This is a genomic window from Azospirillum sp. (genome assembly GCF_035627195.1).
Lineage (GTDB): Bacteria > Pseudomonadota > Alphaproteobacteria > Azospirillales > Azospirillaceae > Azospirillum.
On record NZ_DASPMG010000121.1, the window covers coordinates 1 to 55977 of the forward strand.

A 55977-nucleotide genomic window follows, 5' to 3' on the forward strand; every position below is an offset into this window, starting at 1 on the left:
AGCAGGACGACCAGCCCCTCGCTCGCCAGCACCTTCAGCGCCTCGCGCAAGGGGGTGCGGGAGATGCCGAACAGCTCGCACAGCTCGCGCTCGTTCAGGCGGTCGCCGGGGGGCAGCTCGCCCTCCACGATCATCTCACGCAGGCGGCCGACGACCTCCTCGTGCAGGCTGGCGCGGACGATGCGGGTCACGGTGCGCCCTCCCCCACCTTCTCACCAAGGGCTCTCGCCAGCAGCACGGCGACGTGCACGGCGTCCCTGCCGGCACCGTCCTTGATCTGGTGGCGGCAGCTGGTGCCGTCGGCGACCAGGACCTCGTCCGGCCCGGCGGCGCGCGCGGCCGGCAGCACCCCCATCTCCCCCATCGCCATCGACACCTCGTAATGCTCCGCCTGATAGCCGAAGGCGCCGGCCATGCCGCAGCAGCCGGACGGGATGGTGGAGACCTCCAGCCCGGGAATGAGCTTCAACACCCGCTCCACCGGCGCCATCACGCCGAACGCCTTCTGGTGGCAGTGACCATGCAGCAAGGCGCGGCGGACCGGAAGGGGCTTCAGCGGCAGGTTCAGCCGCCCGGCGGCGTGCAGCCCGTCCAGGAACTCCTCGAACAGCACGGCGTGCGCGGCGATCCTGTCGGCCTCGCGGCCGGGGACCACCGCCCTGATCTCGTCGCGCAGGGTCAGCAGGCACGACGGCTCCAGCCCCACCACCGGCACGCCGCGCTCGACGAAGGGCTTCAGCGCCGCCAGCAGGCGCGTCTGCTCCGCCCGCGCCTTGTCCACCAGCCCGGCCGACAGGTAGGTCCGGCCGCAGCACAGCGGGCGCTTCTCCCCATCCGTGGGCAGCAGCGGGTGCACCGTGTAGCCGGCGGCGCGCAGGACCGCCACGGCCGCGCGCGCGTTGTCCGCCTCGAACCAGCGATTGAAGCAGTCGGCGAACAGCACGACCTCCCCCGCCGCGTTCTGCACGCTGGGGCCGGCCGGCATCCGTTCCGGCTCGCGGTAGGGGGTGCGGTGCCAGCGCGGCAGCGGCCGGTGGCGGCTGAAGCCGGTCACCCGCTCCATCAGCGCCGGCAGGCCCGGAATGCGGTCGCGCAGGTTCAACAGCCAGCCCACCTTCGACGCCATCGGCGCGTAGCGCGGCAGCTCCGCCACCATGCGCTCGCGCAACGGCACGCCGTGGCGCCGGCGGTAGTGGTGCAGGAACTCGATCTTCATGCGCGCCATATCGACCCCGGTCGGGCACTCGCGCTTGCAGCCCTTGCAGCTGACGCACAGGTCCAGCGTCTCGTACATCTCCCGCGACGTCAGCGCGTCCGGCCCCAACTGGCCGCTGAGCGCAAGGCGCAGGCTGTTGGCCCGGCCGCGCGTCACGTGCTGCTCGTCCTTCGTGGCGCGGTAGGACGGGCACATGACGGCCGCGTCGTTCTTGCGGCAGGTGCCGTTGTTGTTGCACATCTCCGCCGCACCCAGGAACCCGTTCCACTCCGACCAGTCCAGCGCCGTCTGCACCAGCGTGGCGGCGTAGCCCGGCTTGAAGCGGAACAGCGACCGGTCGTCCATGCGCGGCGGGTCGACGATCTTGCCGGGATTGAACAGGCCGGCGGGATCGAACGCCGCCTTCACCTCCTTGAACGCGCGCACCAGCCGGGGGCCGTACATCGGCTCGTGGAACTCCGACCGCACCAGCCCGTCGCCGTGCTCGCCGGAGTGGGAGCCCTTGTACTCCCGCACCATCGCGAACGCCTCCTCGGCGATGGCGCGCATCTTCCTAACCTCCAGCTCCTGCTTGAGGTTCAGCACGGGCCGCACGTGCAGGCAGCCTTCCGAGGCGTGCGCGTACCACGTCCCCGTGGTTCCGTGCTTGGCGAACACCGCCGTCAGCCGCTCCGTGTAGTCGGCGAGGTGCTCCAGCGGCACCGCGCAGTCCTCGATGAAGGAGACGGGTTTCCCCTCCGTCTTCATGGACATCATGATGTTCAGCCCGGCCTTGCGCACCTCCCAGATCGCCGCCTGGAAGGCGGGGTCGGTCGCCTCCACCACCGAACCGGGCAGGCCCAGGTCGCCCATCAGCTCGACCAGCCCCTTGAGGTTGGCGATCTCCGCCTCGCGGTCCTCGCCCGCGAACTCGACCAGCAGCAGGGCGTCCGGCTCGCCGACGATGAAGCGGTCCATGGTGGCGCGGAACAGCGGGATGTCGCGGCCCAGCCGGATCATGGTGCGGTCCACCAGTTCCACCGCCGCCGGCTTCAGCGCCACGATGTGCTGCGCCGATTCCATCGCCTTGCGGAAGGTCGGGAAGTGGCACACGCCCAGCACCTTGTGCCTGGGCAGCGGCGAGAGCTGCAGCTCGATCCGCTCGAAGAAGGCCAGCGTGCCTTCCGACCCCACCAGCAGTTTGGCGAGGTTGGGCGTCTCACCCGCCAACTGGTCGATGTTGTAGCCGCCGACGCGCCGCCGCACCTTGGGGAAGCGGGCGGCGATCTCGTCGGCCTCGCGCGCGTGCAGGCCCTTCATCGCATCGGTCAGCTGGCGGCGGCGCCCATCGTCCGGCGCGCCGCCGTCCAGGCGCAGCGCGGTACCGTCGGCCAGCAGCGCGTCGATGGCGCGCACGTTGTGCACCATGTTGCCGTACCGCAAGGACCGCGTGCCGCAGGAGTTGTTGCCGGTCATCCCGCCGATGGTCGCCTGGGCCGAGGTCGAGACGTCCACCGGGAACCACAGCCCGTGGGCTTTCAGCTGCCGATTCAGCTCGTCCAGCACGATGCCCGGCTCAACCACCGCCACGCGCGCCTGCGGGTCCACCGAGACGACGCGGTTGAGGTGCCTGGAATTGTCGATCACCAGCGCCGCCCCCACCGTCTGCCCGCACTGCGAGGTGCCGCCGCCGCGCGGCAGCAGTGGCACGCCCTCCTCCGCCGCGATGGCCAGCGCCGCGCGCACGTCCCCGGCATGGCGCGGCACCACCACGCCCACCGGCTCCACCTGATAGATCGACGCGTCGGTGCTGTAGCGCCCGCGCGAGAAGGCGTCGAACAGCACGTCGCCTTCCAGCGCGTTTTTGAGCCGCGCGGCCAGCGCGCCGTCGCCGATCCGGGAGGGGCGCGCGAGCGGCGCGCGGGCGTCGAGCGGCATGGCGGCAAACTCCTGAGGGTGGGTCTCGTTGGCGAGGATAGCATTTTGCATGCAAAACACAAACGAGGCACCGGACGCCGGCGTCGGCACCACCAAATCCTCAGGAGCCGGAAAATCCCTTTATTAACAGCCATTTGATCCGTCATAGAACGAAGGCGATGGCGTCGCCTACCACTTCAGACCAGCCCCCGAACGCAAAATCCTGATTGCGCCAGCGCGTTTTGCATGCAGAATTCCATCAGTACACCAAACAAAAAACACGGGCACCGCCCCAGGGGAGGAGAGCGCTTCATGGCTCACCGCAGCGGCCGTCATTTCCTGCAGATTCCCGGCCCGACCAACGTGCCGGACCGCGTCCTGCGCGCCATGGACCGCCCGACCATCGACCACCGCGGCCCGGAGTTCCAGGCGCTGGGGCGCGACGTGCTGGCCGGCATCCGCCCGGTGTTCGGCACGGCGCAGCCGGTGATTATCTATCCCTCCTCCGGCACCGGCGCGTGGGAGGCGGCGATCGTCAACACGCTGTCGCCCGGCGACCGGGTGCTGATGTTCGAGACCGGCCACTTCGCCACGCTCTGGCGCAATCTGGCGTCCAAGTTCGGGATCGAGTGCGAATTCGTGCCCGGCGACTGGCGCCACGGCGTCGACCCGGCCACCGTGGAGGCCCGCCTCGCTGAGGACCGCGGCCACGCGATCAAGGCCGTCATGGTCGTTCACAACGAGACGTCGACCGGCGTCACCAGCCGCATCCCCCTGATCCGCAAGGCGATCGACCGCGCGAACCACCCCGCGCTGTTCCTGGTGGACACCATCTCCTCCCTCGGCTCCATCGACTACCGGCACGACGAATGGGGCGTGGACGTCACCGTCGCCGGCTCGCAGAAGGGGCTGATGCTGCCGCCGGGGCTGGGCTTCAACGCGGTGTCGCAGAAGGCGCTGGCGGCGGCGAAGGCCAACCGCCTGCCGCGCTCCTACTGGGACTGGGAGGACATGCTGAAGGCCAACGCCACCGGCTTCTTCCCCTACACGCCCGCCACCAACCTGCTGTACGGCCTGAAGGAAGCCGTCGCCATGCTGATGGAGGAGGGGCTGGCAAACGTCTTCGCCCGCCACGACCGCCACGCCGAGGCGACGCGCCGCGCCGTGAACGCCTGGGGGCTGGAGGTGCTGGCCGCCGACCCTGCCGAATTTTCCAGCTCCCTCACCGCCGTGGTGGTGCCGGACGGCCATGACGCCGACCGCCTGCGTTCCGTGATCCTGGAGCGGTTCGACATGTCGCTGGGCACCGGTTTGGGGCGGCTGGCCGGCAAGGTGTTCCGCATCGGCCACCTGGGCGATTTCAACGACCTGACGCTGATGGGCACGCTGGCCGGCGTGGAGATGGGCTTGCGCCTGACCGGCATCCCGCACCGCGCGGGCGGCGTCGCGGCGGCGATGGAGTACCTGGAATTCGGAAACTCGTAATGCCGCGACGACACAAGAACGAACAAACCGATTGGGGAGGAGATGCGATGAACGCCGTCCGGAGTCTGTTCGCCTCCACATTGCTGGCCGGAGCGCTGATGGCCGCACCCGCGCTGGCGCAGACGGAGATCAAGCTGGGCCACGTGGGCGAGCCCGGCTCGCTGTTCGAGAAGTCGTCCCTGGCCTTCGCCGAACGCGTCAATGCCAAGCTGGGCGACAAGGCGAAGGTGGTCGTCTACGGCTCCAGCCAGCTCGGCGGCGACAGCGAAATGATGAAGAAGCTGAAGCTGGGCACCATCGACATGGCGCTGCCCTCCACCGTCATGTCGTCGGTGGTGCCGGCCTTCGGCCTGTTCGAGATGCCCTACCTCGTCAAGGACCGCGAGCACATGAAGCGCATCCGCGACGAGATCGTCACCCCCACCCTGGCCCCCCTGGCCGAGAAGGAGGGGTACAAGATCCTCGCGGTGTGGGAGAACGGCTTCCGCCACATCACCAACAACCGCGGCCCCATCGTGAAGCCGGCCGACCTGCAGGGCATCAAGCTGCGCGTGCCACAAGGCGTGTGGCGGGTGAAGATGTTCCAGACCTACGGCGCCAACCCCAGCCCGCTGGCCTTTTCCGAGGTGTTCGTGGCGCTGCAGACCGGCGTGATGGACGGGCAGGAGAACCCGCTGGCGCAGATCCACCCCGCGCGCTTCTACGAGGTGCAGAAGTACCTTTCCATGACCGGCCACGTCTACACGCCGGCCTACCTGACCGCCGGCCGAAGCTGGAGCAAGTTCCCGCCCGAGGTGCAGCAGGCCCTGACCGAGGCCGCGCGCCAATCCCAGGACGACGTCTACCGCATCGCCGCCCAGCTCGACGACGACCTGCTGAAGAAGCTCAAGGACGCCGGCATGCAGGTGAACGAGGCCGACAAGGACGCCTTCGTCAAGGCCAGCGCCCCGGTCTACGACGCCTTCGCCAAGGAGGTGCCGGACGGCAAGGCCCTGGTCGACCGCGCCCTGGCGCTGGCCAGCAAATCGTAACGTCAATCCCTCCCCCGCCCCCGGCGGGGGAGGGAAGCCCGCGGCAGCGGGCAGGGTGGGGGCAGCGGCCTCCTCAAGGATCGAGCCGTAGGCTGGGTTGAGCGCCAGCGAAAACCCAACATTCCCGGCAATGCGAAGGGTGTTGGGTCCAGACCCAACCTACGGGCCGCAGATCCTCGGGCAGGCCGTTGCCCCCACCCTTCCCATGCTGCGCATGGGCCCCTTCCCTCCCCCGCCGGGGGCGAGGGAGGGAGCAGATGGAGTCACCCCATGTCCCTCCGCACCGTCCGCACGCGCTTCGAACGGCTCCTCGACACCATCGTCGTCGCCCTTGTCGTCGGCCTGGCGCTGATCGTCTGCGCCGGCTTCCTGTTCCGCGCGGCCGGGCACTCGCTGGTCTGGTACGACGAGGTGGCTGCCATCGGGCTGTGCTGGCTCACCTACTACGGCTCGGCGCTGGCCGCGCTGAAGGGCGCGCACATCGGCTGTCCGGAGGTGGTGAACCTGATGCCGCCCCGCTGGCGCGTCGCCGCCACCGTCGTCGCCGAGGCCTGCGTGTTCCTGTTCTTCGGCGTCCTCGCCTGGACCGGGCTGGAGGTCTGGCGGATCCTGGAGGGCGACACGCTGGTCAGCCTGCCCAGCGTGCCCATGCAGCTCACCCAGTCGGTCATCCCAATCGGCGCCGTCCTGTTCATGATCGCCGAGGCGCTGCGCCTGCCCCAGGCCCTGGCCGAGGCGCGCGGGGCCGGCTTCGCCGATGCCGAGACCAAGGAGGCGCAGATGCACGCCGCCGCCAACGCCGCCAACGTCAACGCCGACGCCAACGCCGACCGCACCACCTCGCACGCCGTACACGGGAGCGCGCCGCGATGACCCTGGGATTCATGCTGTCGGGCATGCTGGCGCTGGTCCTGCTGAACGTGCCCATCGCGGTGGCGCTGGGGCTGGTGGCCATGGTCACCATCACCATCGTGCAGGGCACCGACATGCTGCCCAACGTGGCGCTGGTGATGTTCGAAGGCGCCACCAACTTCCCGCTGCTGGCCGTGCCGCTGTTCATCCTGGCCGGCGCCATCATGAACGCGTCCTCCATCTCGCGCCGGCTGGTGGCCTTCGCCACGGCGCTGGTGGGCTTCGTGCGCGGCGGCCTGTCCATGGTCGCCATCGGCGCGTCGCTGTTCTTTGCGGAGATCTCCGGCTCGGCCGTGGCCGACATCGCGGCGCTGGGCAGCATCCTCATCCCGGCCATGAAGAAGCGCGGCTATTCGAAGGAGTTCTCGGCCGCCGTCTGCTCGTCGGCCGCCAGCCTCGCCATCATCATCCCGCCGTCGATCCCGATGATCCTCTACGCCGTGATGTCCGGCTCCTCGGTGGTGAAGCTGTTCGTGGCCGGCATCATCCCGGGCCTGCTGGGCGCCTTCGGGCTGGCGGTGGTCGCGTACTATCTGGCCGTGCGCAACGGCTTCCCGGTGGAGGAGCGGTTCCGCGCCTCGCGCGTGTGGGAGACGTTCAAGGACGCCATCTGGGCCTTCCTGCTGCCGGTGGTCATCCTGGGCGGCATCTTCGGCGGCTTCGTCACGGCGACCGAGGGTGCGGCGCTCGCCGTGCTCGCCGCGCTGTTCATCGGCACCGTGATCTACCGCGAACTGAACCTGCGCGAGCTGCACCGGGCCTGCATCGAGGGCGGCATCCAGACCGCCGTGGTCATGCTGCTGGTCGCCGCCTCCGCCCTGATCGGCACTTTCCTGACCGAAGCGCAGCTGCCCCAGCAGCTGGCCCTGGCCATCAGCGGCGTCACCACGGACAAATACGCGGTGCTGGCGCTGCTGAACGTCGCCTTCCTGATCCTCGGCATGTTCCTGCACTCGGCCGCCGCCATCATCCTGGTGGTGCCGATCGTCATGCCGCTGGTGACGCAGGTCGGCATCGATCCCATCCACTTCGGCCTCGTGGTCACGCTGAACCTCGCCATCGGGCAGCAGACGCCGCCGGTCGCCAGCGTGCTGATGGCCGCCTGCTCCATCGCGCGGGCCGACATCTGGGCGACGACGCGCGTGAACCTGTGGTTCATCGGCGTGCTGTTGCTGGTACTTTTGCTGTGCACCTACGTGCCGGCGGTCTCGCTGACGCTGGTCAACCTCTTCTACGGATCGTGACACGACCCCATGATCAAAGATGCGATCGATGAACTGCTGATGGAGCGTGGCGACGGCGGCATCGTCACCCTGACGCTGAACCGCCCGCACAAGCTGAACGCCATGACCAAGCCGCTGTGGCGCGCCCTGGGCGAGGCGGTGGGCGAACTGAACGCCGACGACACGGTGCGCTGCATCGTCATCCGCGGGGCCGGCGACAAGGCGTTCAGCCCCGGCAACGACATCTCGGAGTTCGAGACCGAGCGCTCGAACGTCGATCAGGCGCGCGCCTACGGCGCCATCATGCACACCACGCTGAACGCCATGCGCGCCTGCCGCCATCCCATGGTGGCGCTGATCGAAGGGATCTGCGTCGGCGGCGGGCTGGAGATCGCCGCCAACTGCGACCTGCGCATCTGCGGCGAATCCAGCCGCTTCGGCGCCCCCATCAAGAACCTCGGCCTCGTCATGGCCTACCCGGAGATCGAGGCACTGTTCCGCTTGGTGGGCCGCGCCGTGGCGCTGGAGATCCTGCTGGAAGGCCGCATCTTCGGCGCGCAGGAGGCCAAGGAGAAGGGGCTCGTCACCCGCATCGTCCCCGACGACCAGGTGGAGACGGAAGCCTACGCCACCGCGCGCCGCATCGCCGAGGGCGCCCCCCTGGTCGCCCGCTGGCACAAGAAATTCGTCGCCCGCCTGGAAAGCGGCGCCCCCCTGACGCCCGAGGAATTGGAGGAGGGCTACGCCTGTTACGGAACGGAGGACTTCCGGACCGGCTACAGGGCGTTCCTCGACAAGGAAAAGCCGAAGTTCGAGGGACGGTGAAGGTGTTACCCTCTCCCGCCCCGGGAGAGGGTGGCCGGCGCAGCCGGCCGGGTGAGGGTAAAGCCAAGGATCCTTGATCTTACCCCCACCCTAACCCTCCCCCGGGGCGGGGGAGGGAATTGAGGAACGATCATGGATAGGAACACGAAAGGCCCCCTCGCGGGCCTCAAGGTGGTGGAACTGGCGCACATCATGGCCGGGCCGGTGGCCGGGCTGATGCTGGCCGACATGGGTGCGGACGTGGTGAAGGTGGAAAAGCTGCCGGGCGGCGACGACAGCCGCCGCATGGTGCCGCCCACCGTCGCCGACGAATCCGCCGCCTTCATGATGATGAACCGCAACAAGCGCGGCCTGGCACTCGACCTCAAGCTGGAAGGCGGCAAGGAGGTGCTGCGGCGCCTGCTGAAGGACGCCGACGTGCTGATCGAGAACCACCGCCGCGGCACGCTGGAGAAGCTGGGCTTCGGCTACGACGCGGTGAAGGCGATCAATCCGAAGATCATCTACTGCGAGATTTCCGGCTTCGGCCGCACCGGGCCGCTGGCCGACCAGGGCGGGTTCGACCTCGTGGCGCAGGGCATGTCGGGGCTGATGAGCATCACCGGGGAGGGGCCGGGCCGCCCGCCGGTGAAGGTGGGGGCACCCGTCACCGACATCACCGCCGGCCTGCTGGGCGCCATGGGCGTGCTGGCCGCCCTGCACGAGCGCACCCGCACCGGCGAGGGGCAGCGCGTCGACACCTCCCTGTTCGAGGCCGGGATCGTCCACACCTACTGGCAGTCGGCCATCCGCTTCGCCACCGGCGTCAGCCCCGGCCCCATGGGCTCCGCCCACCCGCTGAACGCGCCCTACCAAGCGTTCCCGACCTCCGACGGCTGGATCAACATCGGTGCCGCCAACCAGGCCAACTGGCTGCGCCTGCTGGACGCCATCGAGGCGCCGGAGCTGCGCGACGACCCGCGCTTCGCCGACAACCCCGGCCGCATGCGGCACCTGGACGAACTGGTCGAGATCCTCTCCCCCATCTTCCGCCGCCACACCACCGCCGAATGGCTGGGCACCCTGGAAAGGGCCGGCATCCCCGCCGGAGCGGTGCTGAGCATCGCCGAGATGCACGAGCATCCGCACACCAAGGCGCGCGGGATGGTGGTGGAGGTGGAGCACGCCCGCGCCGGCACGGTCAGCACGCTGGGCCTGCCCATCAAGTTCTCCCGCACCCCCGGCGGCGTGCGCTCCGGTGCCCCCGTGCTGGGGCAGCACACGCGGACGATCCTGGCCGAACTGGGCTTCGACGAAGCCGCCATCGAGGACCTCGCACAGAAGAAGGCCGTCGCATGACCGAAGACCGCGCCGAACGTGCCGCCGCCCTGCTGGTCGCCGCCCGCACCGGGGACCGCCTGCGCGACCTCCCCGAGGACTGCCGCCCGCGCACGGTGGAGGAGGCCTACGCCGTCCAGGACGTGGTGCTGGCCCGCACCGGCCCGGCGCACGCCTGGAAGGTCGGCGCCAAGACGCCGGAGGCGGAGCCCGCCTGCGCGCCCATGCCGGCCGCCACCGTCCACCCCTCCCCCGCCGCGCTGCCCGGCGACGCCTTCGGCGTCCGCCTGATCGAGGCGGAGATCGCCTACCGCTTCGGCCGAGCCCTGCCGCCGCGCCCGCAGCCCTACACCACGGACGAGGTGCTGGCCGCCGTGGACGCCGTGCTGCCGGGGATCGAGGTGGTGGACGGCCGCTTCCAGGACCGCAACGCGGTCGACGCGCTGAGCATCCTGGCCGACAACATCACCAGCGGCGCCTACGTGACCGGCGCGCCCGTCACCGACTGGCGCCGGGTCGATCCCGCGCGCCAGGGCGTGCAGCTGCGCGTCAACGGCGCCATCGTGGTGGACACGGTGGGCGGCAACCCGGCCGGCGGCGACCTGACGCGCCTGCTGACGTGGATGGCCAACGCGCTGTCCATGCGCGGGCACGGGCTGAAGCCCGGCGACATCGTCACCACCGGCTCCTGCACCGGCATGACGCCGGTCGGCCCCGGCGACACGGTGGAGGCGGAGTTCCCCGGCCTCGGCACTGTTTCCTTGCGCTTCACCCCGCCTATGTGATTGTCGCTGAGCGACAAGAACAGGGAGAGCATCATCATGGTGGAGATGGTTCCGGGCATCGAGAAGCTGCTGCCCGACATGAAGGCGTGGCGGCACGACCTGCACGCCCACCCGGAAACCGCGTTCGAGGAGCACCGCACCAGCGACGTGGTGGCCGAAAAGCTGGCCTCCTTCGGGCTGGAGGTGCACCGTGGGCTGGCCGGCACCGGCGTGGTCGGCGTGCTGCGCAACGGCGACGGCCCGGCGGTGGCCTTCCGCGCCGACATGGACGCGCTGCACATCCACGAGGAGACCAACCTCCCCCACCGCTCCCGGAACGCCGGCCGCATGCACGCCTGCGGCCACGACGGCCACACGGCGATGCTGCTGGGCGCCGCGCGCTACCTGTCCGAAAATCCCGGCTTCCAGGGCTCGCTGGCCTTCATCTTCCAGCCGGCGGAGGAGAACGAGGGCGGCGGCCGCGTGATGGTGGAGCAGGGCCTGTTCGAGAAGTTCCCGGTCCAGCAGGTCTACGGCATGCACAACTGGCCGGGCCTGGAGGTGGGCCGGATGGCCCTGCGCTCCGGCCCCATGATGGCGTCCTACGACGTGTTCGAGCTGACGCTGACCGGCCGCGGCACGCACGCCGCCATGCCGCACCTGGGCACCGACGTGATCGTCGCCGGCACGCAGATCGTCAACGCCTGGCAGACGATCCCCAGCCGCAACACCCACCCGGTGGACGCCGCCGTGGTCAGCGTCACGCAGTTCCACGCCGGCGACACCTGGAACGTCATCCCCGCCAGCGCCGTCCTGCGCGGCACCACCCGCACCTTCCGCGCCGAGGTGCAGGACATGGTGGAGCGCCGCATGCGCGAGCTGGCGCAGGCCATCGCCGGCGCCTTCGGCGTGGAGATGAGCTTCCGCTACGAGCGCCGCTACCCCTCCACCGTCAACACGGCGGCGGAGACGGAGCTGGCCCGGCAGGCGGCGGCCCGCGTGGTGGGCGAGCAGGCGCTCGACCTCGACCCGATGCCCAGCATGGGGGCGGAGGACTTCGCCTTCATGCTGCAGAAGCGGCCGGGCTGCTACGTCTGGCTGGGTGCCGGCAGCAACGAGGGCGGGCGCAACCTGCACAGCCCGCACTACGACTTCAACGACGAGGTCCTGCCCATCGGCGCCAGCTACTGGGTGCGGCTGGCGGAGACGGTGCTGCCGAAGAGCGCGTGATTGCGGGACGCTGCCCCCTCCCGGCTTCGCTGACGCTCAGCCACCCTCCCCCGCTTCGCGGTGGAGGGTTTGGTGCCGAAGCGGCGGCAGTCCCCTCCACCGCAACGCGGGGGAGGGTTAGGGAGGGGGCAACAGCCGCCACATTACACACTACCCACCCGTGAATACCTGATATTTCCTCACTTCATAAACGGAAATTGCACACAGCCGCGTTCCGGTTCATATTCCGCTACTCACCAAGTGGTCGGACCAACAACGTGGCAAGCGCCTTGGACACCCCTCTTCCCGGCCGTGGCGGCATCTGGGAAAAGCCGGACTCCCTGTGGGAGGCGACGGCCCCGCCGCCACCCGCCCTGCCCATCCTGGCCGAATCCGTGCGCGCCGACCTGCTGGTGATCGGCGGCGGCTTCACCGGCCTGTCGGCGGCGCTGCACGCCGCCGAATCCGGCGCCAGCGCCGTGGTGCTGGAGGCCTCGGAACTCGGCCGCGGCGCCTCGGGGCGCAACAACGGGCAGGTCATCCCCACCCTCACCCGGCCCGACCCGGAAGACCTGATCACCCGCTTCGGGCCGGAAGCCGGCGAGCGATTCGTGGCTTTGGTGCGCGACAGCGCGTCCACCCTGTTCGACAGCGTCCGCCGCCTGGGCATCGACTGCGCGGCGGAGCAGACCGGCTGGGTCCAGCCCGCCCACACCCCCGGCCGCATCAAGATCGCCGAGCGCCGAGTCCGCCAATGGGGCGACCGCGGCGCACCCGTGGAGCTGCTGGACCGCGCCCAAATCCGCGACCTGCTGGGCACCGACGCCTACTTCGGCGGCTGGACCAACCGCACCGGTGGCCATATCAACCCGCTGGCCCTCGTGCGCGGCCTGGCGTCCAAGGTGACGGCGGCCGGCGCCCGCGTGTTCGTCAACTCCCCCGCCCTCTCCGTGGAGCGGCGCGACGGCGTCTGGGTCGCCCGCACGCCGCAGGGCGAGGTGACGGCCGACGCGCTGGTGCTGGGCACCAACGGCTACGCCGCCCAGGTCTTCCCGCAGGTGCGGGACGAGGTGGTGCCGGTGCTGTCCTGGCAGATGGCCACCACGCCGCTGGGCGACAACGTGCGCAAGAGCGTGATCCCCGGCCGGCAGGCCATGTCGGACACGCACGGCGACCTGCGCTTCATGCGCTGGACGGCGGACAACCGCATCGTCAGCGGCGGCGGCCTGATCGTGCCGTGGAACGGCGCCGACCGCCTGCGCCGCATCGTCGGGCAGCGGCTCGGCGCCATGTTCCCCGCCCTCCAGGGCGTCGCCTTCGACCACGTGTGGAACGGCCGCATCGCCATGACCACCGACTACACCCCGCGCGTCCACCGGCTGGCCGGCAACGGCTTCGCCTGGGCCGGGTGCAACGGGCGCGGCGTGGCGCTGTCCTTCTCGCTGGGCCGGGAGCTGGCCTACGCCGCACTCGGCCGCGACACGCGCGACCTCGCCCTGCCCTTCACCGAGCCGGCGCCGCTGCCCTTCAACCCGCTGTTGCAGCGCATCGGGCCGCTGAAGCTGCTGCAATATCGCTGGAACGACTCCCGCGAAATCTGACCGCCGGATAGGATGACCATGGCCGACACCCCCGACTACCCCACCCTGCTGCGCAATTCCTACGCCATGCGCGCCGCCGCCTACGCGCACATGTTCGACGTGCTGCGCGAGCGGTTCGGCACCGAAACGGCGCTGGAGGTCGGCAAGGAATCCACCCGCCGCCTGGGCGAGAGCATGGGCGTGAAGTACGCGTCCCACGGCCCGTCCGACCTCGCCGGCCTGTGCGGCGCCTTCCTCGACGGCATCCCCAACCGCGACGAGATGTTCGCGCCCGAGGTGAAGCGCTGCGACGGCGAGGCGCTGGAGATCCACTTCCACCGCTGCCCGCTGAAGGAAGCCTGGCAGGCGCAGGGCCGCTCCGACGCGGATCTCGAGCTGCTGTGCACGATGGCCGGCGCCATCGACGGCGGCCTGTTCGAGGCGGCCGGCTTCGTCTTCAAGGGCGAGACCTGGAAGCCCGGCGACGAGGGCTGCTGCCGCCTGAAGGTCCTGCCCGGCACCGCGAAATAACCACACGAACACGACCAGGATTGGGAGCCACGACCATGACCCTCCGCCTCGCCGCCCTCGCGGCGCTCACCGCCGCCGGCCTCGCCGGCTCGGCGCTTGCCGCCGACGCCGTGAAGCTCGGCTACCAGTTGCCGCTCACCGGCGACACCGCCCAGTACGGCCAGGACTTCCGCAAGGCCGCCGAGATCGCGCTGGAGGAATTCGCCAAGGCCGGCAAGCCCTTCAAGGTGGAGATCGTCTTCGAGGACAGCCGCTCCGACGCCAAGGAGGGCGTGAACATCGCCCGCAAGTTCGCCGACGACAAGGCGATCGTCGGCGTGCTGGGCGACTTCACCTCCACCGTCTCCATGGCCGCCGCCCAGGTCTACAAGGAGGCCGGCGTCCCGCAGCTCTCCCAGACGGCGTCGCACCCCGACTACGCCAAGATCTCGCAGTGGCAGTTCCGCAACATCGCCACCCAGGCGCAGGAAGGCCCCTACAACGCCAAGTGGATGCTGTCCAAGGGCATCAAGACCGTCGCCGTGATCGCCGAGCAGACGGACTGGGGCCAGTCGGTCGTCTCCGGCTTCACCGAGGGCGTGAAGGCCAACGGCGGCACCGTGGTCTTTTCCGAGAACTTCAACCGCGGCCTGAAGGACTTCCGCTCGCTGATCAGCAAGATCGAGCGCGCGAAGCCCGACGCCATCTACACCGGCTTCTTCTACGAGGATGGTGCGCAGTTCCTGAAGCAGCTCCAGCAGCTGGGCGTCAAGATCCCGGTCTACTCGACCTCGGCCGCCTACAGCCCGAAGCTGATCGAGCTGGCCGGCGAGGCGGCGGAGGGGCTGCGCCTGACGTCCAACTTCCTGCCCACCGATCCGACGCCGCACGTGCAGCAGTTCGTGGACGCTTGGAAGAAGCGCTCCGACGGCGCCACGCCGGGCCAGTTCCCGGCCCAGGCCTATGACGCCGTCCGCATCATGATCGCCGCGGTCGAGCGCGCCCAGCCGAACCCGACGCGCGAGACCGTGCGCGCCGAACTGGCCAAGACCAAGGACTTCCCCGGCGTGACCGGCAAGACCACCTTCGGCCCCGACCGCGAGGCCGAAAAGGAACTGGTCAAGGTCGAGGTCAAGGGCGGCCAGTTCGCGCCCGTGAAAGAATAATAATTTAATCGCCCTCCCCCGCCCCCGGCGGGGGAGGGAGGGACCCAAGCGAAGCTTGGGAGGGTGGGGGCAAGTTGCTTGCCGAGGATCAGCGGCTCAACGCCTGCCACACAGGCCGCTGCCCCCACCCTTCCCGCTTCGCGGGCCCCTTCCCTCCCCCGCCGGAGGCGAGGGAGGGAGAGAGGAAGACATGATCGACCCCTACTACCTCCAGCAGTTGGCGATCGGCCTGTCGCTGGGCATGACGTACGCGCTGATGGCGATCGGCTTCACGCTGATCTTCGGCGTGCTGAACGTCGTCAACTTCGCGCACGGCGAGGTCTACACGCTGGGCGCCTTCGCGGGCCTCGTGCTGATCACCGCATCCGCCCCGCCGATCTTCGCGGCGATCTTCGCGGCACTCGCCATCGGCGCCTTCGCCGGCTTCTCGCTGGAGCGCCTCGCCTTCAAGCCGTTCCGCCGCTTCACGGACGAGGCGTCGCTGAAGTCGCGCGCCATGCGCGAATCCACGCTGCTGTCGTCGCTGGCCGTGTCGATCATCGTGCGCGAGGGGCTGGAGATCGTCTTCGGCTCGCAGATGCGCTCGGTCCCGTTCGAATACCTGATCAACACCCCCGTGCGCGTCGGGCCGGTGATCCTGGTGACCGGCGACTTCATCATCTTCGCCGTGTCGGCCGTCATGCTGATCGGCCTGCAGTACCTGCTGCGGCGCACCCGCGTTGGCCTGTCGATCCGCGCCGTGTCCAACAACCCGCTGGGTGCGAAGTACGTGGGCATCGACACCGACCGCACCATCATCATGACGTTCGTCGTCGGCTCCATGATGGGGGCGGCGGCCGGCATCCTGGTGGGGCTCTACTACGGCGCCATCTTCCCGGCCATGGGCTTCGTGCCGGGCATCAAGGCGTTCGTCGCCATGGTCATGGGCGGGCTGTCGTCGATCCCGGGTGCGGTCATCTGCGCCCTCATCCTCGGCATCGCCGAGAGCATGGCGACGACCTTCGTGTCGTCCGGCTGGTCGGACATGGTGGCCTACGGCTTCCTGATCCTGACGCTGATCTTCTTCCCCAGCGGACTGTTCGGAGCCGGCCGTGAACGCGTCTAAGAGCCCCACGCGCCTGATCGTCCCGGCGCTCGTCCTGCTGGCGGTGTTCGCGGCCCTGCCGGCGGTGCTGGCGTCCTTCGACCGCGGCTACTTCTACCAGATCGCCAACCTGTCGCTGATCTTCGTGCTGCTGGCCTCCTCGCTCCACCTCGTCACCGGGGTGGCCGGGCTGCTGCACCTGGGGCACGCGGCCTTCTACGGCGTCGGCGCCTACACGGCGGCCCTGCTGGCGACCAAGGCGGGTCTGGGCTTCACCTTCACCCTGCCGCTCTCCGGCCTCGTCGCGGCGCTGATCGCCTTCCTGGTGGCGCTGCCCACCATGCGGCTGGTCAGCATCTATTTCGCGGTCGCCACGCTCGCCATCGGGCAGATGCTGTATCTGGTGATGCTGAACTGGGTCGACTTCACCAAGGGTCCCAACGGCATCATCGTGACCAAGGGCCTGAACCTGTTCGGGTTCGACCTGTCCGGCCGGCTCGGCACCTACTACACGGTGGCCGCCGTGGTGACGCTGTGCGTGATCGCCATCGGGCGCCTCAGCCACTCCTACTACGGCAACGCGCTGCGCTCGATCCGGGAGGACGACCAGTGCGCCGACGCCATGGGGGTGCGCACCGTGCGGTTGAAGATGGAGGTGTTCACCCTGTCGGCCTTCTTCGCCGGCGTGGCGGGCAGCTTGTGGGCGCACATGACCGGCTACATCTCGCCGGGCGACTTCAAGTTCTCCGAATCCATCCTGATCCTCGCCATGATCGTGGTGGGCGGCCTGGGCAGCCTGCCCGGCGCCATCATCGGGGCGCTGCTGCTGATCCTGCTGCCGGAGGGGCTGCGCGGGATGGGCGACTTCCGCAACATCATGGTGGGCGTGGTGATGTTCCTGTCCATCCTCTTCCTGCCCAAGGGCCTGCTGGGCGAAGTCTCGGCGCTCAAGCTGGTGCGCCAGCAGCTCAACGCCGCGTGGCGGCGCACGGACAACGGCATCGGGATCGGCTGGCGATGACGACGCATCTGGTGGAAATCGATCAGGCGACGCGCCGCTTCGGCGGCGTGCTCGCCGTGGACCGCGTCAGCTCCCACGTGGACGAGGGCGAACTGGTCGGGCTGATCGGCCCGAACGGGGCCGGCAAGACGACGCTGTTCAACCTCATCTCCGGCTTCACGCCCTTGTCGGCCGGCACCGTGCGCTTCCGCGGGCGGACCATCAACGGGATGCGCCCCAATCAGGTCGCGCGCCTGGGCCTGGGCCGCACCTTCCAGAACCTGCGCGTGTTCCCCAACATGTCGGTGTTCGACAACGTGTCGGTGGGTGCGGTGGGCACGCTGCCGCAGGGGCCGTTCGGCGCCCTCTTTGCGCGCGACGGGCGCGCGCGGGACATCAGCGACCGCACGTGGCACGCCCTGGAACTCGCCGGCCTCACCGGCGTGGCGGACGAACTGGCGGCCAACCTCTCCTACGGCAAGCGCAAGTACCTGGAGATCGCGCGGGCGCTCGCCATGCAGCCCAAGTTCCTGATCCTCGACGAACCGGCCGCCGGCCTGAACGACACCGAGACGCGGGACCTGGCCGCCTTCATCCGCCGCCTGCACGCGGGCGGCTTGACGATCATGCTGGTCGAGCACGACATGAACCTCGTCATGGGCATCTGCCAGCGCGTGATCGTGCTGGCGTCCGGCCGCAAGATCGCCGACGCCCCGCCCGAGGAGGTGCGCCGCACCCCCGCCGTGCTCGAAGCCTATCTGGGAACGGACGAATGAGCCTGCTCGCCATCGACAACCTGCACGTCGCCATGGGGCCGCAGGAAATCCTGCACGGCGTCAGCCTGACGGTGCCGGAAGGATCGATCGTCGCCGTGCTCGGCTCCAACGGGGTGGGCAAGACGACGCTGATGCGCGCCGTCTCCGGCATCTACCGGGCCAAGTCCGGCAGCATCGCCTTCCGCGGCCAGCCCATCGCCAACCTGCCCGCCCACCGGATCGTCGACATGGGCCTGTGTCAGGCGCCGGAGGGGCGGCAGATCTTCTCCAACATGACCGTGCGCGAGAACCTCGTGCTGGGCGGCGGCGAGGCCGGCCTGGGCGAGCTGGAGCGCATCTTCACGCTGTTCCCCATCCTGTCGGAACGCCTGCGGCAGAACGCCGGTTCGCTGTCGGGCGGCGAGCAGCAGATGCTGTGCATCGCCCGCGCCCTGATGCGCCGGCCCAAGCTGCTGCTGCTGGACGAACCGTCCCTGGGCTTGGCGCCCAAGCTGGTCGCCCTCATCTTCGATCTGGTGCAGCGCATCCGGGCGGAGGGGGTGTCGATCCTGATCGTCGAGCAGAACGCCCGCGCGGCCCTGCGCATCGCCGACCATGCCGCGGTGATGGAGGACGGCCGCATCGTGCTGGCCGGCCCCGCCGAGACCTTGCGCGACGACCCCCGCATCGCCGAGGCCTACCTCGGCGGACACGTGCATTGAAAACCACGAAAGCCCCTCCCCCCTTGCGGGGGAGGGGTTGGGGAGAGGGGGATTACCGGCGGATGCCGGGAAGAAATCATCTTCCGCCCTGCCGGGCTCTCAGCGGATGCCAAAGGCATCCGCCTGACGCCGGCAGCGCTGGCCTTCGGCCAGCGTGAGAGGCGTAACCACCCTCTCCCCAACCCCTCTCCCGTCAAGGAAGAGGGGCTATTGGGACGAGAGGCCCGATTGGAGGAACACATGACCCAGCAACTGGGCATCCTGGAGCGCCGCCGCATCGAGGCGGAGATCCTGAAGCCGGTCTACGAGGAGATGGTCGCCCGCTTCGGCGAGCAGGTGGCACAGGAGGTGCTGGGCACCGCCGTCTCCAAGGCCGCCGTCGCCGCCGCGGAAAACTTCGCCAAGGCCGAGCCCAACGGCACCAGCATCGAGACCTTCGCCGGCATCATGCCGCTGTGGCAGAAGGACGATGCGCTGCGCATGGAGGTGAAGCGGCAGGACGAGACCCACTTCGACTTCGACGTGAAGCGCTGCCGCTACGCCGAGATGTACCGCGAGATGGGGCTGGGCCACATCGGCCACCTGCTGTCCTGCAACCGCGACGCCGCCTTCTGCACCGGCTATGACCCGAAGCTGAAGATGACGCGCACGCAGACCATCATGCAGGGCGCCGACCACTGCGACTTCCGCTACACGTACGAAGACGACAAGTCATAGAAAAACAGCGTTCTATAACCCCTCCCCTGCCTCCGGCGGGGGAGGGAGGGACCCGCTCGAAGAGCGGGAGGGTGGGGGCAAGTTGTTCACCAAGGATCAACGGCCCAACGCCCGCCACAAAGGCCGTTGCCCCCACCCTGCCCGCTGACGTGGGCTTCCCTCCCCCGCCGGGGGCGAGGGAGGGAGATTCACCCCGCCGTGATCCGCACCACCTTCGCCCCCAGCACGCGCGCCAGGTCGCCCGGCGCCAGCGCGATCTGCAGCCCGCGCCGGCCGCCGTTGACCACCATCTCCGGCAGCGCGTCGGCCGCCGCGTCGATGAAGGTCGCCAGCCGCTTGCGCTGGCCCAGCGGGCTGATGCCGCCCACCGTGTAGCCGGTCGTGCGCTCCGCCAGCGTCGGGTCGGCGAGGTCGGCCTTCTTGGCCCCGGCCGCGGCCGCCAGCGCCTTCACGTCCAGGCGCGCCGCCACCGGGATCACCGCGCACACCAGGGCCTTCGTGTCCAGCTGCGCGATCAGCGTCTTGTAGACCACCGCCGGGTCGAGCCCCAGCGCCTCGGCCGCCGCAAGGCCGATGGCGTCGGCCGACGGGTCGTAGTCGTACTCCAGCAGCCGGAAGCGGACGCCCGCCGCCTTCGCCGCGTTCACCGCCGGTGTGCCCTTCGCCGCCATGCCCCGCTCCGTCCGCCGAAAATCCCCGCCCCCGGTGATCGCCACCGTGATGCCGCAGATGCGGCACCCGCGTCCAGCGTCACGCCGTCAGCACGCGCGTGCTCAAGGGCACGGCGATGCGGCAGCGCACGCCGTCCGGCGGGAAGGTCAGCTCCACGGCGCACTCCAGCTGGCCGCTCAACCCGCGCTCGATCATTCGGGAGCCGAAGCCGCGCCGCGTCGGCGGCACCACCGGCGGGCCGCCGCTTTCCGTCCACGCGATCACCAGCCGGTCGGGCCCGTCCTCCGCCGGCTCGACCCGCCAGACGACGCCGACGCGGCCGGCGCCATTGGACAGCGCCCCATACTTGGCGGCGTTGGTCGCCAGCTCGTGGAAGGCCATGCCGATGGCGACCGCCGCCGCCGGGCCGACGCGCACGGCCGGGCCGGACAGGCTCACCCGCGCCCCCGCCTCGCCCACGCCGTAGGGGCGCAGCGTCTCGCGCAGCAGGTCGTCCAGGTCCGCCCCCTGCCAGGATTCGCGCGTCAGCAGGTTGTGCGCCTGGCTCAGCGCCAGCAGGCGCGCGTCGAACGCCTGGACGAACTGCTCGGCCGACGCCGCGCCCCGCTGCGTCTGCGCGGCGATGGACTGCACGATGGCCAGCGTGTTCTTCACCCGGTGGTTCAGCTCGCCCAGCAGCAGCTTGCGCTGGTCCTCCGCCGCCTTCAGCTCGGTGATGTCGACGATGACGCGCACGCTGTACAGCGGCTTCTGGTCGGCGTCGCGCACCAGCGAGGCGGCCAGCGCCACCCACAGCGGACGGCCGTCCTTGCGGGTGACGCGCTTCTCCAGCTGGTAGCTGTCGATCTCCCCCGCCACCATGCGGCGGAAGCACGCGGCGTCGGCGTCGGCGTCGCGCGCGTCGGTGACCGACAGCAGGCTCATGGACAGCACCTCGGCGTGGCTGTAGCCGAGGATCTCCGCCAGCCGCAGGTTGGCGTTCAGCACACGCCCGTCCAGGTCCAGCTCGGCGAAGCCGGCGAAGGCGTTGTCGTAGGTGACGCGCAGCCGCTGCTCGCTCATGCGCAGGGCCGCCTCGGCGCGCGCCCGCTCCACCGCCGCCCAGGCGCGTTCGGCCACTTGGCCCAGCACCACCACGTCCTCCGCCGCCCAGCGGCGCGGCGCGCGGTCGTGCGCGAACAGCAGCCCGACCAGCCGGCCGTCGCGCATGATCGGCAGTTCGGCCAGGGCGCCGATCTCCAGCGCCGAATAGCCGGCGGCGGCCGGCGCCGTGCGCGGGTCGGCCGCCACGTCCTCCACCACCAGCGGCAGTCCGGCGCGCAGCAGCGCCAGCGCCGCCTCCCCGCACGCACTCGTGGCGTGGATGCCCACCGCGCTCGCCATCCCGTCGCACCAGTCCTGGGACACGTGCAGCCGCTCGGCGTCGCCCTCCACCTCGGCGAAGCCGGCGCGACCGACGCGCAGGTAGCGGCCCACCGCCGCCGACGCCTCGGCCAGCACGTCGCGCGGGTCGGACAGCGGGCGCAGGGCGTCGTGCAGCTCCGCCAGGAAGCGGGTGCGGCACTCCGCCTGCTTGCGGGCGGTGACGTCGAAGTTGACGCCGACGAGGCGCACCGGCCGGCCCAGCGCGTCGCGCTCCACCTCGCCGCGGCTGGACAGCCACTTCACCGTGCCGTCGGGCAGCAGCACGCGGAATTCCGTGTCCAGCGGCCGGTCGCCGCGCAGCACGGCGTCCACCACCGCCCCCAGCTCGGCCCGGTCGTCCGCGTGCACCACCTCCATCAGCGCGCCCAGGCTGGGCGCCTCGCCCGCCGGGTCGCGGCCCAGCAGCCGGTACAGGCTGGCCGACCAGATCACCGTGCCGGCCACGAGGTCCATTTCCCAGTCGCCGACGCCGCCGGCCTCCTGCGCGCGCCGCAGCCGCGCCTCGCTGACGCGCAGCGCCTCCTCGGCGGCGCGGCGGTCGGTGACGTCCTCGATGATGGAGATGCGGAACCGCTCCCCCGCCCGCCCCGGCGCGCTGCCCAGCGAGGAGGTGACGCGCACCCACACCAGCGAGCCGTCCTTGTGCAGGCAGCGCCGCTCAAGCGTGTAACTGGGCACATCGCCGGCCAGCAGGCGGGCCAGCTCCGCCTCCTCCGCCGCACGGTCGTCGGGGTGGACGAGGTCGCGGAAGTCCCGCCCCACCAGCTCGTCCCGGTGGTAGCCGAGCAGCGCGCACAGCCGGTCGTTCACCTCCAGCAGGCGGCCGTCCAGGCCGACCCGCCAGATGCCAATGGCGGCCTGGGCGAACAGGGCGCGGTAGCGCTCCTCCTCCGCGCGGCGCTGGATCTCCGCCTGCTTGCGCCCGGTGATGTCGAGGCCGGAGCCGGCGTAGCCCAGGAACGCGCCGTCGGCCGCCACCCGCGGCTCGGCGCGGCCCAGCACCCAGCGCCACGACCCGTCGGCGGCGCGCAGCCGGAACTCCGCGTCGAAGGGCCGTCGGGCGTCCTTGGCCGCCGCCACCGGCCCGGCCAGCAGCAGCCGGTCCTCCGGATGGATGGACGAAAGCCAGCCCTGCCCCAGTTCCTGCGCCAGGGTGCGGCCGGTCAGCTCCCGCCACGCCCGGTTGACGAAGACGCAGGCACCCGCGGCGTTTTCCTGCCAGAACAGCCCGGGCATCGCGTCGGCGGCGTCGCGCCAGCGCGCGGCATCGCCACTTAAGGGAGAATCGAGAAGCGTTTCCGTCACCGTGGGCACATGATCCGATCCGGCTGGTCGCCGGACCGGCGCCGCCGATTGTGTTGCCTCTTTGGAAGGCAGCTTATCGGCGGCGGCGGCGGCCCGTCCATGTCACCTATGGCCGAGTATGCATCGGCCGAACGGTCAGTCGCGTCAGGTCTTGTCCTGCAGCACGCCGCGCTTGATTTGATCGCGTTCGATGCTTTCGAACAGTGCGCGGAAATTTCCTTCGCCGAACCCCTCGTCGCCCTTGCGCTGGATGATCTCGAAGAAGATCGGGCCGATCACCGTCTTGGTGAAGATCTGCAGCAGAAGCCCGCCGCCCGGCGCGCCGTCCACCAGGATGTGGTCGCGCTTCAGCCGTTCCAGATCCTCGCCGTGGTTGGGGAGGCGCTCGCCCAGCATCTCGTAATACGTGTCCGGGGGCGGCGGCATGAACTCCGCGCCGTGGTTGCGCAGCGCCTCCACCGTGGCGTAGGCGTCGTCGGTGGACAGGGCCACGTGCTGGATGCCCTCGCCCCGGTAGGCCTCCAGGTACTCCTCGATCTGGTCCTTGCCGCCGTGGCCGGCGGATTCGTTGATGGGAATGCGGATCTTGCCGCACGGGCTGGCCATCGCCTTGGACCGGATGCCGGTGACCTTGCCCTCGATGTCGAAGTAGCGGATCTGGCGGAAGTTGAAGAGCCGTTCGTAGAAGCCCGCCCATTCCTCCATGCGGCCGCGGTGCACGTTGTGCGTCAGGTGGTCGATGCCCATCAGCCCCACGCCCGGCGGCTTCTCCGGCACGCTGTCGTCGAACTCGAAATCAACGTCGTAGATGCTGCGGTCGCCGTAGCGGTCGACGAGGTAGATCAGGCTGCCGCCGATTCCCTGGATGGCCGGGATGTTCAGTTCCATCGGCCCGGCCGTGCTCGGCCCCGGCCTGGCGCCCAGCGACAGCGCGCGCTTGTAGGCGTGCGCCGCGTCGGCCACGCGGAAGGCGATGGCGCACACGCTGGGCCCGTGCACGCGGGCGAAGGCCTGGGCGAAGCTGTCCGGCTCGGCGTTGACGATGAAGTTGACACCGTTCTGCCGCCACAACGTCACGGTCTTGGACCGGTGCCGGGCCACCGGGCGGAAGCCCATGGTGGCGAACAGCGCCTCCAGTTCCTTGGGATCGGGGGCGGTGTACTCGATGAACTCGAATCCGTCGGTGCCCATCGGGTTCATGTCCGAGATCATCTCGGCCATGCGTCGGGTGCTCATGCGTCTCTCTCCCGTTGCAGTCGGGTTCCGTCGCCTTCCTTTGAAGTGGCCACCGGGACGCGCCGCGGCAACGCGAACACTCCGAACAGGCGACACGCTGTGCTCGCCAAGTCATAACGCGCCCTAAGTACTAGCCCTCAAAGGCTTGGCAACCCTTGTCCGCCGCCGGGGCGGCGTATAGGCTTCGCGCTGAAAATGAAAAAGGGTAGCCGTCCGGCAATACCCGCCTTTGGCGTGCCGGGCAGGCCTATCCATTCAGGTCCTGGTTTCCACGTCGGAGGAATCGCCGATGCAGCGATCGCTCAATCTCGACCCGGGCAAATGCACCGGGTGCCGCCAGTGCGAAATGGCGTGCTCCTATGAAAAGGAAGGGGCCTTCAACCCGTCGAAGTCGCGCATCCGCGTCTTCACCTTCGACGCGGAGGCCCGCTTCGTCCCCTACACCTGCACGCAGTGCGCCGAGGCGTGGTGCATGAAGGCCTGCCCGGTGGACGCCATCACCATCAGCATTGGCACCGGCGCCAAGGTGGTGCACGACGACGTCTGCGTCGGCTGCAAGGTCTGTACGATCGCCTGCCCGTTCGGCACGGTGAACTACAACGCCGACAGCGGCAAGGTGGCCAAGTGCGACCTGTGCGACGGCAGCCCGGCCTGCGCCAAGGCGTGCCCGACGGGTGCCATCACCTACGTCGACGCCAACTGGACCGGCCTGGACAAGATGCGGTCCTGGGCCGCCAAGTCCACCTCTCCTGCCGCCGCGAACTGAGGAGGCCTGACGATGGGATGGGCTGGTAAGATCCTGCGCGTCAACCTGACCGCCGGCACCGTGAAGTCCGAGCCGCTGAACAAGGAGTGGGCCCAGAAGTACCTGGGTTCGCGCGGCCTCGGCACGAAATACCTGTGCGAGGAGATCGACCCGAAGGTCGATCCGCTGTCGCCCGACAACAAGCTGATCTTCGCCACCGGTCCGCTGACCGGCACCATGGCGTCGACCGGCGGCCGCTACACGGTCATCACCAAGGGTGCGCTGACCAACGCCATCGCGTGCTCCAACTCCGGCGGCTTCTTCGGCAACGAGCTGAAGAACGCCGGCTGGGACATGATCATCTTCGAAGGCCGCTCGGCCACCCCGGTCTACCTCTACGTCGAGAACGGCGAGGCGAAGCTGCTGCCCGCCGACGACCTGTGGGGCACGTCCGTCTGGCACACGGAAGAGACGATCAAGGCCAAGCACCAGGATCCGCAGATCCGCGTCTCCTCCATCGGCGTGTCGGGCGAGAAGGGTGTGAAGTACGCCTGCATCGTCAACGACCTGCACCGCGCCGCCGGCCGGTCGGGCGTGGGCACGGTGATGGGTTCGAAGAACCTGAAGGCGGTCGCCGTGCGCGGCACGCTGGGCGTGAAGATCAAGGACTTCGACGCGTTCTTCAAGGCGACCGAGGCGGCCAAGGCCGTGCTCGCCGGCAACGCGGTCACGGGTCAGGGCCTGCCGGCCTACGGCACCCAGGTGCTGATGAACGTGATCAACGAGTCGGGCGCCATGCCCACGCGCAACCACCGCGACATCCAGTTCGAGGGTGCCCACAAGATCTCGGCCGAGGCGATGGCCGTGCCGCGCGCCAGCGACGGCAAGCCGAACCTGTCCCGCAACGGCGCCTGCTTCGGCTGCACCATCGCGTGCGGCCGCATCTCGACCGTCGACAAGACGCACTTCTCGGTCAAGGACAAGCCGCAGTACTGGGGTGCGTCCGGCGGCCTGGAGTACGAGGCGGCCTGGGCGCTGGGCTCCAACACCGGCGTGGACGACCTGGACGCGCTGACCTACGCCAACTTCATCTGCAACGAGCAGGGCATGGACCCGATCTCGTTCGGCGCCACCGTGTCGGCGGCGATGGAGCTGTACGAGATCGGCGCCATCACCACCGAGCACACCGGCGGGCTGGAGCTGCGCTTCGGTTCGGCCGAGGCGCTGGTGAAGCTGGCCGAGCTGACCGGCAAGGGCGAGGGCTTCGGGGCCGAGATCGGCCTGGGCTCCAAGCGCCTGACGGAGAAGTACGGCCACCCGGACCTGTCCATGTCGGTCAAGGGCCAGGAGTTCCCGGCCTATGATTCGCGCGGTATCCAGGGCATGGGCCTGACGTATGCCACCTCCAACCGCGGCGCCTGCCACCTGCGCAGCTACACCGTGGCGTCGGAGATCCTGGGCATCCCGGAGAAGACCGACCCGCTGGCGACCGACGGCAAGGCCGGCCTCGTGAAGGCCTTCCAGGACGCCACGGCCGCCTTCGACGCGGCGGGCATCTGCATCTTCACCTCCTTCGCCTGGTCGCTGGTCGACGTCGCCCCGCAGGTCGACGCCGCCATCGACGGCGGCTGGTCGGTGGAGCGTCTGGTCGAGACGGGCGAGCGCATCTGGAACCTGGAGCGCCAGTTCAACCTCGCCGCCGGCCTGACGGCGAAGGACGACACGCTGCCCAAGCGCCTCTTGAAGGAAGCGGCGAAGACCGGCCCGGCCACCGGCCGCGTCAACGACCTGGGCAAGATGCTGCCGGAATACTACGAGCTCCGCGGCTGGACGCCCGACGGCGTCCCGACCAACGAGACGCTGGCCCGGCTGGCCCTGTAACGGTTGGGGGCCTTCCACCCCTCCCCCGCCCCCGGCGGGGGAGGGAGGGGCCCAAGCTCCGCTTGGGAGGGTGGGGGCAACGGCCTGCCCGAGAATCCTTGCCCCCACCCTGCCCGCTCACGCGGGCTTCCCTCCCCCGCCGGAGGCAGGGGAGGGACTTTGACCTACGAATTCTTGAGGGTGATCCTCCATGCATTACGTCGTTCTCGGAGCGGGGCCGTCCGGCGTCGTCGCCGCTGAGACCCTGCGCAAGGCCGATCCCAACGGCAAAGTCACCCTCGTCGGCGGCGAGCCGGAGCCGCCCTATTCCCGCATGGCGATCCCCTACTTCCTGACCGGCAAGATCCAGGCCGAGGGGACCTACCTGCGCAAGACGCCCAACCACTACGACACCCAGGGCATCGGCTACCGCCAGGGGCTGGCGCAGCGGCTGCGCCCGGACGAGAAGAAGATCGACTTCACCGACGGCAGCCACCTGTCCTACGACCGGCTGCTGATCGCCACCGGCGCGCGGCCGGTGCGCCCGCCCATCCCCGGCCTGGACCGCAAGGGCGTCCACCACTGCTGGACGCTGGAGGACGCGCGCAACATCATCGACCTCGCCCAGCCCGGCAGCCACGTGGTGCTGATGGGCGCCGGCTTCATCGGCTGCATCGTGCTGGAGGCGCTGGCCATGCGCGGCGTCCGGCTGACGGTCGTCGAGATGGGCGACCGCATGGTGCCGCGCATGATGAACGAGACCGCCGGCACCATGATCAAGACGTGGTGCGAGAAGAAGGGCATCCGCGTCCTCACCTCCACCAAGATCAAGAGCCTGCAGTCGGTCGCCGCCGAGAAGGAGCGCGGCATCTTCGCCCGCCTGTTCCGCCGCGAGCCGGTGGTGGAGGCCAGCGACACCATCGACGTCGAGCTGGACAGCGGCGAGATGCTGGCGGCCCACCTCGTGGTGGTGTCGGCCGGCGTGCGCCCGAACGTCGAGTTCCTGGAGAACAGCGGCGTGAAGATCGACCGCGGCATCCTGGTCGACCGCTACATGCGCACCAGCGTCAACGACGTCTACGCGGCAGGCGACGTGGCCCAGGGCTACGACTTCTCGACCAAGGCGCACGACGTGCACGCCATCCAGCCGACCGCGTCGGAGCACGGCCGCATCGCCGCCATGAACATGGCCGGCCACAACGTGCAGTACAACGGCAGCCTGCAGATGAACGTGCTCGACACGCTGGGCCTCATCTCCTCCTCCTTCGGCCTCTGGGCCGGCGTGGACGGCGGCGAGAAGGTCGAGGTGGTGGACCACGACAACTACAAGTACATCAGCCTGCAGTTCGCCGACGACGTCCTGGTCGGCGGCACCGCCATCGGCCTGACGCAGCACGTCGGCTGCCTGCGCGGCCTGATCCAGGCCGAAACGAAGCTGGGCGTGTGGAAGGAGCGGCTGATGAAGGACCCCTACCGCCTCATGGACGCCTACGTCGCGAACTCCCAGATCAGGTAGCCAGATCAGGTAGAAGGAACGGGGGCGCCGCGGCGCCCCCAATCGCTGCGGGAGAGGCGGAGACACCATGGAGATCACGGTCAAGCTGTTCGCCACCCTGTCCGGCTTCCTGCCGCCGGGCGCGGTGAACAACCAGGCCCCATTGCAGGTGCCGGAGGATGCGACCCCCGGTCACGTCATCCAGCGCCTGAACCTGCCGCGCGAGCGCTGCCATCTGGTGCTGGTCAACGGCGTCTACGTGCAGCCCAGCCAACTGGACCGGCAGGTGCTGAAGCCCGGCGACGCGCTCGCCATGTGGCCGCCCGTCGCCGGCGGATGAGCGACACCATCAGCGATACCCTCGTCGAGAAGGACATGGCGCTGACGCGCGAGGATTTCGCGCGCCTGCTGCCCGAGGCCGCGCACGGCCTGCCCTGGCGCGTGGAGGACGGCGTCTACCGCATCGGCGGCGCGGCCGGCGTGGACATCCGCCTGGAGCCCCTGCCCGACCGCCGCATCGCGCTCATAGCACTCCCCCGCCTGCGCGTCACCCTGGCCTTCCACGGCTGGCCGGCCGAGGAACAGCGCGCCTTCCTGCACCGCTTCGACACCGCGTTCCGCCGCGGGGGTGGATAATATACCCCTCCCCCGGCCCCGCCGGGGGAGGGAAGCCCGCGTAGCGGGCAGGGTGGGGGCAACGGCCTTTGTGGCAGGCGTCGGGCCGCTGATCCTCGCGAACAACTTGCCCCCACCCTTCCCATGCTCCGCATGGGCCCCTTCCACAGTCGCTCGCAAGCCTCGCGACTGCGTTTCGCCTACGATCGCCTTCGGCGCTCGTTGCCTTCGGCACCGGCTCAACGCCCCCGCCGGGGGCGGGGGAGGGAAACCAAACCGTCACACCACCGGCGCCCCATACGCCCAGGAGAACGGCACCGGCCCCGACAGGGCCAGCACGTCGCCTTCGTCCAGGATGCGGTGCTCGTTGATGCCGCCGCCCAGCGTCGGCGTGATGTCGCGGCCGTTGACCAGGGCCAGGTAGACGTCCGGCATGGGAATCCCGAACCGGCGGATCACGTCGCCCACCGTGCTGCCGGCCGGCAGGGACAGGCGGTGGAACACCGCGCCGCCGCCGTGGCGCGTCAGGCTGTTGAAGAGCCGCACCTCCACGGCGATGCGCACGCCGCCCGAATTGTGGCCGAACCCGGCGTCCGGCATGGCTTCTTCCCGCTGCAACACGTGTCTCCTCCACGACTGGACCAAGACTGGACCGTGTCGGCAGGATCGGCAGCGCCGGGCACCCCGGCCTTGACGGCGGTCAAGCCCATGGTGGCACCGCCCCGCCACTTTGGTATCGGTCGGCGGTGCGTAAGGATGACCTGGATCACGGCGGGCTCCCTTACTCCCCATTAAACATTCATGTCTACACTGGGTGCGTAAGGGGGCCTCGGCCCCGGGAGGTGACCATGTCCGCCATGCAGATGCCCGATGCGCCGGAAGGCCTGGAGCAGGACTTCGCCCTCCTCGGCATTCTCGACCGCGCCTACGTCAAGCGCGTGGTCCGCAACGGCGAGAAGCTGTTCGAAGTGCACGCCGCCGACGGCAGCTTCCTCGGCCAGTTCCACGACCGCGACACCGCCTTCGCGGCGCTGCGCCTCCAGGACATGGAGCCCCTAAGCGTGCATTAAGGGCGTGCATTGACGGCGCGCCGATACGCCCGCCCGCCTGTTCACGGGAAGCAACACCCGTGCAAGGACAGGCAGCATGCGCACCCTTCCGACTATCTCGGCCCCGATCATCTCGGCTTTCGTGATCCTCCTGGCCTCCGGCGGCGCGCTGGCGCAGGCCGGCACCGGCGGCAGCGCCGGCGGCCCCTCCACGGCGAACTGCCCGGCCGGCAGCGCCGGCAACGACCCCGCCTGCCTCAACCGCAGCCAGCTGGGCACGTCCGGCTCCACCTGGGGGACGGGCGGCAGCGCCGGGTCGGGCACCTCCGGCTCCACCTGGGACCAGCGCGGACAGACCGGCCAGGGTGGTGCGGCCGCCGCCGGCTCCGGCACGTCGGGCAGCATCGCCACGCCCAACGCCGGCTCCATCGGCGGCGGCACGGGCAGCGCCACCGGCGCGCAGCCGGCGGACCCGTCGAAGAAGTAGCCGCCGCCCTGAATGCCCCCTCAGTGCTGCCAGCGCTCCAGCGTCCGCAGGACGCGGTCGAGCGTCGGCAGCGGGGTGGCGATGACCACGCCGTCGAGGATGGCTTCCGCCTGTTCGGTGTCGATGCCGGTCATGCGGGCGACGGCGGCCGGCCCCAGGCCGCGGTCGTCGGCGATCAGCGTGATCCAGTTGGCCAGCGCGTACTTCTGCCGCAACAGGCCGGGATTGGCCAATCGGATGTCGGTGAGCGGATCAGCCTTCATGGACTCCTCCCGAGTATGGTGGCCGTTTCTTCTTGTGCGGCCATGGTGACTCGGGGGCGGCGGTCCGCGCAATGCGGCCAACGGTACTGTCCGTCCGTCAGAGGCATTCGGGGTTGACAAGGGGACGGGGGACGAGGGAACGGGGGGACGGGGGATCAGCGCGCCACCAGCAGCTCGGTCACCACGTTGGCGCCGCTGTGGGCCAAGTCCTCGGCCCGCTCGCGCACGTCCACCCGGCCGGAGAAGCCGCCGCGGTCGGCCACCGTCTGCAGCCACGCCGGCGAGGTGCCCAGCCCGGCCAGCCGCGCCTTCATCTCGTTGATGGTGCGCAGCGAGATGATGCCGCTGCGCTCGTCGCGCGGGGCGTGCACCATGAAGGAGGCGCCGGCCTCGGCCCGGCGCGGCAGGCCGGCCATGAACACGCCGAAGCACATGCTCTCGCACGCCGCACTGCCGCGCACCAGCGTGACCACCGTGCGGCCGGCCGCGCGCTGGCGCAGCATGGCGTCGATCATGGCGTAGCCAGCCTTCACGAAGCCGCCGGGGCTGTCCAGGTCGACCAGCACGGGGCGGGCGGCCGGCGCGGTCTCCAGCGCGTGGATGAAGTCGGCGGCCACGGCGGCGGTGATGACGCCCGCCACGCGCAGCGTCGTGCGGTCGCCCTCGATGCGCCGGGTCACCGTGCCGACCATCCCGGCGTCCGCCGCCGCCACCATGCCCTCGGTCCCCTCGGCCAGGCAAGGCAGGGCGGTGAACAGGATCAGGACCGTCAACAGGATGCGCATCGGTGCCCCCGCGGTTTGTGAAAGCGGGGGGATCGTAAATCGCAGGAATGCGGCAGCGCTGTGGCAGGGGCCACAGGCATGCGCAGATCGCACGGCTGCACGGAAGGGGCACACCCGGAACGGCGAAGTACCGCCATTGGCGCCCCCGGCAGGGGCATTGGCGCCGTGTACACTGAAAACGGCCCAGCTAGGGGAGGCGCCGCATGGCCGGGGTACGGATCGCGTTCGACAAGGAACTCGTGCTCGCCGGGCACTTCCTTCTCAAGCACCTGGAGCGCGAGGAGCTGAGCCGGCTCGCCTCCAGCGCGCGCCTCGCCTACTTCCCGAAGAACGGCGTCATCTTCCAGAAGGGCGACCCCGGCGACAGCATGATGGCGATCATCCGCGGCCGGGTGAAGATCTGCTCCCACTCCGTCGACGGGAAGGAGCTGGTGCTGAACATCATCAACAAGGGCGGCCTGTTCGGCGAGATCGCGCTGCTGGACGGCGAACCGCGCACCGCCGACGCCATAGCGCTGGAGGAGACGGACCTCCTGGTGCTGGAGCGCGCGCAGTTCATGCCCTTCCTCACCGCCCGGCCGGACCTGTCGCTGCGCCTGATCAGCGTGCTGTGCAAGCGCCTGCGCCAGACCAGCGAGCATCTGGAGGACACGCTGTTCCTGGAAGCCTCCTCCCGCTTCGCCCGCGCCCTGCTGCGGCTGGTGGAGGTGTTCGGCAAGCCCGCGCCGCAGAACGCCATCCGCCTGGACATCAAACTGTCGCAGCAGCAGCTGGGCTGCCTCGTCGGCGTGTCGCGCGAGAGCATCAACAAGCTCCTGAACGAATGGCAGCGCAGCGGCGTGATCGGCATGGACGCCGGCTACATCACCGTGCGCGACCGCGACGCCCTGGACGAGATCGGCAACACCTGCGCGTGACCGGAGTGTTCATGAGACACGGATGAACACGGATGTTTCGCGGATGAACACGGATCTGCCGAACACCGCATAAATCCTATCCGTGTTCATCCGTGTCCGATTTCTCTTCCTCTGAATTTTCATGCCCCCGTGTGGCCCGGCTCACAGCGCGCCGGTGCCCGCGGACCTATGCTCCTCCCATCACGAGCACCCGCACCTCTGGGAGGAGCCAATGTCCGGCGAAGATTTCGTCACCCTCGGCCTGATGGACCGCTGCTACGTCAAGCGCGTCACCCGCCGCGGCCGGACCAGCTACGCCTGCTACGCGGCCGACGGCACCTACCTCTGGCGCTATCCCAGCCGCGAGATCGCCTTCGCGGCCCTGCGCCAGCACGACATGGAACCGCTCAGCGCCCACTAAGCCAGACCGATCTCCGTTAAAGGAACACTCCGATGACCCGCATCCGCCCGCTGTTCACCGCCGCCACCACCCTGGTGCTGCTGTCCGCCGGCGGCGCCGCCGCGCAGGACGCGGGCGGCATCGGCTTTCCCACCGGCGTCAGCGCCGCCAACATGGCGCAGGCCTTCGCCCAGCCCGTGCGCATGCCGGTCTTCACCGCGCCGCGCCGCATCACGCCGCCGGGCGCCATGGTCACCAACCCCTCCGTCAGCCGCAAGCAGGTGCACCAGCAGCAGATCGCCAAGATCCGCGGCGACGCCGGCTTCCTGGGCGGCTTCAGCAAGGGCCAGCCCCTGGCCGCCAGCCGCCAGCCGCCGCCGGAGTTCGTCCCCTCCTTCACCATCATCGAGGCGCCGTTCATCTTCAACAACATCAACGGCACGCTGGACCTGGGCGTGGGCAACGGGGGCGGCGGCACCGCGCCGGACGGAACCGCAGTCGGCGGCACGGCCGGCGGAACCGGGGGCACGGGCGTCACCCCGCCGGTGCCGCTGGACGGTCTGGCGACGGCGCTGGCGAACGGCAACGTGACCTTCAACAACGTCAACAGCGCGGTCAACATCGCCGCCGGCACCGGCAACGTCGCCGTGCAGAACATCAAGTCCGTGCAGAAATAACGGTGCGGGGCCGGCCAACGCCGGCCCCGTTCCGCGCGCAAAGGGCGCCATTCCCGCCACTTTCACAACCGCGACGATCGGCCGCAGCGAGGTCTGCGGCTTGATTTCTGTTAAAAGTAGTCTACCATCCGCGCTCCACAATCCTGCGGCTATCTGCGCCGCAGGTAAATCGGAGACGCATTGAATGGCTGTTGTTACCGTCAACCCGTCCGTAAACTACAATTTCTATAACACCGACGACAACCAGATTACCGTCGGCGGAATCACCCTGGCGTCCTTCACGCCGACCGCCGTCACCATTCGCGAGACCTACGGCACCGAGACGTTCACGACTGTGCTGCGCGGTTCCTTCACCGGCGCCGGCACCAGCATGAACACGGTTTCCGGCACCATCACCGGCATCGACGAAGGTGCGGGCGGCGGCCTGACCGGCGCCACCATCAGCGGCCTGAACTTCCCGTGGGACGCCCTGCTTGCCGGGACCACGAAGACCTCGGACCTCTACTCGGGCAACGACGCGTTCTTCGGCGCCTCCTACAACGACCGCTTCGCCGGTTACCTGGGCAACGACACCGCCTACGGCGGCGGCGGCACCGACGTGATGTACGGCAACCAGGGCGGCGACGTCCTGTACGGCGACGCCGGCAACGACACGCTGTTCGGCGGCCAGGGCGGCGACCTGATCTTCGGCGGCGCCGACGCCGACGTGATCTACGGCAACATGATGGAAGACACCATCTCCGGCGCCGAGGGGAACGACACCATCTTCGGCGGCCAGGGCGACGACCGCATCCTGGGAGAGGCCGGCAACGACGTGCTGGCCGGCAACCTGGGCGCCGACCGCTTCGTCTTCGCCACCGGCCAGGGTAACGACCAGATCCGCGGCTTCAACGCCGACCAGGGCGACCGCATCGAGCTGGCCGCCGGCATGACCTACACCACCGGTGCCGCCAGCGACGGGTCGACCATCCTGGCGCTGTCCGGCGGCGGCACGGTGACGCTGGTCGGCATCGCGCCGACCGCCTTCAACGCCGCGTGGGTGTTGAACGCGTAAGCGACCAAAGCCCCTCCTCCGGCCCCACCGGGGGAGGGGCGTCGCCTCAATTCAATTCCCGCGCGACGCGGAAGCCGTTGTTGATGTAGCGGACGTCGATGTCGTACTGGCCGCGCCCGGTCGCCGAGATCTCGGGCAGCGCGTTGCGCCAGGAACCGCCGCGCAGAACCCGCTTGCGGCAGTTGCCCTCCTGCCAGGCGCTGCCGTCCACGGGGGCGCCCTGGTAGCTGCCGTTCCAGCAGTCGGCCACCCATTCCGCCACGCCGCCGTTCATGTCGTGCAGGCCGAAGGGGTTGGGCTTGTAGCTGCCGGCGGCGGCGGGGGTCAGCCGCTCGTGCGGGCCGCCGCAGTTGGTGCAGTTGGCGAAGATGCCCTGCTCGCTGCCCCACCAGAATGCCCCGACGCTGCCGGCGCGCGCGGTGTATTCCCACTCCGCTTCCGACGGCAGGCGGTAGCGCTGGCCGGTCTTCTGGCTCAGCCACTTCACATAGGCCTGCGCGTCCTCCCAGTGCACGTTGTACACGGGCGTGCTGTCGGTGGGGTTGGTCATGCGCGGCATGTTGGGGCAGCCGCCGCCCTCGACGCAGGCCCGCCACTCGCCCACCGTCACCTCGTAGGCGCCCAGCGCGAACGGCTTGGCGATGGTCACCCGGTGCACCGGCTTCTCGGCGGAATCGCCCCGGTCGTTGCCCATCATGAACCAGCCGGGCGGGATGCGCACCATCACCGGGCATTCCGGGCAGTCCTGGAAGCTGTTGCCGCGCCCGTGCGTGCGCACGGCGCTGCCGTTGCCCGGCGGGGGCGGCGGGGCCGCGGCGGCGACCTGCTGCGGCGCGGGCGCCGGAGCCGGAGCGGGCGGCGGTGGCGGCGGTGCGGCGGCCTGCTGCTGGACCTGCTGCTGCTGGACCTGCTGCTGCTGGGGTTGCGGCGGCGCCTGCGTGTGCGGCTGCGGCGCCTGCTGCTGCGGCGGCTGGGCCTGTGCCGGGGCCTGTGCCGGTGCCGGCCGCACCAGCGGCGCGAAGATGAAGCCCTGGCTGCCGTCCTCCAGCGCGATGCGCAGCCAGTTGGCGCCCGGCACCCGGCCCAGCACGCGCACGCTGGCGCCGCTGGTCACGTGGCCCACGCGGGCCGCACTGGTGTTGGGGGCGGAGCGCAGGTTGGAATCGCTCACCACCGTGAAGGCACCGCCCTCCACCGGTTCCAGCGGCGCGCCGGCCATGGCGACCTCGGTGCCGGCCGCCGCGGCGGCATCGGCGGGCTCGCCGCCGCTCGACCCGGCCACCGCCATATCCGCCTTGGGATCGGCCTTCGGTTCCTCGCCCTTCGGCGGCGCCAGCTTCTCCACCTGCTGGCGCGCCATCTGGGCATAGCCGCTGCGCCCGAACAGGCGCAGGAACGCCTCATAGTCGGCGGCGTCGCTGCTGCCGCGCACGCGTTCCCACACCGTCTGCTCGATCTCCGCCACCGGCAGCGCGCCGGGCTCGGCGATCTCGACCGCGACGGTGGCGGTGGAGCGGCCGCCCTTGCCGTCCTCGACGACGATGGCGAAGGCCCCGGCCGGGCCGGCCGGCGCGCGCTCGGGGTCGAAGACCAGGCCGGTCAGCGCGTCGGCGCTCAGCCGGTCGCCCGCCTTCACCACGGTGGCGCCGCTCTTCACCTTGCCGCGCTCGGGCACGCCGGACACGGTGATGGTCAGCGCGTCGCCGTCCGGGTCGCTCGGCGCCTCGATGCCCAGCGGGTTGGCGACGACGCGCAGCGTGCGGTCGGACACCACCAGCGGCGCCCGGTTGCTGGGCTTGATGGTGATCGGCACCACGCCCTTCACGGTGCCGCCGCGCCCGTCCATCACGGTGAACTCGAAGCCGCCGGCGTCGCCGCGGAAGCTGGTGTCGGGCTTGAAGCTGGTGGCGGCCAGCTGGTCCACCGTCAGATAGTCGCCGATCAGGACGGAGCGTTCGCCGATGCGCACGTTGCCGCCGCGCGGCAGGCCGGTGACGCGGGCGAACAGCTGGTCGTCGTCGGGGTCGGTCGGCTGGCCGATGCGCAGCGGCTCGGGCTCGGCGCGGTCCAGGATCTCCAGGGGCCGCAGGTCGGCCAGCAGCGGCGGGCGGTTCGGCGGACGCGGGTTGAAGTAGAAGGGCGTGGCGCCCAGCGTGCCGTAGATATACGGCTCCTGCCGGCCGTCGGTGGCCTGCTTGACCGTGTCGCGCACGTTGCGGAAGAACAGGCTCAGCTCCAGGCCCGGCGTCTGCAGGTGCTTCAGCAGCGCCTGGGTGTAGGGGCTGTGCTCGCCCTGCCCGTCCTCGGCCAGCTGGTCGGCGCGGGTGGCCATGGCGACCAGCGTGTCGCTGGGCGTGTCGTCGATGCGGGCGAAGCCGGCGTGCGTCTGCTGGCGGTTGGCGCCGGTGCGCGCCAGCTTGTCGACGAAGGGGTTGTTGCGGCAGGCGTCGAGGATGAGGATGCCCAGCTTGCGCGCCTGCGCCAGCTCGCCCATCGGCAGGTTCAAGGGCATCGCCTCGTAGACGAGGTCGCGTTCGCGCTCCAGCCGCGCGTCCGACGGGATCAAATAGTTGGTGCCGCCCACCTGGATGCCGTGTCCGGCGTAGTACAGCACCGCCACGTCCGCCTGGCTGGCGCTGATGCCGAACTGGCGCAACGCGTCGGCGAATCCGCGGATGTCCAAGTCCTGCTTCTCCTCCACGGTGAAGTGCAGCTTGCGCAGCATCTCGGCGATGGCGCGGGCGTCGTTGCGTGGGTTCACCAGTTCCGGCGCGTTGCGGTAGGCGCTGATGCCGATCACCAGCGCGATGCGTTTCTCGGTGGCCGTGGCCGGGGACGCGCCCGGCCCGGCCTGGGCCGCTGCCTGCCCCACACCCGCCGCCAGCAGCACGAGCACCGCCACCGCCCGCGCCAGCCAGCCTCGCAGCATCCCTCTCAGCATCGCCGCCTCCTTCGCCGCCGTCCTCCTGGCCGAGGAGACCCGCCGAACCCTTCACCCGGCGCACCCGTCATTCGACGCATGCGCGACCGGCGCCAAGGCAGCCACCCCGGAGCAACCGGAAACCTGGCCGCGCAATTTGGCGCAAAATGAAGACCATTGGCTGGACGGAGGAGAGTTTATCTTTAAACGGCGATGCGTGCCAAGCACGCGATTTGCCTACTCCCCAGAATGGGGCAAATAAACCCTCCGGCGAAGTACCCCGTTTTATTTGGAACGGCGGGCCCGGCGACGATCGTGGGAAGCCGCGCGGTCGCCGATGCCGGCCATCGGCAGCGGCGTGCGCACCCCGCACTCGACGGCGATGCGTTCAACGGCCGCTTCCAGCAATGCGATACGCTGCTCGGTGGCAAGCAACCGAAGATCGAACCCATCCTGTGCCGTCTGCCGGCTGGCCAGCCAGTCGAGCAGCGCCGTGGCGGTGATCTGCCCCAACCGCAGGGCCTTGGCGGCTTCGCGCAAGGCCCGGCGCATCTCGGTGTCCTGGGGAACCCGCAGGCTCATGGTTGGCGTGCCGGTCATGTAACACGCTCCGTATCACGAAACACTTCACACCCTGCATTCATTGCCTTGTATTGTATCACACCGGATAACCGCAAAGGGTGCGGCCGGAGTGACCTGTAACACGGTCTGTATTGCATTTTGCGCAACCGGTTATCGCTTGCCTGTTCGCTTGGAGAAGCGGAAAATTGGAGTGGGTATAAACTCTGACGGATGCAGAGTCTATATCATTTTGTTTTGAGAGCAAGCAATCCATACAATTCCGGAGGCGGAATTTTAAAACTTGCGCTGGGTCATTTTTGAAAATTAACCACACTCCGGCACTCCACTCCTGTTCGCACCATGAAAATCACAACGGAAGGATGCGGCACGGTTCTGATGAACGACGCCGCCAGCGCTATGCTCCACGCCTACGACTTCGCGCTGCGGCGCGTGGGGAAGTTGGTGGCGCTGGATATCGCGTCGGAGGCCCGCGAGAGCGCCACCCAAGGTTGAGCAAGGCACCCATGGAGGTGGCGGCGTTGCGCCTGATTCCAGGCGAACCGGCGCTTATCGCGCCCGATACTCCGTCATGACGGACACGCGACGTTGGGTTTTCGCTGACGCTAAGAAAAAACAAGGGGCAGGCAGTTCCGAAGACGGTGCCCTTCTCCCCTTGAGGGAGAAGGGTTGGGATGAGGGGTACTTACGCCCGGCAGGGCGGACAAAGACTCTTTTCCGGCCTGCCGGCCGTAATCACCCTCACCCCAACCCCTCTCCCCTCAAGGGAGAGGGGCATTTAAACGGTTTCATCCCGCTGCGGGTCGACGCGCCAGCGCCGGTGAGAATTCAACCCAACCTACGGGCCAACCCACGGGAACTTCCCGCGTAGGTTGGGTTGAGGCCAAAGCCGGAAACCCAACGCCCGCGCCCTCCCCGCGCGCTATCGCGCTTGCGTGAGGTCGACGGTGCCGGCTTCCGGCTCGCGGTCGCGCACCAGCCAGATGCGCACGGACCGGCGCTTGCCCTTCAGCGCCACCTCGCCGACCGGCAGCCCGTCGATGGCGTCGTGCAGCGCCCGCCACGTCGGCTCGCCGATGACGATTCGGCAGTGCGGGGTCGACATGACGTCCACCGTCTTGGCCACGCTCTCCAGCCGAGCCGCCGTGTTGGCGGTGTCGCCCAGCAGCGAGTACTCCATGTGCCGCAACCCGCCCAGGCTGCCCGCCACCAGCGGCCCGGTGTGGATGCCCACGCGCATGCCGACGGGCGGCAGCCCCTCGGCCTGCCAGCGGCGGTTCAGCTCGGCCAGTTCGCGGCCCATCTGCAGGGCGCAGCGCACCGCGCGCTCGGCGTCGGCGTCGATCTCCGCCTGGGTGGTGCGGGCGACGGGCACGCCGAACACCGCCAGGATGGCGTCGCCGATGAAGCGCAGCACCACCCCGTCGTGCGCCGCCACCACGCGCACCATCACGTCCAGGTAGCCTTCCAGCCAGCGGATCAGCGGCTCCGGCTCCAGCGCCTCGCACACGGTGGTGAAGCCCTCGATGTCGGAGAACAGGACGGTGGCGGTCAGCTGCTGCGGGCGCGGCCGGCCGCCGGCCATGAAGGCGTCGCGCTCGCGCCAGATCTCGTCCGCCACCGGCTGCGACACGTGGTTGGCGAACAGCCGCATCAGCACGCGGCGGTCGGCGCGCTCCCGCAACGAGAGGTGCGCCGTCATCACCGCGATGCCGCCCAGCCACGCCATGGACGGGCTGAGCAGCGGCAGCAGCGGCCCGCCCTGCCCGAACAGCGCCGCCACCCCCGCCCAGTACCCCAGCAGAAGCAGCAGGCAGGCCAGCGCCAGCAGCCACACCGGCAGCCCGGCCAGCGCCAGCGCCACGCCCGCCGCCCCCAGCGCCAGCACCAGCGCCGCCTCCCCCCAGGCGGGCAGGCGCGGGTTCGCCCGCCCGTCCAGCAGCTGGGCCAGCACCTGCGCCTGGATCTCCACGCCCGGCGTGGCGCCCTGCACCGCCACCAGCGGCGTGCGGTGGCGGTCGACGCCGACCAGCACCGTGCCGATCAGCGCGATGCGCCCGGCCAGCCACTCCTTGGGCAGCATGCCCACCGCCTCCGCCGGGAAGGCGGTGACGGCCGGCGTGCCGGGGGCGGGGCCGTTGCGCCACGCGATGCGGAAGGGGCGGTCGGGCAGCGCCTCGTCCGGCACGGCGCCGGACGCCTGCGCCAGCGCCACCGGCAGGCTGGGCGTGCCGCGCGGCCCCCGCGGCACGTGCCAGCGCACGGTGCCGTCCAGCGGGTCCTTGGCAAGGTTGGCGTGGCCGGAGCGCACACCGCCCAGGAAGCCGTCCAGGTAGCGCCGCTGCTGCTCCGTCAGCGGCGTCTCGGCCAGCGCGGTGACCGCCACGACGGGAATCCTGGCGTTCAGAAGCGCTTGGCGCAGCTCCTCGTCGCGGGCCGGCAGGGTCGGCTGGTCGAACAGGATGTCGATGCCGACGGCGCGCACGCCAGCCGCCTCCAGCTCGCCGATCAGCCCGGCCAGGAAGCCGCGGTCGACCGGCGATCGGCAGGCCAGCCCGGCGAAGCTGTCCTCGCCCAGGGTGACCAGCACGACGCCGGGGTGCTGCGGCTCGGCCGGGGCGAAGTGGGCGATCATCAGGTCGCTGAAGAACTCGTCGGCGGCGCGCAGCGGCGCCAGCAGCCACGGCAGCCCGAAGGCCAGCAGCGCCACGCCCAGCGCCAGCACCGGCACGAACCACGCTTCCGTCCCCCGCCGCCCCGCCGGGGCACCATCCCGTTTGTCCATGCCCCCTCGGATCCGGAGCCGTAGGTTGGGTTGAGCCACCGGCGAAAACCCAACGCCTCGCGCCGCAAACACGTTGGGTTTTCGCTGCGCTCAACCCAACCTACGAGCCAGTTTCTTCTTACCGCACGCGCAGGAACACCTGCGCCATGACGATCTCGGTGTCGCGCAGCGCGCCCAGCCGGTGGTCGAGCCGCGCCACCGTGTCCTCGCTCAGCGGCTGGAACGCCTCGTTGCGGCCGGGCAGGTCGCTGCCCAGGTCGCGGTCGGCGGCGAGGCAGCGCACCTCCATGTCGCCGGCCGGTTCGCTGGCGCGCAGCGGCATCGGCATGCGCTCGCCCGGCATCGACAGCGGCACGCTGCCCTCCACCAGCGAGGAGCTGGAGGTGCTCGGGAAGATCGGGATCAGCTGGCCGCGCGCGTTGCGGACATAGCAGTAGACGTGCGCGTCGCGGTTCGTCTGCAGCACCAGCCGCACCGCCTCCCCCGCCTTGTAGGCGGCACTGGTCCCGCGGTCGGTGGAGAGGTAGACGTCCAGCGGCGCCATGGCGTCGCGCAGCGGCGACAGCAGCGCCGCCGCCTGCTTCTCGCAGCCGGCGCTGGCCAGCTTGACGGCCAGGGCAGCCCCGCGGTCCGTCGCCGCGTCGACGACGCGCAGCTTCAGCGTGCCCAGCGAACGGCCGTCGGGGCCGGACACCGCCACCTCGCCGCCGTCGCGCACCGCCAGGTCCTTGGGCCAGGGCGCGGTGCCGGCGGCACCCGTCCAGGTCACCGTCGCCGCCGCACCGCGCGCCGGGTCGCGCAACGATACGGCGGACAGCGCCGGGTCGCGCGGCCGCTTCAGCATGGGCGGCGCGTCGGCGCGAGCGCAGACGGTGCCGGCGGTGCCGGGATCGACGGCGAAGGCCTGCTCCAGCCCGCGCTCCAGCGGGTTGCCGACGGCGCGCGTGGCGCCGAGTTCGCTCTGCATGAAGCGGTCGCCGCTCAGCAGGCTGCCCACGGCGGCGCGCGATGCCGCCTCCGGCATCTTGTCCAGCTGCCCCTCGTAGGGGCCCTTGACGCGCACCGTGCGGCCGGTGGCGAACAGGAACAGGGCACCCGCCCCGTCCGGCAGCTTCACCATGGCGCCATCCGGCACCACCTGCCCCAGCGCGTAGCCGGGTGCCGTGGAGGCCACCACCACCGCCTCGGCGGCCCAGGCGGATGTCGTCATGGCGGAAGCCGTGCTTCCGATCACGAACGCCAGGGCCAGGGCGGCGGGCGGCACGCGGGCGTGCCTCGATCGTCGTCGCGAGTGTGTGGACATGGTCTTATCCTCGAAGTGGGTTGTGGTCGCGCCCCGAGCCTACCGGACCCCGCCCCACCCGGCTGTGAGCCGGACCACATCCAGCGCCGATCAGTCATGCCCGATCTGGTCACGTGGTGGTGGGTCCTGCGGGGCGAGCAGGCAGGTGGTGCGCGCCTGCGTCACCAGGGACAGCGTCGGATCGGCTATCCCCGCCCGGCGCAGGCGCAGGGCGTTCATCTGGCTGAGGATGCCCAGCGACACGACGGCCAGTTCCGACTCGTCGACGATCTTGCGGCCGTCCTGCCAGCACTGGACGCGCACGCGCCCCTGCGGCACGCCCACCTCCACCCCGCCGGTGGCGGCGCCGACCGGCTTGCCGTTGCCGTTCTTGACCAGCGTGGCATCGGCGGCACCGGCCCATAGGAAGCCGGCGGCGGCGACGAGGAGGCTGAGCGTGCGCATGGCGGTCTCCTTCCCCCGGGCGGTCAGCGGGCCGGCTTGAATTCGACGCGCCGGTTGCGGCCGTCGTTCGGATCGGCGGAGATCGGCTGGCTCTCGCCCCGGCCGGCGACGGTGATGCGCTGCGGCTGCACGCCGTGCACGCGCACCAGGTACTCGCCCACCGACACGGCGCGGCGTTCGGACAGCGCGCGGTTGTAGCCGTCGCCGCCCACCGCGTCGGTGTGCCCCTCGATGACCAGCGACAGCGAGCCGTCCTCCTTCATCAGCCCGCCGACGGCGTCGATGTAGGGATAGAACTCGCGCGGCACCTCGGCCGAGTTGAAGGCGAAGTTGATGCGGAAGCCGAAGGCGTTCGCCCCCGCGTCCTCCTGCTGGGCGGGCTCCGCGGCCGGGGCGGCCGGCACTGCCGCCTGCTGCGGCGCCGGGCGGCTGGCCTTCGGGCGCGGCGCCTGCGGCACCGCGGCGGCCGCCGGCTCGGGTGCGGGCTGGTACTGCGGCTCCGGTGCCGGCTGGTAGGCGGGCTGCTGGTATTCCGGCTGCTGGTACTGCTGCTGGGGCTGGGCCGCCTGCGGCACGCCGCCGTAGTTGGTGCGCTCGGTCTGGCGCGGGCGCTGTGCGGCGCTGTTGGCCGCACCGCCGATGATCTCGATGCTGCGGGTGCGGCGCTGCGGCTCGGGCGTCACCACGTCGCGCAGTTCCTCGACGGTGGGCGGGCGGTCGAACATCATGACCTTGCCGTCGCCCTTGCCTTCCACGGTCTGGGCCAGCGCGGGCAGCGCGCAGAGCAGGGCGATCGCCGGCAGGGCGAGACGGGTCACGGTAACGGTGCGCTTCGGCATGGTCGCCTCCAAAAGGCTGAACGGTTCGGGTGGGGCGCGTCAGGTCGCCCCGTCGATCACAGTCCTACCCCCACCGCCGCCCCGCGGTCTGTGAGCCGGCCCACAACCCGGCCGGCTTCACCCCCCAAGAGCCCTTCTCCCCTTGAGGGAGAAGGGTTGGGATGAGGGGTCGTTACGCGCGGCAGCGCGGAAGAAAGACTCTGTTCTCCGGCCGTCCGGCCGTAACCACCCTCACCCCAACCCCTCTCCCCTCAAGGGAGAGGGGCTTTCAAGCCAATCGGGCCTACCGCGCCGCCACCGCGGCCGGCAGCACCTCCACCTGCATCTGCTTGGAGCGCGCGTTGGCGCCGGGCACGGAGGTGAAGGCGTTCAGCAGCTCCGGCAGGGTGGCGCCGGGGATGGGCTGGAGGTCCTGCGTCTTGTAGCGTTCGGGGATCCGCACGCCGATTTCGTCCTTGGTCACCACGCAGGCGATGCTCTCGCGCGCGCCCACGCGGTCCATGCGCAGGTTGAAGGGCTTCTGCGTGCCCGGCGGGATCTCCACCTGCCGGTTGGCCTCGACGAAGGCGTCGGGCTGGAAGCGGTTGGGGTAGATGCGGGCGACGGCGCCCGCCGCGTCCTGGTAGTAGCAGTAGACGAAGCCGTCGGCCGTCGGCGTCACCCGCGCCACCAGCGCCTCCCCCACCCGATAGCGCGGCTGCGGCCCGCGGTCGGAGGTGAGCACGAGGTCCGGTCCCGCACCCGCCGGGGCCGGTGCTGCCCGCGGCAGGTCCTCGCCGCCGGCGTTGCTGACGGTCTGCAGCCGCTCGGGCGGCACCTGGCTGCGGCCGGCGGGGGTGCCCAGCATGCGCTGGTACAGGTCGAAGTCGATGCGGCCGTTGGCGATCAGGTCGTGGTCCGCCTGCCAGCGCGAGATGGCGCTGCGCGTCGCCTCGTCCAGCTGGCCGTTGACCGGGCCGTTGTAGTAGCCGTCGGCGGCCAGATTGCGCTGCACGTTGGTCACGCGCTGCTGCCCCGACATGGAATCGAACCAGCCGCGCGCCTCGCTGGCGAAGGCCGGGTTGGTCTGGTCGATGCCCAGGCACTGCCAGTACGGCGTGCGGGTCAGCTTGCCCAGCACCTCGATGGCGCTCAGCTCGACCAAAGTGCGCACCGCCTGGTGCATGCCTTCCGACTTGTTGAAGGCGACGTTGAAGGACAGGCCGGCCTTGCCGACCACGGCCCCCGCGTCCGCCCCCTTGCCCGACGCGATGATCGCCAGCGTGTTGCTGGACGACATGCCGGGGATGATCTGCCGCGTGACCAGCTCGCCCACGTTCAGGTCGACGGAGATCATGGAGATCGTCTGGTCGGCCGAGACGCCGAGGTCGAGCACGGGCAGCGAGATGCCGGCACTCGCCGCCTCGCCCACCACCGCGTCGTCCAGCTGCGTGATGGCGCCGCGGATGTAATAGGACGGCGCGCGGAAGTTCGGCTGCACGCCGATCATCCAGTACAGCGCGTTGACGTCGTCCAGCGCCGGCTCGAAATCCACGAAGCGGAACGCGTTGGAGCGTTCGGACATGCGCGACACCGCGGTGATCAGCATGTCCTTGGTGCCGCCGGCCACGCGCCCGGTGGCGTCCGGCAGGCCGTTGGAGGTGATGTAGATGTCGCGCTTGCCGTGCTGCGCCATCAGGTTGTCCATGCAGCGCAGCGCCTCGCTGAAGCTGCTGACCGTGCGCACGGCCGGCGTCTTGGGCTGCTGCACGACCGACGCCTTCTCGCCCGACGTGAAGCAGCCGCCCAGCAACAGCGCCAAACCGGCGGCGGCCCAGCCGCAGGGACGAACGAAGGTCATGGGCTTCCTCCTCTGTCTGCACGATAGCCCCTCCCCCCTCGCGGGGGAGGGGTTGGGGAGAGGGGGATCGCCGGCGGCAGCCGGCAGAAGAGTCGTTTCCGGGCATCCGCCCGTAACCACCCTCTCCCCAACCCCTCTCCCGTCCAGGGAGAGGGGCTCCTGGCTGCCCTACCGCGACGCCACGTTCGGCACGCTGGTGCGCTGCGGCACCACCGTGATGGTGATCTTCTTCGACACGATCGGCGGGTTGTGCGGCACGTGGTCGTGGTCGGCCAGCAGCAGCTGCAGCGTGTGCCGGCCCGGCGGCAGTTCCAGGTACGTCTCCGTCTGGCCCTTGCCGAAGTGCACGTGGTTCTTGTCGTTGGGGATCGGCTCGTCCAGCGGCGGGATGTCGGTGTCGACCAGCAGGTGGTGGTGCCCGGTGTTCTCCTTGCGCACGCCGGCCGGCGCCACGCCGAAGTTGCGCAGACCGAACCACACCTTGAACCGGGTGCCCACCACCTCGCCGTTGTTCGGCCAGCCGATGTAGAGGTGGGCGTCCGGGCGCCCGGGCATGCGCTCCTGCGCCTTGCCGGGCTGCGCCGGCTCCTCCGGGGTGGCGGGGGTGATGGTCGGGGCCGGCCCCGGCGGCGCCATCTGCGCGTCGGGCGATGCCTGGGCCATCTGGTAATGTTCGGCCGGATCGTGCGCGGACGCGGGAAGTGCCGCAAGCGCCAGACCGAGGCCGCCCAGCAGCGTGCCCAGCGGCATGCCCCGCAACGTGGATGCCAACAGTCTCATGATGTCCTCCCTGGACCGTTCAGGCCCTGCGGCCCCTAACGGACCGTTATGGTGACCTTCTCCGACATCACCGGCGGGTTGTGCGGCACGTGGTCCTGGTCGCCCAGCACCATCTGCAGCGTGTGCGTGCCCGGCGGCAGTTCCAGCCGCACCTCCGTCTGGCCGCCGCCGAAATGCAGGTTGTTCTTGTTGTTGGGGATCGGCTCGTCGAAGTTCTTCAGTTCGGTGTCGACGAGCAGGTGGTGGTGCCCGGAGCCTTCCTTGTTCACCCCGGCGGGGGCCACGCCCATGTTCTGCAGCCCCATCCGCACCCACAGTTTTCCACCGTTGATGACCGTCCCGTTCTTCGGCCACATGATGTAGGCGCGGGCACCTTCGGGCGCCTTCGCCGGCTCGGCAAGCACGGCTCCCGGCATGAGAAGCGCCGCGCCGAACACGGCCGCAATGGTCCGCTGCATGGCCTAATCCCCCGATAGTCCTTTCCGGATGGATCATCTTACGCGCCTGCCGGGAGCAGACCGCCCGCCTTTTCCAGGTTACCCCGTCAAGTCCGGGAAACGGCCCGAATTGGGATCTGCCCGGCGGCGCATACTTCCCCAACGCACAACCCCACGGCACAGGCGACACTATGCCTTTGGGCCGTTGACGCGGCGCGCGCCGGTGCGATGGTCCCAGCATGTCCGACCGCCACCGGTCCCGCAGCCTGCTCGCCCCCGCGGCGCTGACCGTCGCCGCCACCTTCGTGGCGGTGCGCCGGCCGTGGCTGGACACGCTGGTCGCCCCGGCGTTCGGCGGCCCGGCGGCGGAAGGGGCGGCGGCGCTGGCGGCGGCGGTCGCGTGGCTGGCGGCGGCGTGGCTGGGCTCCCGCCTGCTCGACCTCACGCTGAACGGCGGGCGGCGCGCGGTGCCGGTGCCCCGCCTGCTCAGCGACCTGCTGCGCGCGTTCCTCTACGGGCTGGCGGTGCTGGCGATCCTCGGCTGGGTGCTGCACCAGCCGGTGGCCGGGCTGGTCGCCACCTCGGGCGTGGTGATCGCCGTGCTGGGCTTCGCGCTGCGCAACATGATCGCCGACATCTTCTCCGGCATCGCGCTGAACGTGGAGCACCCCTACCGCATCGGCGACTGGATCGAGATCGGCCCCGGCATGATCGGCCGGGTGGACGAGATCAACTGGCGCGCCACCCGCCTGATCACCACCGAGGGGACGGCCGTGGTCGTCCCCAACGGCGTGGCGGCGGGCAGCCGCTTCGTCAACTACAGCCGCCCCGGCCCCGGCTTCCGCACCGCCGTGCCCGTGCTGCTGGACCCGGAGGTGCCGGTGGCGCGCGCCAAGCGCGTGCTGCTCTCCGCGCTGGTGTGCGCCGACGGCGTGCTGGCCGAGCCGCGCCCGGACGTGCTGGTCGACGCGGTGACGCCCAACGGCGTGTCCTATCAGGCGCGGTTCTGGGTGCGCGACTACGCCCACCTCGCCGCCACGCGCGACGCCGTGGGCACGGCCATCGTCGAACACCTCGGCCGCGCCGGCATCGCCCCGGCGCGGCCGAAGCAGGAGGTGCAGCAACCCCGCGCGCCGGCCGGCGAGGTCCCGCCCGGCGACCTGCTGCGCCGCGCGGCGCTGTTCGCCGCCTTCCACGACGACGAGGTGGCGGAACTGGCCGCAGCACTGCGCCGCCACGACCTGCCGGCCGGCACGGCGGCGGTGCACCAGGGCGACCATGGCGCCTCGCTGTTCCTGGTGGCGGAGGGGGCGCTGGACGTGCGCATGGCGGACGACGGCCGCTCCCTGCTGCTGGACCGCATGCGGCCCGGCGACGTGTTCGGCGAGATGTCGCTGCTGACCGGCCAGCCGCGCAGCGCCTCGGTGATCGCGCACACCGACGCGGTGGTGTACGAGCTGGACAAGGCGGCGCTCGACCCCGTGCTGCGCCGCCGCCCAGCGCTGGCCGCACGGCTGGCCGACCTGATGGCGCGCCGCCAGGCCAGCAACGACGCCCAGCGCCAGGCCGTCCCCGCCGACGCCGCCCCCGACGCGCCCAACGACCTGCTGGCCCGTTTGCGGGCGTTCTTCAAGCTTTGACTTGAGCCCCTCCCCCCTCGCGGGGGAGGGGTTGGGGAGAGGGGGATTACGCCCGGCAGGGCGGAAAAAACCCATGTCCCGGCTGCCGCCGGCAATACCCCTCTCCCCAACCCCTCTCCCGCTCTCAGCGGGTCCAAAGGACCCGCCTGTCGCGGCAGCCGGATCAAAGATCCGGCGAGAGCAGGGGGAGAGGGGCTTTCGGCAAATCCCACCCCCTGTGGCCCACCTCACAGCATCGCCACCCCCACCCGAGGCACAGTGTGGGCGTTCGACGTCCCCTCCACCCAACTTGATCGACCGGCAACGCCCTGCCGGTCGATTTTTTTTGTGGCCCGGCTCACAGCGCGCCCCCGCACCCGCGCGCACACTGCCCTGCGTCCACTCCCTTCCCCGATGGAGATCCTCATGCACAAGACGTTGCTCCGCCCATTGCTGCACTTGGGCGTCGCCGCCCTCTCCCTCGCCGCCGGCCACGCGCACGCCGCCACGCTGGGCGACCGCGTGACGCTCAACCCGCAGCCGATCCCGCCCGGCAACCTGTCGGCCGGCGCGCTCACCGGCATCCGCAAGCCGATCCCGCCGGTGTGCCTCAGCTGCCCGTCGGTCGGCTCCTTCACCCCCGGCGAAAAGCAGATGCTGAACCCCCAGCCCCTGCCGCCCCGCTGGCTGCTGGCCCCGCGCTGACGGAAAAGGCCCCTCCCCGGACAGCGGGGAGGGGCCTTCCTTATCGTGCCGTCCCGAAACGGAACGAGGGGCCCGGCGCCACCGGCGCGTCCGGGCCCCTCGCCGTTCTCCGGCCTTGCGGATCAGTGCCGCAGGCCGAAGGCGCGGCCGGAGAGAGCGATGTCGCGGTTGAAGCCTTCCGCCACCCGGTCGTTGCCGTCGGAGGCGAGGCAGAGCGTGACGTTGATGGCGGCCAGGATGGCGTGGTCGATCTGCTCCGGACCGGCCCGGTGACGCTTGATGGCGTTCAGCGCGCGGGTGACGGACGGGGCCATGGCGATCTCTCCTGGTCGGCTGGGGTTGGGGCGTCGGGTTGAAGCGTCGGTCGATGACCACACCCTACCCCGCCCCGCCCTGCCCCGCTGTTGCCCGCGCCACAGGTCCGCGCGGAAACCGCGCGTCGGTCAGACGGTCAGGTTCACCCGGCGCCCTGCCTTCAGGTCGGCCTTGGAGAAGAGCAGCCCGTCCTCGTACTGCCCGCGCGTCGGCGCATCGCGCCGTCCGGCGAAGCGCTCCACCGTGACCCCCGCCCCAAGGAAGTTGACGAGGTCCTGCACCCGGCCGTCCTTCGAATCCGTCTTCGGCTTCCATTTCTCGGCGATGCCGTGCAGTTCCGTCATGCCGTCCTGGTACTGCACGGCGATGACTTCCCCGTCCTTCCGGATCAGGGAGTGCAGCTTCACGTCCCGGAAGCGGGCGATCTCCGACGGGTCGTTCAGGGCATTCTTTTGCGCCTGCAGCTCGCTGACGTTGCTGAACTTCGAAGGATCCGCCTGCATCGGCTTGAACGACGGCATGATGCGGCGCAGCGACGACACGGCGTTGCTCAGGGCCGATCCAAACTCCGTCATGACCTTCCTCCATCGCCGAACGATAGGTTCGGGGACAGAACTGCAACGGCCGCGCCACCACGGCCGGGAAAAGAATGCGTGCCTTGTCAAATGGATGAGCGATCACCGAATTCCGCCGGTGCCGCCTGGTCTGCGGCAGCCGGAATTTATTGCCCGCCAAGCGGAACTGTTTTCCCACCCCGGCTCCCCAGGCACGGAAACGCCTAGCGTCTGCTTGACGGCACTTGGCTCACTTTCCAAGAAATCGTCATGCCCGGGCCCAGTCCCGGGCATCCACGCACCCCGACCAATCCAAGGAACGTGGATGGCCGGGACTGGGCCCGGCTATGACGTATTCATATGAGAAATGAGCAGCACCGTGGAAAAGCAGTCAAACGGCCTCGAGGAAGCCAATCGGTTAGACTTCTATTTTCCCAACAAAAAAAGGGGCCGTCCGAGGACGGCCCCAAGTTCACGCCGGGGAGGGAAACGGGATCAGCGGAACAGGCCGCGCGCGGCGCGGGGGTCGTCGAAGGACTTGCCGGATGCGGCGGCCTTGCCGGCGGCGCCGGGCTTGGCCGGGCCTTCGCGGCTGCCGCCGAACAGCAGGGCGCCCAGCTGCTGCTGCGACATGCCCTGCAGGCCGCCGGGCTGGCCGGCCCCTGCCTGACCCGGCTGGCCCGGCGCGCCGGGGCGCGCGGGGGCGGCCTCGTCCTTCTCGCGCTTGGCCATCCAGGGCGGGATCGTCTTTCCGCCGCCGGCCAGCGCGGCCATCATGGCGGGGTTCTCGCGCAGCAGCACGCCGCCGGACTGCACCTCGAAGGCGGCGGCCGGGCCGGCGGCCAGGGTAGCGGCCAGGGTGGCGGCGAGGATCAGGGTGCGGCGCATGGCGTGGTCTCCAAGGGTCGGCGTCGATGGGGGAAGGCTACGCGCCCCGCCCGGCGGCCGCTGTGAAGCGGCCCACACCCACGCGAAAAATGCCGCCCGGACACGAAAACGGCGGCCGGTCCTTGTGGGACCGGCCGCCGCGTTTGACAGAATTCCTAGAGCGCGCCATGATGGGGACGATCCTGACCATCCCCTGCGCGCACGCACCTCCGCTCGAAAATGAACGGGGTGGCCGGATGCAACACATTGCCGAATGCGTTGCATCCCGTTGCATCCGGTTGCATTTCCCGGCGCCGGCCCAGTCAACCGGACCCGGTCAGTCGGGCCCAGTCAGTCGGACCCGCTCAGTCGAGCTGCACGTCGACCCCGCCGGCGCGCACGTGCAGCTTGCCGTTGCGCTGCTCGACCGTGACGTCCTGGCTGCCGGCGCCCTCCGGCCCCAGGGGCCAGGGCAGGCGCGGCGGCGCGGGGCGGGCGGCGGTGTCGCGCGAGGTGGAGCAGGTGGTCTGCCCGTTGACGGTCTGGCAGCTCAGCACCCCCGGCCCCTCCAGGCAGGTGGTCTGGCCGTTGACCGTCTGGCAGGCCAGCGAGCCCGAGCCCTGCGTGCACACCGTCTGCCCGTTCACCGTCTGGCAGGCCAGCGTGCCGGCGCTCGCCGTGGGCGGGGCGACGAACAGGAAGGCGGCGGCCGAAAGGGCGAAGGGGATGGCGTGGCGGAGCATGGGAACCTCCCTGGCTTTTGCATAGAAAAACACACCCCGGCCGGCCTGCGCGCGCAGACCGGCCGGGTCCTGTACCGAAGGGTTAGCGCTGGACGCCCAGCAGGCGCTGCCCGGCCGTGTTGCCGATGCCGGCGGCCACGTTGGTGCCGACGTCCACGTTGGTGGTGACCAGCGGCCCGCGGCCGGTGAAGTTCAGGCCGACGCCCACGCCGTTGCCCTGGTGGCCCAGAACCGTCTGGCCGGCCGTGTTGCCGATGCCGGCGGCGACGTTGGTGGAGGTGCCGACGTTGGTGCTGACCAGCCCGCCGAAGGGCGAGCCGCCGCCCTGCACGCCCAGGTTCTGCTGGCGCGCGGTGTTGCCGATGCCGGCGGCGACGTTGGTGGAGTTGCGCACGTTGGTGCTGGCAAGGCCACCGAAGGCGGCGGCGCCGCCGAACGGCGCGCCCTGCACGCCCATCACGCGCTGGCCGGCGAAGTTGCCGATGCCGGCGGCGGCGTTGTTGGCGTTGCCGACATTCTGGGCCATGGCCGGGGCGGACAGCAGGAACACGGCGGCGGCGGCGAGCAGGGAGCGACGGATCATAGCGGTAAACCTCCTGGTTGGGTGCCGGGTGCCCCGGCGTTCATCGATGGACGGACCTTACGCCGCCGTGCCCCGGCCTTCTGTGAGGTGGCCCACATCCGGCCACCGTTTCTCCGCCACCGCGTTCTTTCCCGGATCGGTCTTTCCCGGATCGGCGGGCCTGCAGACGAAAAACCGGCCGGAAGCGGGGCTTCCGGCCGGAAGTCAGGATGGAGCTGTCGAAGAGGGGTGGTCGTCAGCGCTGGACGGAGAAGAGGCTCTGCCCGGCGAAGTTGCCGATGCCGGCGGCGGTGTTCTGCCCGTTCAGCACGTTGGCGCCGAAGGGCGAGCCCTTCTGGAAGACCGTGCCGTTCTGCACCGCCTTGTTACCGATGCCGGCCGCCGTGTTGCCGAGGACGGCGGTGTTGGAGCCGCCCAGGCCGACCATCGGCGCGGCCACCGCGCCGGGGGCGCGGAGCATGGGGTTGCCGCCGGCCGACTGCTGGTTCAGCACGCCCTGCTTGGCGACGTTGCCGATGCCGGCCGCGGTGTTGTTGATGGTGGCGGTGTTGGTGCCGCCGAACAGCCCGCCGCCGGACTGCTTGTTCATCACGAACTGCCCGGCCACGTTGCCGATGCCGGCGGCCGTGTTGTTGACCGACAGCGTGCTGTCGGCCAGCGCCGGACCGGCGAGCAGGGCGAGCGTGGCGGCGGCGAGAAGCGAGCGACGGATCATGGGGGATCTCCTTGCAGGATCAGGGTCTGGGGTGTCGATGCCCAGACCCTACCCGTCCCCCGCCGCGCCGGATGTGAACCGGCCCACAGTTTCGGGCCGTTTCCCGACGCCCGCCCGACGTTACGCCGCGACCTCGATCGGGCGCAGCCCGGTGGTGATGCGGCGGAACTCCTGAAGGAAGAGGTCGGCCGTGCGCGGGTCGGCCTCGAACTTCACGCGCAGGCCGTCGTCATCGGCGGCGACCACGCGGAACGGCAGCATCACGGCGCAGCCCTGGATGGACAGCGTGCCGCGCCCGCCGGCGTTCCACCCGTCGGCGCCGCCGATCACCGCGCCGCCCTCCGACAGGTTGCGCACCTTGGCGCTGGTCTGGCCGGCCGCCCCCGACAGGCTGCACGGCAGGTTGACCGCGAAGCGCGGCAGGCGGCGGCGGTCGACCTCGGGCGTGGAGGTGCGCACGGCGCGCACCAGCGACTTGCGCAGCATGTCGATGCTCTGCGCCACCTCGGTGGCGACGGCCCGCACCTCGTCGGCGCGCGAGCCGGTGATCGCCGCCTCTTCGGAGACGTGGGCGATGCGCGTCGACACCTCCTGCGCGGCGGCCGCCGTCTGGCCGACGTTGCGGGAGATCTCCTGCGTCGCTGCCCCCTGCTGCTCCATGGCGGCGGCGATGGTGCCGGCCACGGTGTCGATCTCGCCGATGGTGCGGCCGATCTCCTGCACCGCGCCGACGGCGGTGCCGGTCATGGTCTGCAGCTCGTGGATCTGGCGGGTGATCTCCTCGGCCGAGCGCGAGGTCTGGGTGGCGAGGTTCTTCACCTCGTGCGCCACGACGGCGAAGCCCTTGCCGGCGTCGCCCGCGCGGGCCGCCTCGATGGTGGCGTTCAGCGCCAGCAGGTTCGTCTGCGCGGCGATGTCCTGGATGAAGGTGGCGACGTCGCCGATGTGGCCGATGGCGTTGGACAGCGCCACCACCGCGTCCTCCGTGCGCTGGCCGTCCTGCACGGCGCGGCGCGACACCTCGCTGGCGAAGGCGACCTGGGTGGAGATCTCGCGGATCGAGGCGGTCAGCTGCTCGGTCGCCGAGGCCACGGCCTGCGCGTTGCCCAGCGCCTGCCCCGCCGCGGCGGCGACGCTCTGCGAGTCCGACGACACCTGGACGGCCGAATGGGCCATCGCCTGGGCGTTGGCGTCCATCTTGTCGGAACGCTCGGCCACGCGGTCGACGGCGGCGCGGGTCTCCTCCTCCACGGTGGCGGCCATGGATTCCAGGGCGGCGATCTTGGCGGCCTCCGCCTCGCGGCGCTCGCGCTCCTGCGCGGCGCGCAGGCGCTCGTTCTCCAGGCCCTTCTGGCGGAACACCTCGACCGACTGCGCCATGGCGCCGATCTCGTCCTTACGGTCCAGGCCGGGGACCGTCACGTCCAGGTTGCCGTCGGCCAGCACGTGCATGGAGTCCTGAATGCGGCCGAGCATGCGGAACTGGCGGCGCACCATCAGCAGCATGGCCAGCGTGACGACAACGGTGACCACGGCGGCCAGCGTCGTGGTGCTGCCCACCACCTCGTCCACCACCTTCAGCGCGTCGGCCTTCTTCAGCCCGACGAAGAGGATGCCGACCACCTCGCCGTTGCGGTCGAACAGCGGGTCGTAGGCGGTGAAGTAGGCCGCACCCAGGATGTCCGCCTCGCCGCGGAAGGGTTCCTTCTTCGTGAAGATCGAATCGTAGACCGGGCCCTTGGCCAGCACGGTGCCGATGGCGCGGCTGCCGTCGGCGTTGCGCACGTTGGTGGCCACGCGGCGGTCGCCCATGAAGATGGTCGCGACACCGCCGTTCAGGCTGCGCACCGCGTCGACGATGTCGTTGGCCTCGTTCAGCCGATAGGTGCCGACGAAGAGCGAGCCGTTCTCCAGCCGGAACTCGTCGCCCTTCTGCTGGACCAGCATGTGGGCGGTGGAGATGGCCTGCTCGCGCCGCTCCAGCGCCTCGGCCCCGATGCGGTCGCGGATGATGGAAACAGTGGCGCCGGTGAGCGCCCCGGCCAGGACCAGGAGCCCGAACGTGCACAGGATGGTAAGCTTGGCGGCCAGGCTCAGCCTGTTCAGGAAGGTCATCGCTCGGGAACTCCGCTCATCGGTCGGTACGCGCGCGTTCATATACCCGCAGTACGCGAACTATAAGCATAAAATTTGCGACAAACTGAAGCATGCTTGCGCGGCGTGGCACACAAAGCACACGCACCCGAAGGAACGCCTCGCATCGGCGGGAAAAGCCAACTATATGTATTGCTTAGTCAACAAAGGATTGGACCGCACCGGACGCGGCAACCGGTCCCCGAGGGAGGTTCGAGATGTCCAAAGCCCTGCGCATCTTCCAGGGCTCGTTCGGCCGCGTGGCCCTGCTCGACATGGACGGCGCGCTGATCCACCACGCGCACCCGCACTGCCACGTGCTGATCAAGGCGTCGGGCGCCGACACCTTCTTCGCCGTGCGCGACCGGCTGCACCCCTTGCGCGACGACACCGCCGTGCTGGTCAACACGTGGGAACCGCACTCCTACGCCCACCAGCCCGGTGCGCCTGCCACCACCATCCTGGCGCTGTACATCGAGCCGCGCTGGCTGGCCGACATGCAGCGCGACTTCACCGCCTGCGCCAACCCCGGCTTCTTCCCGCAGTCCTGCGGCGACCTGACGCCGCACATCCGCCGGCTGGCCGACCGCATGGCGAACGAGCTGCTGTTCACCGACGAGGCCGGCGAGCGGCACGAGCAGGCGCTGATGGACCTGATGGTGGCGGTGATCGACCGCTTCTCGGAGTGGCGTTCGCTGCGTGGCGCAGGCATCGCGGCCCGCCTGCCGGCCAGCGACTTCCGCGTGCGCAACGCCGTGCGCTACATGCGCTCCACCCTGGGGGAGGAGTTCAACGCCGACAAGGTGGCGCAGGCCGCCGGCCTGTCGCGCGCCCACCTGTTCCGCCTGTTCCACAGCACCATGCAGATCACGCCGGCCTTGTACTTCAACGTGCTGCGCATGGAGACCGCCATCGGCGCACTGGCCGACGGGGGCGAGAGCGTGACCACCCTGTCCGACCGCCTGGGCTTCGCCGCCCCCAGCCACTTCACGCGCTTCTTCCGCAACAACCAGGGCGTCACGCCCACCGAGTACCGCCGCGTGGTGAACCTCGTCGACCGCGCCGTCCCTGGCCCGGCGTAGGGGGCCCGGCGTAGGGGGCCCGGCGTAGCGGGCGCGGCGCAAAATGAGACTGTAGGGTAAATCCCGACACCCCCTGGTAACAGGGGTCGGCGCCATCCGCGCTAGCCTTCCCGCATTCGGGAGGAAGGCTCAATGACGGCGATCGAGACCGTTCGAAACGCAGCGAGCGACGCAGCTGACGCACCTCTGGTGGGCCGGCCGATCCCGCGCTTGGAAGACGCCGCGGTGCTGACCGGTGCCGCGCGCTACGCCGACGACCTGCCGGTCAAGCCGGGCACCCTGCACGCCGCCATCCTGCGCTCGCCCCACGCGCACGCCGAGGTGCTGGGCATCGACGCGGCCGACGCACTGGGCATGC

The 55977-nt window shown here is 70.2% G+C and carries 55 protein-coding genes (1 of these 55 only partly in view); 31 read left to right on the plus strand and 24 right to left on the minus strand.

The window, feature by feature from the left end:
• A partial coding sequence (locus VED21_RS11100; RefSeq protein WP_324882415.1) for a GntR family transcriptional regulator occupies positions 1–191 on the minus strand: 191 nt, incomplete at its 3' end.
• Positions 188–3133 carry an FAD-binding and (Fe-S)-binding domain-containing protein gene (locus VED21_RS11105; protein ID WP_324882416.1) on the minus strand — a complete coding sequence of 982 codons (2946 nt, stop codon included), beginning with the start codon at positions 3131–3133 and terminating at the stop codon, positions 188–190. The genes VED21_RS11105 and VED21_RS11100, both read right to left, overlap by 4 nt.
• Positions 3134–3424: 291 nt before the next feature.
• Here VED21_RS11105 and VED21_RS11110 point away from each other — a divergent pair, with 291 nt between their 5' ends.
• The 16 genes from VED21_RS11110 (at position 3425) to VED21_RS11185 (ending at position 19412) form a co-directional block, all read left to right on the plus strand.
• Positions 3425–4597, plus strand: a complete 1173-nt coding sequence (locus VED21_RS11110) for a pyridoxal-phosphate-dependent aminotransferase family protein (protein WP_324882417.1) — start codon at positions 3425–3427, stop codon at positions 4595–4597.
• 47 nt (positions 4598–4644) lie between these two features.
• Positions 4645–5628 (plus strand): TRAP transporter substrate-binding protein, encoded by a 984-nt coding sequence (locus VED21_RS11115; RefSeq protein ID WP_324882418.1) that lies wholly within the window; start codon positions 4645–4647, stop codon positions 5626–5628.
• Positions 5629–5898: 270 nt separating this feature from the next.
• Positions 5899–6501: a TRAP transporter small permease gene (locus VED21_RS11120; protein ID WP_324882419.1), complete on the plus strand. Its 603-nt coding sequence runs from the start codon at positions 5899–5901 to the stop codon at positions 6499–6501.
• The gene (locus VED21_RS11125) at positions 6498–7784 is read left to right on the plus strand and encodes a TRAP transporter large permease (RefSeq protein ID WP_324882420.1); all 1287 of its coding nucleotides are present in this window, start codon (positions 6498–6500) and stop codon (positions 7782–7784) included. Before VED21_RS11120 ends, VED21_RS11125 begins: the two co-directional genes overlap by 4 nt.
• A gap of 9 nt (positions 7785–7793) precedes the next feature.
• Positions 7794–8588: an enoyl-CoA hydratase/isomerase family protein gene (locus VED21_RS11130; RefSeq protein WP_324882421.1), complete on the plus strand. Its 795-nt coding sequence runs from the start codon at positions 7794–7796 to the stop codon at positions 8586–8588.
• 132 nt (positions 8589–8720) lie between these two features.
• Positions 8721–9926 carry a CaiB/BaiF CoA-transferase family protein gene (locus tag VED21_RS11135; protein ID WP_324882422.1) on the plus strand — a complete coding sequence of 402 codons (1206 nt, stop codon included), beginning with the start codon at positions 8721–8723 and terminating at the stop codon, positions 9924–9926.
• Positions 9923–10690 carry a 2-keto-4-pentenoate hydratase gene (locus VED21_RS11140; RefSeq protein ID WP_324882423.1) on the plus strand — a complete coding sequence of 256 codons (768 nt, stop codon included), beginning with the start codon at positions 9923–9925 and terminating at the stop codon, positions 10688–10690. The genes VED21_RS11135 and VED21_RS11140 overlap by 4 nt, the downstream gene beginning before the upstream one ends.
• Positions 10691–10726: 36 nt before the next feature.
• Positions 10727–11899 (plus strand): M20 aminoacylase family protein, encoded by a 1173-nt coding sequence (locus tag VED21_RS11145; protein ID WP_324882424.1) that lies wholly within the window; start codon positions 10727–10729, stop codon positions 11897–11899.
• A 257-nt stretch (positions 11900–12156) separates the two neighbouring features.
• Positions 12157–13479: an FAD-binding oxidoreductase gene (locus VED21_RS11150; RefSeq protein WP_324882425.1), complete on the plus strand. Its 1323-nt coding sequence runs from the start codon at positions 12157–12159 to the stop codon at positions 13477–13479.
• An 18-nt stretch (positions 13480–13497) separates the two neighbouring features.
• Positions 13498–13989, plus strand: a complete 492-nt coding sequence (locus tag VED21_RS11155) for an L-2-amino-thiazoline-4-carboxylic acid hydrolase (RefSeq protein ID WP_324882426.1) — start codon at positions 13498–13500, stop codon at positions 13987–13989.
• Positions 13990–14024: 35 nt separating this feature from the next.
• Positions 14025–15134: an ABC transporter substrate-binding protein gene (locus tag VED21_RS11160; protein WP_324882427.1), complete on the plus strand. Its 1110-nt coding sequence runs from the start codon at positions 14025–14027 to the stop codon at positions 15132–15134.
• Positions 15135–15324: 190 nt separating this feature from the next.
• The gene (locus VED21_RS11165; RefSeq protein ID WP_324882428.1) at positions 15325–16239 is read left to right on the plus strand and encodes a branched-chain amino acid ABC transporter permease; all 915 of its coding nucleotides are present in this window, start codon (positions 15325–15327) and stop codon (positions 16237–16239) included.
• The gene (locus VED21_RS11170) at positions 16226–17239 is read left to right on the plus strand and encodes a branched-chain amino acid ABC transporter permease (protein WP_324882429.1); all 1014 of its coding nucleotides are present in this window, start codon (positions 16226–16228) and stop codon (positions 17237–17239) included. The genes VED21_RS11165 and VED21_RS11170 overlap by 14 nt, the downstream gene beginning before the upstream one ends.
• Positions 17236–17994 carry an ABC transporter ATP-binding protein gene (locus VED21_RS11175; protein ID WP_324882430.1) on the plus strand — a complete coding sequence of 253 codons (759 nt, stop codon included), beginning with the start codon at positions 17236–17238 and terminating at the stop codon, positions 17992–17994. Before VED21_RS11170 ends, VED21_RS11175 begins: the two co-directional genes overlap by 4 nt.
• Positions 17991–18695, plus strand: a complete 705-nt coding sequence (locus VED21_RS11180) for an ABC transporter ATP-binding protein (protein ID WP_324882431.1) — start codon at positions 17991–17993, stop codon at positions 18693–18695. Before VED21_RS11175 ends, VED21_RS11180 begins: the two co-directional genes overlap by 4 nt.
• A 240-nt stretch (positions 18696–18935) precedes the next feature.
• Positions 18936–19412, plus strand: coding sequence for an L-2-amino-thiazoline-4-carboxylic acid hydrolase (locus tag VED21_RS11185; RefSeq protein WP_324882432.1), 477 nt, complete (start codon positions 18936–18938; stop codon positions 19410–19412).
• A 188-nt stretch (positions 19413–19600) separates the two neighbouring features.
• Here VED21_RS11185 and ybaK read toward each other — a convergent pair whose 3' ends face one another.
• The 3 genes from ybaK to hppD all read right to left on the minus strand — a co-directional run bounded on the left by ybaK (position 19601) and on the right by hppD (position 24050).
• Positions 19601–20083 carry a Cys-tRNA(Pro) deacylase gene (gene ybaK / locus VED21_RS11190; protein ID WP_324882433.1) on the minus strand — a complete coding sequence of 161 codons (483 nt, stop codon included), beginning with the start codon at positions 20081–20083 and terminating at the stop codon, positions 19601–19603.
• Between the two features lie 79 nt (positions 20084–20162).
• Complete coding sequence (locus tag VED21_RS11195; RefSeq protein ID WP_324882434.1) at positions 20163–22823, minus strand: PAS domain S-box protein; 2661 nt, start codon at positions 22821–22823, stop codon at positions 20163–20165.
• 135 nt (positions 22824–22958) lie between these two features.
• The gene (gene hppD, locus VED21_RS11200) at positions 22959–24050 is read right to left on the minus strand and encodes a 4-hydroxyphenylpyruvate dioxygenase (protein WP_324882435.1); all 1092 of its coding nucleotides are present in this window, start codon (positions 24048–24050) and stop codon (positions 22959–22961) included.
• 289 nt (positions 24051–24339) lie between these two features.
• Here hppD and VED21_RS11205 point away from each other — a divergent pair, with 289 nt between their 5' ends.
• The 5 genes from VED21_RS11205 to VED21_RS11225 all read left to right on the plus strand — a co-directional run bounded on the left by VED21_RS11205 (position 24340) and on the right by VED21_RS11225 (position 28786).
• Positions 24340–24816, plus strand: a complete 477-nt coding sequence (locus VED21_RS11205; protein WP_324882436.1) for a 4Fe-4S dicluster domain-containing protein — start codon at positions 24340–24342, stop codon at positions 24814–24816.
• Between the two features lie 12 nt (positions 24817–24828).
• Complete coding sequence (locus VED21_RS11210; protein WP_324882437.1) at positions 24829–26676, plus strand: aldehyde ferredoxin oxidoreductase family protein; 1848 nt, start codon at positions 24829–24831, stop codon at positions 26674–26676.
• A 190-nt stretch (positions 26677–26866) separates the two neighbouring features.
• Positions 26867–28171: an NAD(P)/FAD-dependent oxidoreductase gene (locus tag VED21_RS11215; RefSeq protein ID WP_324882438.1), complete on the plus strand. Its 1305-nt coding sequence runs from the start codon at positions 26867–26869 to the stop codon at positions 28169–28171.
• A gap of 67 nt (positions 28172–28238) precedes the next feature.
• Positions 28239–28490 (plus strand): MoaD/ThiS family protein, encoded by a 252-nt coding sequence (locus VED21_RS11220; protein ID WP_324882439.1) that lies wholly within the window; start codon positions 28239–28241, stop codon positions 28488–28490.
• Complete coding sequence (locus VED21_RS11225) at positions 28487–28786, plus strand: hypothetical protein (protein ID WP_324882440.1); 300 nt, start codon at positions 28487–28489, stop codon at positions 28784–28786. Before VED21_RS11220 ends, VED21_RS11225 begins: the two co-directional genes overlap by 4 nt.
• Positions 28787–29044: 258 nt before the next feature.
• Here VED21_RS11225 and VED21_RS11230 read toward each other — a convergent pair whose 3' ends face one another.
• Positions 29045–29365, minus strand: a complete 321-nt coding sequence (locus VED21_RS11230; protein ID WP_324882441.1) for a hypothetical protein — start codon at positions 29363–29365, stop codon at positions 29045–29047.
• A 248-nt stretch (positions 29366–29613) separates the two neighbouring features.
• On the opposite strand from VED21_RS11230, the gene VED21_RS11235 reads away from it, so the two are divergent.
• Together VED21_RS11235 and VED21_RS11240 are read left to right on the plus strand one after the other, a co-directional pair.
• Positions 29614–29835, plus strand: coding sequence for a DUF1150 family protein (locus VED21_RS11235; RefSeq protein WP_324882442.1), 222 nt, complete (start codon positions 29614–29616; stop codon positions 29833–29835).
• Positions 29836–29911: 76 nt separating this feature from the next.
• On the plus strand, positions 29912–30301 hold the full coding sequence (locus VED21_RS11240; protein WP_324882443.1) for a hypothetical protein: 390 nt from the start codon (positions 29912–29914) through the stop codon (positions 30299–30301).
• A gap of 20 nt (positions 30302–30321) precedes the next feature.
• Here the strand turns inward: VED21_RS11240 and VED21_RS11245 are convergent, their stop codons facing one another.
• On the minus strand, positions 30322–30564 hold the full coding sequence (locus VED21_RS11245; RefSeq protein ID WP_324882444.1) for a hypothetical protein: 243 nt from the start codon (positions 30562–30564) through the stop codon (positions 30322–30324).
• 155 nt (positions 30565–30719) lie between these two features.
• Positions 30720–31349 carry an ATP-dependent Clp protease proteolytic subunit gene (locus VED21_RS11250; RefSeq protein ID WP_324882445.1) on the minus strand — a complete coding sequence of 210 codons (630 nt, stop codon included), beginning with the start codon at positions 31347–31349 and terminating at the stop codon, positions 30720–30722.
• A gap of 203 nt (positions 31350–31552) precedes the next feature.
• Between VED21_RS11250 and VED21_RS11255 the strand changes: the two genes are divergently transcribed.
• The 4 genes from VED21_RS11255 (at position 31553) to VED21_RS11270 (ending at position 34376) form a co-directional block, all read left to right on the plus strand.
• Entirely contained in the window at positions 31553–32266 is a 714-nt protein-coding gene (locus VED21_RS11255; protein ID WP_324882446.1) for a Crp/Fnr family transcriptional regulator, read from the plus strand.
• Between the two features lie 211 nt (positions 32267–32477).
• The gene (locus tag VED21_RS11260) at positions 32478–32666 is read left to right on the plus strand and encodes a DUF1150 family protein (RefSeq protein ID WP_324882447.1); all 189 of its coding nucleotides are present in this window, start codon (positions 32478–32480) and stop codon (positions 32664–32666) included.
• 32 nt (positions 32667–32698) lie between these two features.
• Positions 32699–33322: a hypothetical protein gene (locus VED21_RS11265; RefSeq protein ID WP_324882448.1), complete on the plus strand. Its 624-nt coding sequence runs from the start codon at positions 32699–32701 to the stop codon at positions 33320–33322.
• Positions 33323–33506: 184 nt separating this feature from the next.
• Positions 33507–34376 (plus strand): calcium-binding protein, encoded by an 870-nt coding sequence (locus VED21_RS11270; protein ID WP_324882449.1) that lies wholly within the window; start codon positions 33507–33509, stop codon positions 34374–34376.
• Positions 34377–34422: 46 nt separating this feature from the next.
• Here the strand turns inward: VED21_RS11270 and VED21_RS11275 are convergent, their stop codons facing one another.
• The 9 genes from VED21_RS11275 to VED21_RS11315 all read right to left on the minus strand — a co-directional run bounded on the left by VED21_RS11275 (position 34423) and on the right by VED21_RS11315 (position 46324).
• On the minus strand, positions 34423–37317 hold the full coding sequence (locus VED21_RS11275) for an SUMF1/EgtB/PvdO family nonheme iron enzyme (RefSeq protein ID WP_324882450.1): 2895 nt from the start codon (positions 37315–37317) through the stop codon (positions 34423–34425).
• A 264-nt stretch (positions 37318–37581) separates the two neighbouring features.
• The gene (locus tag VED21_RS11280; RefSeq protein ID WP_324882451.1) at positions 37582–37896 is read right to left on the minus strand and encodes a hypothetical protein; all 315 of its coding nucleotides are present in this window, start codon (positions 37894–37896) and stop codon (positions 37582–37584) included.
• Between the two features lie 901 nt (positions 37897–38797).
• Complete coding sequence (locus tag VED21_RS11285; protein WP_324882452.1) at positions 38798–40660, minus strand: adenylate/guanylate cyclase domain-containing protein; 1863 nt, start codon at positions 40658–40660, stop codon at positions 38798–38800.
• Between the two features lie 118 nt (positions 40661–40778).
• The gene (locus VED21_RS11290) at positions 40779–41870 is read right to left on the minus strand and encodes a DUF4384 domain-containing protein (RefSeq protein ID WP_324882453.1); all 1092 of its coding nucleotides are present in this window, start codon (positions 41868–41870) and stop codon (positions 40779–40781) included.
• Positions 41871–42053: 183 nt separating this feature from the next.
• Positions 42054–42407: a hypothetical protein gene (locus VED21_RS11295; protein WP_324882454.1), complete on the minus strand. Its 354-nt coding sequence runs from the start codon at positions 42405–42407 to the stop codon at positions 42054–42056.
• A 23-nt stretch (positions 42408–42430) separates the two neighbouring features.
• Complete coding sequence (locus VED21_RS11300; protein WP_324882455.1) at positions 42431–43246, minus strand: OmpA family protein; 816 nt, start codon at positions 43244–43246, stop codon at positions 42431–42433.
• A 283-nt stretch (positions 43247–43529) separates the two neighbouring features.
• Positions 43530–45086 carry a DUF4384 domain-containing protein gene (locus VED21_RS11305; RefSeq protein WP_324882456.1) on the minus strand — a complete coding sequence of 519 codons (1557 nt, stop codon included), beginning with the start codon at positions 45084–45086 and terminating at the stop codon, positions 43530–43532.
• 168 nt (positions 45087–45254) lie between these two features.
• Positions 45255–45866: a DUF4399 domain-containing protein gene (locus tag VED21_RS11310; RefSeq protein ID WP_324882457.1), complete on the minus strand. Its 612-nt coding sequence runs from the start codon at positions 45864–45866 to the stop codon at positions 45255–45257.
• Between the two features lie 35 nt (positions 45867–45901).
• Positions 45902–46324 carry a DUF4399 domain-containing protein gene (locus tag VED21_RS11315; RefSeq protein WP_324882458.1) on the minus strand — a complete coding sequence of 141 codons (423 nt, stop codon included), beginning with the start codon at positions 46322–46324 and terminating at the stop codon, positions 45902–45904.
• A gap of 218 nt (positions 46325–46542) precedes the next feature.
• On the opposite strand from VED21_RS11315, the gene VED21_RS11320 reads away from it, so the two are divergent.
• Both VED21_RS11320 and VED21_RS11325 read left to right on the plus strand, forming a co-directional pair.
• Positions 46543–47943 carry a mechanosensitive ion channel family protein gene (locus VED21_RS11320; protein ID WP_324882459.1) on the plus strand — a complete coding sequence of 467 codons (1401 nt, stop codon included), beginning with the start codon at positions 46543–46545 and terminating at the stop codon, positions 47941–47943.
• A gap of 405 nt (positions 47944–48348) precedes the next feature.
• Positions 48349–48627, plus strand: coding sequence for a hypothetical protein (locus VED21_RS11325; RefSeq protein WP_324882460.1), 279 nt, complete (start codon positions 48349–48351; stop codon positions 48625–48627).
• A 122-nt stretch (positions 48628–48749) separates the two neighbouring features.
• Here the strand turns inward: VED21_RS11325 and VED21_RS11330 are convergent, their stop codons facing one another.
• From VED21_RS11330 to VED21_RS11360, 7 genes are all read right to left on the minus strand, one after another.
• Positions 48750–48941, minus strand: a complete 192-nt coding sequence (locus VED21_RS11330; RefSeq protein WP_324882461.1) for a hypothetical protein — start codon at positions 48939–48941, stop codon at positions 48750–48752.
• Positions 48942–49070: 129 nt separating this feature from the next.
• Positions 49071–49517: a hypothetical protein gene (locus tag VED21_RS11335; RefSeq protein WP_324882462.1), complete on the minus strand. Its 447-nt coding sequence runs from the start codon at positions 49515–49517 to the stop codon at positions 49071–49073.
• A 474-nt stretch (positions 49518–49991) separates the two neighbouring features.
• On the minus strand, positions 49992–50384 hold the full coding sequence (locus VED21_RS11340; RefSeq protein ID WP_324882463.1) for a hypothetical protein: 393 nt from the start codon (positions 50382–50384) through the stop codon (positions 49992–49994).
• 344 nt (positions 50385–50728) lie between these two features.
• Positions 50729–51106: a hypothetical protein gene (locus VED21_RS11345; RefSeq protein ID WP_324882464.1), complete on the minus strand. Its 378-nt coding sequence runs from the start codon at positions 51104–51106 to the stop codon at positions 50729–50731.
• Positions 51107–51188: 82 nt separating this feature from the next.
• The gene (locus tag VED21_RS11350; protein WP_324882465.1) at positions 51189–51689 is read right to left on the minus strand and encodes a hypothetical protein; all 501 of its coding nucleotides are present in this window, start codon (positions 51687–51689) and stop codon (positions 51189–51191) included.
• Positions 51690–51924: 235 nt separating this feature from the next.
• Positions 51925–52404, minus strand: coding sequence for a hypothetical protein (locus tag VED21_RS11355; protein WP_324882466.1), 480 nt, complete (start codon positions 52402–52404; stop codon positions 51925–51927).
• Positions 52405–52524: 120 nt separating this feature from the next.
• Positions 52525–54519 (minus strand): methyl-accepting chemotaxis protein, encoded by a 1995-nt coding sequence (locus VED21_RS11360; protein WP_324882467.1) that lies wholly within the window; start codon positions 54517–54519, stop codon positions 52525–52527.
• A 236-nt stretch (positions 54520–54755) separates the two neighbouring features.
• Between VED21_RS11360 and VED21_RS11365 the strand changes: the two genes are divergently transcribed.
• On the plus strand, positions 54756–55619 hold the full coding sequence (locus tag VED21_RS11365) for an AraC family transcriptional regulator (protein ID WP_324882468.1): 864 nt from the start codon (positions 54756–54758) through the stop codon (positions 55617–55619).
• Between the two features lie 132 nt (positions 55620–55751).
• Positions 55752–55977: the 5' end (the start) of a xanthine dehydrogenase family protein molybdopterin-binding subunit gene (locus VED21_RS11370; protein ID WP_324882469.1), read on the plus strand. It continues 2771 nt past the right edge of the window; only the first 226 of its 2997 coding nucleotides appear in the window; its start codon is at positions 55752–55754; its stop codon lies beyond the right edge, outside the window.

Coding starts and splice junctions, on each gene's coding strand:
- VED21_RS11105 (WP_324882416.1), bottom strand. CDS start 3,133: ATGCCGCTCGACGCCCGCGCGCCGCTCGCGCGCCCCTCCCGGATCGGC.
- VED21_RS11110 (WP_324882417.1), top strand. CDS start 3,425: ATGGCTCACCGCAGCGGCCGTCATTTCCTGCAGATTCCCGGCCCGACC.
- VED21_RS11115 (WP_324882418.1), top strand. CDS start 4,645: ATGAACGCCGTCCGGAGTCTGTTCGCCTCCACATTGCTGGCCGGAGCG.
- VED21_RS11120 (WP_324882419.1), top strand. CDS start 5,899: ATGTCCCTCCGCACCGTCCGCACGCGCTTCGAACGGCTCCTCGACACC.
- VED21_RS11125 (WP_324882420.1), top strand. CDS start 6,498: ATGACCCTGGGATTCATGCTGTCGGGCATGCTGGCGCTGGTCCTGCTG.
- VED21_RS11130 (WP_324882421.1), top strand. CDS start 7,794: ATGATCAAAGATGCGATCGATGAACTGCTGATGGAGCGTGGCGACGGC.
- VED21_RS11135 (WP_324882422.1), top strand. CDS start 8,721: ATGGATAGGAACACGAAAGGCCCCCTCGCGGGCCTCAAGGTGGTGGAA.
- VED21_RS11140 (WP_324882423.1), top strand. CDS start 9,923: ATGACCGAAGACCGCGCCGAACGTGCCGCCGCCCTGCTGGTCGCCGCC.
- VED21_RS11145 (WP_324882424.1), top strand. CDS start 10,727: ATGGTGGAGATGGTTCCGGGCATCGAGAAGCTGCTGCCCGACATGAAG.
- VED21_RS11155 (WP_324882426.1), top strand. CDS start 13,498: ATGGCCGACACCCCCGACTACCCCACCCTGCTGCGCAATTCCTACGCC.
- VED21_RS11160 (WP_324882427.1), top strand. CDS start 14,025: ATGACCCTCCGCCTCGCCGCCCTCGCGGCGCTCACCGCCGCCGGCCTC.
- VED21_RS11165 (WP_324882428.1), top strand. CDS start 15,325: ATGATCGACCCCTACTACCTCCAGCAGTTGGCGATCGGCCTGTCGCTG.
- VED21_RS11175 (WP_324882430.1), top strand. CDS start 17,236: ATGACGACGCATCTGGTGGAAATCGATCAGGCGACGCGCCGCTTCGGC.
- VED21_RS11180 (WP_324882431.1), top strand. CDS start 17,991: ATGAGCCTGCTCGCCATCGACAACCTGCACGTCGCCATGGGGCCGCAG.
- VED21_RS11185 (WP_324882432.1), top strand. CDS start 18,936: ATGACCCAGCAACTGGGCATCCTGGAGCGCCGCCGCATCGAGGCGGAG.
- ybaK (WP_324882433.1), bottom strand. CDS start 20,083: ATGGCGGCGAAGGGCACACCGGCGGTGAACGCGGCGAAGGCGGCGGGC.
- hppD (WP_324882435.1), bottom strand. CDS start 24,050: ATGAGCACCCGACGCATGGCCGAGATGATCTCGGACATGAACCCGATG.
- VED21_RS11205 (WP_324882436.1), top strand. CDS start 24,340: ATGCAGCGATCGCTCAATCTCGACCCGGGCAAATGCACCGGGTGCCGC.
- VED21_RS11210 (WP_324882437.1), top strand. CDS start 24,829: ATGGGATGGGCTGGTAAGATCCTGCGCGTCAACCTGACCGCCGGCACC.
- VED21_RS11215 (WP_324882438.1), top strand. CDS start 26,867: ATGCATTACGTCGTTCTCGGAGCGGGGCCGTCCGGCGTCGTCGCCGCT.
- VED21_RS11220 (WP_324882439.1), top strand. CDS start 28,239: ATGGAGATCACGGTCAAGCTGTTCGCCACCCTGTCCGGCTTCCTGCCG.
- VED21_RS11225 (WP_324882440.1), top strand. CDS start 28,487: ATGAGCGACACCATCAGCGATACCCTCGTCGAGAAGGACATGGCGCTG.
- VED21_RS11230 (WP_324882441.1), bottom strand. CDS start 29,365: ATGCCGGACGCCGGGTTCGGCCACAATTCGGGCGGCGTGCGCATCGCC.
- VED21_RS11235 (WP_324882442.1), top strand. CDS start 29,614: ATGTCCGCCATGCAGATGCCCGATGCGCCGGAAGGCCTGGAGCAGGAC.
- VED21_RS11240 (WP_324882443.1), top strand. CDS start 29,912: ATGCGCACCCTTCCGACTATCTCGGCCCCGATCATCTCGGCTTTCGTG.
- VED21_RS11245 (WP_324882444.1), bottom strand. CDS start 30,564: ATGAAGGCTGATCCGCTCACCGACATCCGATTGGCCAATCCCGGCCTG.
- VED21_RS11250 (WP_324882445.1), bottom strand. CDS start 31,349: ATGCGCATCCTGTTGACGGTCCTGATCCTGTTCACCGCCCTGCCTTGC.
- VED21_RS11255 (WP_324882446.1), top strand. CDS start 31,553: ATGGCCGGGGTACGGATCGCGTTCGACAAGGAACTCGTGCTCGCCGGG.
- VED21_RS11260 (WP_324882447.1), top strand. CDS start 32,478: ATGTCCGGCGAAGATTTCGTCACCCTCGGCCTGATGGACCGCTGCTAC.
- VED21_RS11265 (WP_324882448.1), top strand. CDS start 32,699: ATGACCCGCATCCGCCCGCTGTTCACCGCCGCCACCACCCTGGTGCTG.
- VED21_RS11270 (WP_324882449.1), top strand. CDS start 33,507: ATGGCTGTTGTTACCGTCAACCCGTCCGTAAACTACAATTTCTATAAC.
- VED21_RS11275 (WP_324882450.1), bottom strand. CDS start 37,317: ATGCTGAGAGGGATGCTGCGAGGCTGGCTGGCGCGGGCGGTGGCGGTG.
- VED21_RS11280 (WP_324882451.1), bottom strand. CDS start 37,896: ATGACCGGCACGCCAACCATGAGCCTGCGGGTTCCCCAGGACACCGAG.
- VED21_RS11285 (WP_324882452.1), bottom strand. CDS start 40,660: ATGGACAAACGGGATGGTGCCCCGGCGGGGCGGCGGGGGACGGAAGCG.
- VED21_RS11290 (WP_324882453.1), bottom strand. CDS start 41,870: ATGACGACATCCGCCTGGGCCGCCGAGGCGGTGGTGGTGGCCTCCACG.
- VED21_RS11295 (WP_324882454.1), bottom strand. CDS start 42,407: ATGCGCACGCTCAGCCTCCTCGTCGCCGCCGCCGGCTTCCTATGGGCC.
- VED21_RS11300 (WP_324882455.1), bottom strand. CDS start 43,246: ATGCCGAAGCGCACCGTTACCGTGACCCGTCTCGCCCTGCCGGCGATC.
- VED21_RS11305 (WP_324882456.1), bottom strand. CDS start 45,086: ATGACCTTCGTTCGTCCCTGCGGCTGGGCCGCCGCCGGTTTGGCGCTG.
- VED21_RS11310 (WP_324882457.1), bottom strand. CDS start 45,866: ATGAGACTGTTGGCATCCACGTTGCGGGGCATGCCGCTGGGCACGCTG.
- VED21_RS11315 (WP_324882458.1), bottom strand. CDS start 46,324: ATGCAGCGGACCATTGCGGCCGTGTTCGGCGCGGCGCTTCTCATGCCG.
- VED21_RS11320 (WP_324882459.1), top strand. CDS start 46,543: ATGTCCGACCGCCACCGGTCCCGCAGCCTGCTCGCCCCCGCGGCGCTG.
- VED21_RS11325 (WP_324882460.1), top strand. CDS start 48,349: ATGCACAAGACGTTGCTCCGCCCATTGCTGCACTTGGGCGTCGCCGCC.
- VED21_RS11330 (WP_324882461.1), bottom strand. CDS start 48,941: ATGGCCCCGTCCGTCACCCGCGCGCTGAACGCCATCAAGCGTCACCGG.
- VED21_RS11335 (WP_324882462.1), bottom strand. CDS start 49,517: ATGACGGAGTTTGGATCGGCCCTGAGCAACGCCGTGTCGTCGCTGCGC.
- VED21_RS11340 (WP_324882463.1), bottom strand. CDS start 50,384: ATGCGCCGCACCCTGATCCTCGCCGCCACCCTGGCCGCTACCCTGGCC.
- VED21_RS11345 (WP_324882464.1), bottom strand. CDS start 51,106: ATGCTCCGCCACGCCATCCCCTTCGCCCTTTCGGCCGCCGCCTTCCTG.
- VED21_RS11350 (WP_324882465.1), bottom strand. CDS start 51,689: ATGATCCGTCGCTCCCTGCTCGCCGCCGCCGCCGTGTTCCTGCTGTCC.
- VED21_RS11355 (WP_324882466.1), bottom strand. CDS start 52,404: ATGATCCGTCGCTCGCTTCTCGCCGCCGCCACGCTCGCCCTGCTCGCC.
- VED21_RS11360 (WP_324882467.1), bottom strand. CDS start 54,519: ATGACCTTCCTGAACAGGCTGAGCCTGGCCGCCAAGCTTACCATCCTG.
- VED21_RS11365 (WP_324882468.1), top strand. CDS start 54,756: ATGTCCAAAGCCCTGCGCATCTTCCAGGGCTCGTTCGGCCGCGTGGCC.